General features: G+C 66.0%; 51 protein-coding genes, 8 tRNA genes and 1 riboswitch (2 of these 60 cut by a window edge). Of the genes, 35 read left to right on the forward strand and 24 right to left on the reverse strand.

From position 1 onward, the window contains the following. On the forward strand, positions 1–324 hold the 3' end of the coding sequence (locus tag FBY33_RS13460; protein WP_235010561.1) for an ABC transporter ATP-binding protein. 1314 nt of this gene lie to the left of the window's left edge; the window shows 324 of its 1638 coding nt (coding positions 1315–1638); its start codon lies beyond the left edge, outside the window; its stop codon occupies positions 322–324. A gap of 65 nt (positions 325–389) precedes the next feature. On the opposite strand, the gene FBY33_RS13465 is transcribed toward FBY33_RS13460, so the two are convergent. From FBY33_RS13465 to FBY33_RS13505, 9 genes are all read right to left on the reverse strand, one after another. Next, complete coding sequence (locus tag FBY33_RS13465) at positions 390–2552, reverse strand: 3-hydroxyacyl-CoA dehydrogenase NAD-binding domain-containing protein (RefSeq protein WP_142031005.1); 2163 nt, start codon at positions 2550–2552, stop codon at positions 390–392. Beyond that, a complete protein-coding gene (locus FBY33_RS13470; RefSeq protein ID WP_142031006.1) occupies positions 2549–3826 on the reverse strand; it encodes a thiolase family protein in 1278 nt (425 codons plus the stop codon). The genes FBY33_RS13465 and FBY33_RS13470 overlap by 4 nt, the downstream gene beginning before the upstream one ends. Positions 3827–3947: 121 nt before the next feature. Next, entirely contained in the window at positions 3948–5282 is a 1335-nt protein-coding gene (locus FBY33_RS13475; protein ID WP_142031007.1) for an HRDC domain-containing protein, read from the reverse strand. Between the two features lie 12 nt (positions 5283–5294). Then, positions 5295–5978, reverse strand: a complete 684-nt coding sequence (locus FBY33_RS13480; protein WP_142031008.1) for a DUF3000 domain-containing protein — start codon at positions 5976–5978, stop codon at positions 5295–5297. A gap of 58 nt (positions 5979–6036) precedes the next feature. Then, complete coding sequence (locus FBY33_RS13485) at positions 6037–7134, reverse strand: threonine aldolase family protein (protein ID WP_142032865.1); 1098 nt, start codon at positions 7132–7134, stop codon at positions 6037–6039. A 57-nt stretch (positions 7135–7191) separates the two neighbouring features. Then, a complete protein-coding gene (locus tag FBY33_RS13490; RefSeq protein WP_235010562.1) occupies positions 7192–7938 on the reverse strand; it encodes an SDR family NAD(P)-dependent oxidoreductase in 747 nt (248 codons plus the stop codon). Continuing rightward, positions 7935–9302 carry a DUF6421 family protein gene (locus FBY33_RS13495; protein WP_142031009.1) on the reverse strand — a complete coding sequence of 456 codons (1368 nt, stop codon included), beginning with the start codon at positions 9300–9302 and terminating at the stop codon, positions 7935–7937. The genes FBY33_RS13490 and FBY33_RS13495 overlap by 4 nt, the downstream gene beginning before the upstream one ends. A gap of 170 nt (positions 9303–9472) precedes the next feature. Continuing rightward, the gene (msrB, locus tag FBY33_RS13500; protein ID WP_142031010.1) at positions 9473–10006 is read right to left on the reverse strand and encodes a peptide-methionine (R)-S-oxide reductase MsrB; all 534 of its coding nucleotides are present in this window, start codon (positions 10004–10006) and stop codon (positions 9473–9475) included. 14 nt (positions 10007–10020) lie between these two features. After that, positions 10021–10512 (reverse strand): hypothetical protein, encoded by a 492-nt coding sequence (locus tag FBY33_RS13505; protein WP_142031011.1) that lies wholly within the window; start codon positions 10510–10512, stop codon positions 10021–10023. Positions 10513–10682: 170 nt separating this feature from the next. Here FBY33_RS13505 and FBY33_RS13510 point away from each other — a divergent pair, with 170 nt between their 5' ends. From FBY33_RS13510 to FBY33_RS13525, 4 genes are all read left to right on the forward strand, one after another. Then, the gene (locus tag FBY33_RS13510; protein WP_142031012.1) at positions 10683–11954 is read left to right on the forward strand and encodes an alpha/beta hydrolase family protein; all 1272 of its coding nucleotides are present in this window, start codon (positions 10683–10685) and stop codon (positions 11952–11954) included. Between the two features lies 1 nt (position 11955). Further along, entirely contained in the window at positions 11956–13536 is a 1581-nt protein-coding gene (locus tag FBY33_RS13515; protein WP_142031013.1) for a succinic semialdehyde dehydrogenase, read from the forward strand. Positions 13537–13588: 52 nt separating this feature from the next. Beyond that, complete coding sequence (locus FBY33_RS13520; RefSeq protein ID WP_142031014.1) at positions 13589–14416, forward strand: SDR family oxidoreductase; 828 nt, start codon at positions 13589–13591, stop codon at positions 14414–14416. 117 nt (positions 14417–14533) lie between these two features. Next, positions 14534–16306: a multicopper oxidase family protein gene (locus tag FBY33_RS13525; RefSeq protein WP_235010563.1), complete on the forward strand. Its 1773-nt coding sequence runs from the start codon at positions 14534–14536 to the stop codon at positions 16304–16306. A gap of 24 nt (positions 16307–16330) precedes the next feature. Here the strand turns inward: FBY33_RS13525 and ybaK are convergent, their stop codons facing one another. Genes ybaK through FBY33_RS13540 form a run of 3 tightly spaced genes read right to left on the reverse strand, consistent with a single transcriptional unit; the run spans position 16331 to position 18263 of the window. After that, a complete protein-coding gene (ybaK, locus tag FBY33_RS13530) occupies positions 16331–16843 on the reverse strand; it encodes a Cys-tRNA(Pro) deacylase (RefSeq protein WP_142031016.1) in 513 nt (170 codons plus the stop codon). A 10-nt stretch (positions 16844–16853) separates the two neighbouring features. Continuing rightward, a complete protein-coding gene (locus tag FBY33_RS13535; protein ID WP_142031017.1) occupies positions 16854–17306 on the reverse strand; it encodes a SufE family protein in 453 nt (150 codons plus the stop codon). A 30-nt stretch (positions 17307–17336) separates the two neighbouring features. After that, positions 17337–18263, reverse strand: a complete 927-nt coding sequence (locus FBY33_RS13540) for a sulfurtransferase (RefSeq protein WP_142031018.1) — start codon at positions 18261–18263, stop codon at positions 17337–17339. 215 nt (positions 18264–18478) lie between these two features. Here FBY33_RS13540 and zapE point away from each other — a divergent pair, with 215 nt between their 5' ends. Next, positions 18479–19516 carry a cell division protein ZapE gene (gene zapE / locus FBY33_RS13545; RefSeq protein ID WP_142031019.1) on the forward strand — a complete coding sequence of 346 codons (1038 nt, stop codon included), beginning with the start codon at positions 18479–18481 and terminating at the stop codon, positions 19514–19516. A gap of 10 nt (positions 19517–19526) precedes the next feature. On the opposite strand, the gene FBY33_RS13550 is transcribed toward zapE, so the two are convergent. The 7 genes from FBY33_RS13550 to FBY33_RS13580 form a co-directional block, all read right to left on the reverse strand. Then, positions 19527–20744 carry a benzoate/H(+) symporter BenE family transporter gene (locus tag FBY33_RS13550; protein ID WP_142031020.1) on the reverse strand — a complete coding sequence of 406 codons (1218 nt, stop codon included), beginning with the start codon at positions 20742–20744 and terminating at the stop codon, positions 19527–19529. A gap of 177 nt (positions 20745–20921) precedes the next feature. Then, positions 20922–21185 (reverse strand): antitoxin, encoded by a 264-nt coding sequence (locus FBY33_RS13555; protein WP_142031021.1) that lies wholly within the window; start codon positions 21183–21185, stop codon positions 20922–20924. A gap of 142 nt (positions 21186–21327) precedes the next feature. Beyond that, positions 21328–21399, reverse strand: a tRNA-Val gene (locus FBY33_RS13560). Positions 21400–21432: 33 nt separating this feature from the next. Continuing rightward, positions 21433–21505, reverse strand: a tRNA-Gly gene (locus FBY33_RS13565). A 54-nt stretch (positions 21506–21559) separates the two neighbouring features. Further along, positions 21560–21631: transfer RNA gene (locus tag FBY33_RS13570), tRNA-Val, on the reverse strand. 38 nt (positions 21632–21669) lie between these two features. After that, positions 21670–21740, reverse strand: a tRNA-Cys gene (locus FBY33_RS13575). 47 nt (positions 21741–21787) lie between these two features. Beyond that, positions 21788–21860: transfer RNA gene (locus FBY33_RS13580), tRNA-Gly, on the reverse strand. Between the two features lie 328 nt (positions 21861–22188). Between FBY33_RS13580 and FBY33_RS13585 the strand changes: the two genes are divergently transcribed. The 14 genes from FBY33_RS13585 (at position 22189) to hisF (ending at position 33603) form a co-directional block, all read left to right on the forward strand. Beyond that, positions 22189–22260: transfer RNA gene (locus FBY33_RS13585), tRNA-Val, on the forward strand. Between the two features lie 105 nt (positions 22261–22365). Next, on the forward strand, positions 22366–23226 hold the full coding sequence (locus FBY33_RS13590; RefSeq protein ID WP_142031022.1) for a cytochrome: 861 nt from the start codon (positions 22366–22368) through the stop codon (positions 23224–23226). A 77-nt stretch (positions 23227–23303) separates the two neighbouring features. Then, positions 23304–23906, forward strand: a complete 603-nt coding sequence (def, locus tag FBY33_RS13595) for a peptide deformylase (protein WP_056333379.1) — start codon at positions 23304–23306, stop codon at positions 23904–23906. After that, entirely contained in the window at positions 23903–24823 is a 921-nt protein-coding gene (fmt, locus tag FBY33_RS13600) for a methionyl-tRNA formyltransferase (protein WP_142031023.1), read from the forward strand. Before def ends, fmt begins: the two co-directional genes overlap by 4 nt. Continuing rightward, positions 24820–26538 (forward strand): RsmB/NOP family class I SAM-dependent RNA methyltransferase, encoded by a 1719-nt coding sequence (locus tag FBY33_RS13605; RefSeq protein WP_142031024.1) that lies wholly within the window; start codon positions 24820–24822, stop codon positions 26536–26538. The genes fmt and FBY33_RS13605 overlap by 4 nt, the downstream gene beginning before the upstream one ends. 108 nt (positions 26539–26646) lie before the next feature. Continuing rightward, on the forward strand, positions 26647–27324 hold the full coding sequence (gene rpe / locus FBY33_RS13610; protein ID WP_142031025.1) for a ribulose-phosphate 3-epimerase: 678 nt from the start codon (positions 26647–26649) through the stop codon (positions 27322–27324). Between the two features lie 39 nt (positions 27325–27363). Next, positions 27364–27511, forward strand: a riboswitch (FMN riboswitch). A gap of 169 nt (positions 27512–27680) precedes the next feature. Beyond that, positions 27681–28820, forward strand: a complete 1140-nt coding sequence (gene ribD / locus FBY33_RS13615; protein ID WP_142032870.1) for a bifunctional diaminohydroxyphosphoribosylaminopyrimidine deaminase/5-amino-6-(5-phosphoribosylamino)uracil reductase RibD — start codon at positions 27681–27683, stop codon at positions 28818–28820. After that, on the forward strand, positions 28820–29482 hold the full coding sequence (locus FBY33_RS13620; protein ID WP_142031026.1) for a riboflavin synthase: 663 nt from the start codon (positions 28820–28822) through the stop codon (positions 29480–29482). The genes ribD and FBY33_RS13620 overlap by 1 nt, the downstream gene beginning before the upstream one ends. Continuing rightward, on the forward strand, positions 29479–30237 hold the full coding sequence (gene ribB, locus FBY33_RS13625) for a 3,4-dihydroxy-2-butanone-4-phosphate synthase (RefSeq protein ID WP_142031027.1): 759 nt from the start codon (positions 29479–29481) through the stop codon (positions 30235–30237). Before FBY33_RS13620 ends, ribB begins: the two co-directional genes overlap by 4 nt. Further along, complete coding sequence (gene ribA / locus FBY33_RS13630; protein ID WP_142031028.1) at positions 30234–30968, forward strand: GTP cyclohydrolase II; 735 nt, start codon at positions 30234–30236, stop codon at positions 30966–30968. The genes ribB and ribA overlap by 4 nt, the downstream gene beginning before the upstream one ends. Before the next feature lie 17 nt (positions 30969–30985). Next, positions 30986–31474 (forward strand): 6,7-dimethyl-8-ribityllumazine synthase, encoded by a 489-nt coding sequence (ribH, locus tag FBY33_RS13635; protein ID WP_142031029.1) that lies wholly within the window; start codon positions 30986–30988, stop codon positions 31472–31474. Positions 31475–31578: 104 nt separating this feature from the next. After that, a complete protein-coding gene (locus tag FBY33_RS13640; protein ID WP_009358176.1) occupies positions 31579–31842 on the forward strand; it encodes a phosphoribosyl-ATP diphosphatase in 264 nt (87 codons plus the stop codon). Positions 31843–31927: 85 nt separating this feature from the next. Further along, positions 31928–32788 carry an ATP phosphoribosyltransferase gene (hisG, locus tag FBY33_RS13645; protein ID WP_142031030.1) on the forward strand — a complete coding sequence of 287 codons (861 nt, stop codon included), beginning with the start codon at positions 31928–31930 and terminating at the stop codon, positions 32786–32788. 38 nt (positions 32789–32826) lie between these two features. After that, positions 32827–33603, forward strand: coding sequence for an imidazole glycerol phosphate synthase subunit HisF (gene hisF, locus FBY33_RS13650; protein WP_142031031.1), 777 nt, complete (start codon positions 32827–32829; stop codon positions 33601–33603). 83 nt (positions 33604–33686) lie between these two features. Here hisF and FBY33_RS13655 read toward each other — a convergent pair whose 3' ends face one another. Further along, positions 33687–34331 carry a TIGR03085 family metal-binding protein gene (locus FBY33_RS13655; protein ID WP_056333402.1) on the reverse strand — a complete coding sequence of 215 codons (645 nt, stop codon included), beginning with the start codon at positions 34329–34331 and terminating at the stop codon, positions 33687–33689. Positions 34332–34443: 112 nt separating this feature from the next. Here FBY33_RS13655 and hisI point away from each other — a divergent pair, with 112 nt between their 5' ends. The 11 genes from hisI to pyk all read left to right on the forward strand — a co-directional run bounded on the left by hisI (position 34444) and on the right by pyk (position 49782). Further along, positions 34444–34872: a phosphoribosyl-AMP cyclohydrolase gene (hisI, locus tag FBY33_RS13660; RefSeq protein WP_142031032.1), complete on the forward strand. Its 429-nt coding sequence runs from the start codon at positions 34444–34446 to the stop codon at positions 34870–34872. A gap of 103 nt (positions 34873–34975) precedes the next feature. Next, positions 34976–36538: an anthranilate synthase component I gene (locus tag FBY33_RS13665; RefSeq protein WP_142031033.1), complete on the forward strand. Its 1563-nt coding sequence runs from the start codon at positions 34976–34978 to the stop codon at positions 36536–36538. Further along, positions 36538–37233: a Trp biosynthesis-associated membrane protein gene (locus FBY33_RS13670; protein WP_142031034.1), complete on the forward strand. Its 696-nt coding sequence runs from the start codon at positions 36538–36540 to the stop codon at positions 37231–37233. The genes FBY33_RS13665 and FBY33_RS13670 overlap by 1 nt, the downstream gene beginning before the upstream one ends. A 104-nt stretch (positions 37234–37337) precedes the next feature. Continuing rightward, positions 37338–37625, forward strand: coding sequence for an HGxxPAAW family protein (locus FBY33_RS13675; RefSeq protein ID WP_142031035.1), 288 nt, complete (start codon positions 37338–37340; stop codon positions 37623–37625). Further along, positions 37625–38446 carry an indole-3-glycerol phosphate synthase TrpC gene (trpC, locus tag FBY33_RS13680; protein ID WP_142031036.1) on the forward strand — a complete coding sequence of 274 codons (822 nt, stop codon included), beginning with the start codon at positions 37625–37627 and terminating at the stop codon, positions 38444–38446. Before FBY33_RS13675 ends, trpC begins: the two co-directional genes overlap by 1 nt. A 123-nt stretch (positions 38447–38569) precedes the next feature. Further along, entirely contained in the window at positions 38570–39889 is a 1320-nt protein-coding gene (trpB, locus tag FBY33_RS13685; RefSeq protein WP_142031037.1) for a tryptophan synthase subunit beta, read from the forward strand. Between the two features lie 11 nt (positions 39890–39900). Further along, complete coding sequence (trpA, locus tag FBY33_RS13690; protein ID WP_142032872.1) at positions 39901–40731, forward strand: tryptophan synthase subunit alpha; 831 nt, start codon at positions 39901–39903, stop codon at positions 40729–40731. A 3-nt stretch (positions 40732–40734) separates the two neighbouring features. Continuing rightward, positions 40735–41901, forward strand: a complete 1167-nt coding sequence (gene lgt / locus FBY33_RS13695) for a prolipoprotein diacylglyceryl transferase (protein WP_142031038.1) — start codon at positions 40735–40737, stop codon at positions 41899–41901. A 263-nt stretch (positions 41902–42164) separates the two neighbouring features. Then, complete coding sequence (gene gltB / locus FBY33_RS13700; protein ID WP_142031039.1) at positions 42165–46778, forward strand: glutamate synthase large subunit; 4614 nt, start codon at positions 42165–42167, stop codon at positions 46776–46778. Then, the gene (locus FBY33_RS13705; protein WP_142031040.1) at positions 46771–48228 is read left to right on the forward strand and encodes a glutamate synthase subunit beta; all 1458 of its coding nucleotides are present in this window, start codon (positions 46771–46773) and stop codon (positions 48226–48228) included. Before gltB ends, FBY33_RS13705 begins: the two co-directional genes overlap by 8 nt. A 63-nt stretch (positions 48229–48291) precedes the next feature. Beyond that, positions 48292–49782, forward strand: a complete 1491-nt coding sequence (gene pyk / locus FBY33_RS13710) for a pyruvate kinase (RefSeq protein WP_142031041.1) — start codon at positions 48292–48294, stop codon at positions 49780–49782. A 100-nt stretch (positions 49783–49882) separates the two neighbouring features. Here pyk and FBY33_RS13715 read toward each other — a convergent pair whose 3' ends face one another. Next, a complete protein-coding gene (locus FBY33_RS13715) occupies positions 49883–50488 on the reverse strand; it encodes an ANTAR domain-containing response regulator (protein ID WP_009358190.1) in 606 nt (201 codons plus the stop codon). Between the two features lie 201 nt (positions 50489–50689). Between FBY33_RS13715 and FBY33_RS13720 the strand changes: the two genes are divergently transcribed. Then, positions 50690–50771 (forward strand) — tRNA-Leu (locus FBY33_RS13720). A 490-nt stretch (positions 50772–51261) separates the two neighbouring features. On the opposite strand, the gene FBY33_RS13725 is transcribed toward FBY33_RS13720, so the two are convergent. Continuing rightward, entirely contained in the window at positions 51262–51489 is a 228-nt protein-coding gene (locus FBY33_RS13725) for a hypothetical protein (protein WP_142031042.1), read from the reverse strand. Between the two features lie 1412 nt (positions 51490–52901). Between FBY33_RS13725 and FBY33_RS13730 the strand changes: the two genes are divergently transcribed. The 3 genes from FBY33_RS13730 (at position 52902) to FBY33_RS13740 (ending at position 55556) form a co-directional block, all read left to right on the forward strand. After that, on the forward strand, positions 52902–54497 hold the full coding sequence (locus FBY33_RS13730) for an ATP-dependent nuclease (protein WP_235010655.1): 1596 nt from the start codon (positions 52902–52904) through the stop codon (positions 54495–54497). 116 nt (positions 54498–54613) lie between these two features. Further along, on the forward strand, positions 54614–55429 hold the full coding sequence (locus FBY33_RS13735; RefSeq protein WP_142031044.1) for a hypothetical protein: 816 nt from the start codon (positions 54614–54616) through the stop codon (positions 55427–55429). Between the two features lie 54 nt (positions 55430–55483). After that, a tRNA-OTHER gene (locus tag FBY33_RS13740) sits at positions 55484–55556 on the forward strand. A 124-nt stretch (positions 55557–55680) separates the two neighbouring features. Here the strand turns inward: FBY33_RS13740 and FBY33_RS20520 are convergent. Continuing rightward, complete coding sequence (locus FBY33_RS20520) at positions 55681–56229, reverse strand: hypothetical protein (protein WP_200831381.1); 549 nt, start codon at positions 56227–56229, stop codon at positions 55681–55683. 1388 nt (positions 56230–57617) lie between these two features. After that, a protein-coding gene (locus tag FBY33_RS20940; protein WP_142031045.1) for a transposase crosses the window boundary here: on the reverse strand, positions 57618–57671 show its final stretch. The gene runs 444 nt beyond the window's last position; only the last 54 of its 498 coding nucleotides appear in the window; its start codon lies off the right edge, out of view; it ends in the stop codon at positions 57618–57620.

Here is a 57671-nt window from a genome sequence, read left to right on the forward strand (position 1 = left end):
GACATGGCGCCAGGACGGGCCGTTGCAGCCCTTCAGGCAGTCGGCCTGGCGAAGGCCGCCGACGAGCACCCCGCCGAGCTGCCGGCCTCAGCCCAGCGCCTCCTGGCGCTGGCCACCGTCCTTGCGCGCAGGCCCGCCGTCCTTGCTCTGGACGAGCCCACCGTGGCACTGGACGGCGACGGACTGGCCCTGCTGGACGCCGCCGTCGGCTCGGCCGCAGCGGAGGGCGCCGCCGTCGTGCTGGTCACCCATGACCTGGGCTACGCACGGACGGTGGCGCACCGAATCCTGACGCTCGACGGCGGCGGGTTGGCGCCGGCCTGACCGCCAGGCCGGCGGCCTGCCCGCAGTGCGCCGCCCGCCAGTGGGCGGGCGGCGCGCCGATCCGCCTAGCCTGCGGCGGGGGACGCGACGCCCGCCGCGAGGAAGCGCTTGCCGTTCACCCGCTCGGAGGCTCCCACCCGGTCCAGGTAGGGGGTGATGCCACCCAGGAACATCGGCCAGCCGGCGCCCAGGATCATGCAGAGGTCCACATCCTCCGGCCCGGCGACGACGCCCTCGTCCAGCATCAGGCAGATTTCCTCAGCCAGGGCATCCTGGACGCGACGCAGCACCTGCTCGCCGCTGGAAGGGCTGGAGCCAACGGACAGCATTTCCAGCGTGGAAGCGGGGATGGCCCGGGAACCATCCGGGGAAGTTTCCCACAGCGCCTTGACGTTGTTGTCGATGAGCTTCTTGAGGTTGGTGGAGACCGGGAAACGCTCGCCGAACGCGGCGTGCAGCGATTCCTGGACGTGCTGCGCCACGGGCAGGCCCACCATGGCCAGCAGCGTGAACGGCGTCATCGGCAGCCCCATGGGCCGGAGCGCATTGTCCGCCACCTCTGCCGGCGTGCCCTCATCAAAGGCGGCTGTGACTTCCCCCATGAGCCTGAGCAGGATGCGGTTGACCACGAACGCGGCGGCATCCTTGACCAGTACCCCGGTCTTCTTCAGGGACCTGGCCAGTTCGAAGGCGGTGGCCAGCACGGCGTCGTCGGTCCGCGGGGCCCGGACGATCTCCAGCAGCGGCATCACGGCCACGGGGTTGAAGAAGTGGAACCCCACCAGGCGTTCGGGGTGCTGCAGGTCCGCGGCCATTTCCGTCACGGAGAGCGAGGACGTGTTCGTGGCCAGGATGCACTCCGGTGCCACAATGCCTTCCAGTTCGGCAAAGACCTGCTTCTTGATGTGCAGTTCCTCAAAGACCGCCTCGATCACGAAGTCGGCGTCGGCGAAGACATCCTTTGACGCCGAACCCGTCACCAGGGCCTTGGTGCGGTTGGCCGCGTCCTGGCTGACGCGCTGTTTCGCCAGCAGCTTGTCCACCTCGGCGTGGACGTAGGCCACGCCCTTGTCCAGGCGCGCCTGGTCGATGTCGGTCAGGACCACGGGCACCTTCAGCTGGCGGGCGAAGAGCAGGGCCAGCTGGCCGGCCATCAGCCCGGCGCCCACCACGCCGACCTTGGTGACGGGACGGGCCAGCTTGCGGTCAGGGGCGCCGGCCGGGCGCTTGGCACGCTTCTGCACCAAGTCCAGGAAGGCATAGACGGTGGAGCGGAACTCGTCCGTCTGCATCAGGTCAGCCAGCGTTTCGCATTCCAGTGCGGCGGATTCCGCTGCCGTCATGGTGCGGTTCGCTTCGAGGATATCCAGGACCTTGGCGGGTGCGGGGGATGCGTTGGAGGTCTTGGCCTCAACGAACGCCCGGCCGGCTTCCACCGCGGCGGCCCAGCGGGTTGCCGCCTCAGGAGAGGAAGGGGCGACGGCGTTGGCCCGCTCAGGGACGATCCCACCGGAGATGACACCGGCGGCCCAGGCGAGCGACTGCTCCAGGAAGTCGGCAGGCTCGAAGAGAGTGTCGGCGATGCCCAGCTTGAACGCCTCCACACCGGACAGTGTCCGGTTGTTGCTCAGCGGGTTCTCGATCATGACCTTCACGGCATTCTCCGGGCCCACCAGGCGGGGGAGGATGTAGACGCCGCCCCAGCCGGGCACCAGGCCAAGGAACGCTTCCGGCAGTGCCAGGGCCCCGGCACCCGTGGATACGGTGCGGTACGTGGACTGCAGGGCGATTTCCAGCCCGCCGCCCAGGGCGGCGCCGTTGATGAAAGCGAAGCTGGGGACGCCAAGGTTGGCCAGCGTTGCGTAGACGTCGTGGCCCAGCTGTGCCATCCACAGCCCGTGCTCACGTTTTTCCAGTGACTTCACGGCGGAAAGATCGGCGCCGGCCACCAGGTAGTGCGGCTTGCCGGTCACGCCGACGCCCACGATCTCGCCCCGGGCGGCCCGCTCGCGCAGGCCCTCCAGGACCGTGCCGAGCTCCACCAGGGTGTTGGGGCCCAGGGTGGTGGGCTTGGTGTGGTCGAGGTCGTTGTCAAGGGTGACCAGGGCGAAGGTACCCGGGCCTGGCCGGCCCGCCGTGCCCGGCAGGGCGATGTCCTGCACATAGGCGTGGGTGACGGTTTCGTTGGGGAAAAGGTCCGCCAGTTTGCGGTAATCTGCGGCGCTCATGCCATGGCTCCTTCGGAAACGGTAGCGGCGGTCTCCCCGGAAGGAGTTCCACTGTAGTCGGGGTGGTGCGGGTTCTCCCAGATCACGGTGCCGCCCATGCCAAGGCCCACGCACATGCTGGTGATCCCGTACCGCACCGAGGGGTCCTCTTCGAACTGGCGGGCCAGCTGGATCATCAGCCGGACGCCGGAGGAGGCAAGGGGGTGTCCCACGGCGATGGCGCCGCCGTACCGGTTGACCCGGGGGTCGTCGTCGGCGATGCCGTAGTGGTCAAGGAAGCTCAGGACCTGCACGGCGAACGCTTCGTTGATCTCGAACAGGCCGATGTCATCGATGGTGAGCCCGGCATTCTTCAACGCTTTTTCGGTGGCGGGGACGGGGCCGATGCCCATGACCTCCGGCTCCACCCCGGCGTACGCGTAGCTGACCAGCCGCATCTTCACGGGCAGCCGCAGCTCCGCGGCGGCCTCGGAGGATGCCAGGACCGCGGCGGTTGCGCCATCGTTCAGGCCGGCGGCGTTTCCGGCAGTGACCCGGCCGTGGGCCCGGAACGGCGTGCGCAGGCCGGCGAGGTCGGCCATGCTGGTCCCCGGGCGCGGCGGTTCGTCCTTGCTGTGGACCGTCCAGCCCTCGCCGGGCTTGCGGGCGGCAACGGGAACCAGGTCGGGCTGGATCTTCCCGTCCCGGTAGGCGGCGGCCAGCTTGTCCTGCGAGGCCACGGCGTAGGTGTCGGTGCGCTGTTTGGTGATGCCCGGGAAGCGGTCGTGCAGGTTCTCGGCCGTGTTTCCCATGTTCAAAGCTGCCGGATCCACCAAGCGTTCGGACATGAACCGCGGGTTGGGGTCGGCGCCGGCACCCATGGGGTGGTGGCCCATGTGCTCCACCCCGCCTGCAACCACCACGTCGTAGGCGCCAAAGCCGATGCCGCCTGCCGTCGCGGTGACGGCCGTCATGGCACCGGCGCACATGCGGTCGATGGCGAAACCGGGGACCGTCCGGGGGAGGCCGGCCAGCAGCGCCGCTGTGCGCCCGAGGGTGAGGCCCTGGTCGCCGGTCTGGGTGGTGGCGGCAATGGCCACCTCGTCGATCCGCCCGGCAGGCAGGGCCGGGTTGCGGCGAAGCAGGCCGCGGATGCATTTCACGATCAGGTCGTCGGCCCGGGTTCCGGCGTAGATTCCCTTCTCGCCGGCCCTGCCGAAGGGTGTGCGGATGCCGTCCACAAAGACGACGTCGCGGATAGTGCGCGGTGATGCGCCGGTTCCGTGCTGGCTCACGTGTAACTCCTCATCGAGACGTAACGCGCCGGGTGCATGCCGGAGGGCGGCAGCAGCCTGACGTCGGTCACACCGATGTTACTCGTGAGTAACTTAGCCTGCAAGGGCTAACTCGAACCGCTTATTGGCCGCCTGCGGCAACGACGGGTTTGGGTTCCTTCGGCGGCAGTGGCTGCGGGTTCAGGAAGGCGTCGGCAATGAGCGGAGCCGTGAGTTCCACCTGCCATGGGCGGGCACCGAGCGCCCGCAGTTCGGCGGAGATCGAGTCTTCAGTGACGTCGGCGGGCGGCCGCCACGCCACACGCCGCAGGTAGTCGGGCGTCAGGAGGTTCTCCAGCGGAAGGTTCAGCTCCCCGGCCTTCTCCTGGAGCAGGGGGCGGGCCGTGGCCAGGCGGGCGGCGGCTTCGGGATCGCGGTCTGCCCAGACCCGCGGCGGCGGCGGGGCGTTGGTGGCCAGGTGCAGGGGCGGCAGTTCCGCCAGGTCCCGGGCCGCGGCGATGCAGCGCAGCCACCGTGGAGCTTCGCGCTGGGCGGCCCGCCCGTGGAAGCCCTTGGTACTGAGCAGCTGGGGAACCGTGGCGGGCATGGCTTTCGCCGCGGCAACCAGGGCAGAGTCCGGAAGAAGCCGGCCGGGCGCCACGTCCCGTTTCTGCGCCAGCGAGTCGCGTTCCAGCCACAGCTCGCGGACGGCGGCGAGTTGGCGGCGGTCCCTGATCTGGTGCAGGCCCGAGGTCTTCCGCCAGGGGTCCACGCGAGGAGGAGCGATGCCCGCCGCGAGGATGGCCGCAAACTCCTGCTCGGCGTACTCCAGTTTCCCGTCCGCCTGCAGCAGCTCGATGAGTTCCTCGCGCAGCTCGGTGAGGACTTCCACGTCCAGGGCGGCGTAGCGCAGCCACGGCTCCGGCAGGGGGCGGGTGGACCAGTCGGCTGCGGAGTGTTCCTTGGCAAGGCCGAACCCCAGGAGCTGTTCGATGACCGCGGCCAGGCCCACGCGGGGCAGTCCGGCCAGGCGCGCGGCCAGCTCTGTGTCGAAGAGCTTGTCCGGCCACATTCCGAGCTCGAAAAGGCAGGGCAGGTCCTGGGTGGCAGCATGGAGAATCCATTCGACGCCGCGCAGGGCGTCGTTGATGATGTCCAGGTTCTCGAACGGCTCGGGATCGATCAGCCAGGTGCCGGCGCCCTCGCGGCGGATCTGGACCAGGAAGGCCCGTTGCCCATAGCGGAAGCCGGAGGCGCGTTCGGCATCCACACCGGCGGGCCCGGTCCCCGCCGCAATGGCAGCGGCGCAGCGCTCCAACCCGGCTTGTGTTTCGATGACCAGCGGAACGCCCTCCCGGGGCGAGTCGAGATCGATGATTTCGGGGATGGGGCTGTCAAAGCCCTCCACCGTGATGTGGGGTGCGGCAGCAGCAGCCGGGACGCCGGCTGTGGTGTTTTCCGGAATGTTTGGGGTCATGATGCCCTCAGTTTACCGGGCTGTCCCATAACCGTTCTGCCGGCTTCGGCGCCGGGGCGGGAGCGCAGTGACACCGTCGGGAAGCGGCGGGAGGCCGGCGAACGTGCACACCATGTCGGACCAGGCCTCGAGGTGGGCCTGGACATCCGCGGAATCGGGGGTCCAGGAGGCCCGAAGCTCGATGTCGATGGACCCGGGCCGCCCGGCCAGGGTCCCGAAGCTTTCGGAGAGGACGCGGGTGGCTGTGCCGCCGGCAGCACGGTAGGCCGCCTTGTGGTTTTCCAGGGCTTCCACCAGCCAGGTCCATGCGACATGTCCCAGCATTTGGTCGTTGCCCATTTCCGGTTCCAGTTCAGCGCGGATGTACGTGACAATCCGGAACTCGCCGTCCCAGACCGCCGAGCCGTCCGGATCATGCAGCAGGATGAAGCGTCCGGTGGCGAGCTCCGTTTCGTCCTCGTCCGCCGGCCCCGATGCGGATGCGGCGGCAAGCGCCATGGCTGCAGGTCCGTGGACGGGCGTGGCGGGCGTGCCGGCGCCGGGCGCCATCACTTCGGCGCCCAGCGCTACGGCGAAGGGTGCCAGCCGCGCGGGGGCAGGGATCTCCGCGAGGCGCAGTTCCTTCCGGCAGCGGGCTTTCCTGAGGGTTCCCAAGGCGTGGAGAAAATCCGGGGGAACCTGGTCAAGTGCGTTCACCTTGGCAGATTACGGGGCGGGACGGGCCGGGGCGGGAAGGCTCGCCGCCAGCGGCCGCTCACCCGGCCTGGCCGGCCCGGTAATCCCGAAGTTCATGGCGGATCGCGGCAGCAAAGGTATCGACGTCCTCTTCGGTGGTGTCAAAGGAACACATCCACCGGACTTCCCCTGCCGCCTCATCCCAGTCGTAGAACCGGAAGGACTTGCGCAGCCTGTCCGCTGTTCCGGGGGGAAGGACGGCGAAGACGCCGTTGGATTCGGTGTTCTGCGTGGGCCGGACACCGTCAATGCTGTCGACGGCGGCGCGGAGGCGGGCGGCCATGGCGTTGGCGTGCGCGGCGGAACGCAGCCACAGGTCGCCTTCCAGCAGCGCGATGAACTGGGCGGACATGAACCGCATCTTGGAGGCAAGCTGCATGTCCATCTTGCGCAGGTAGACCAGGCCGTGGGCTGCCTCGGGGTTCAGGGCCACCACCACTTCGCCGAAGAGTAGTCCGTTCTTGGTGCCGCCAAAGGACAGAATGTCCACGCCGGCGTCACGGGTAAAGGCCCGCAGGGGCACGCCCAGGTGCGCGGCGGCGTTGGCCAGCCGCGCCCCGTCCATGTGCAGCTTCATGCCCCTGGCGTGCGCATGGTCAGCAATGGCAAGCACTTCTTCCGGGGTGTAACAGGTGCCCAGTTCCGTGGTCTGGGTGATGGAGACGGCGAGCGGCTGGGCTCGGTGTTCGTCGCCCCAGCCCCAGGCCTCCCGGTCGATCAGCTCGGGGGTCAGTTTGCCGTCCGGCGTGGGGACGTGCAGGAGCTTGAGTCCGCCGATGCGTTCGGGGGCTCCGTTTTCGTCCATGTTGATGTGGGCGGTGGAGGCGCACACCACGGCACCCCAGCGGGGGAGCAGGGACTGCAGTGACAGGACGTTCGCGCCGGTGCCGTTGAAGACCGGGAAGCATTCGATGCCGGGGCCGAAATGGTCAACCATCAGTTCCTGCAGCCGCGCCGTGTAGTCGTCTTCGCCATAGGAGACCTGATGCCCGTCATTGGCGGCGGCAAGTGCCGCAAGGACTTCGGGGTGGACGCCGGAGTAGTTGTCGGAGGCAAAGCCGCGCACGTTGGGATCGTGCAGCCGCAGCCCCGTGCGGGTTTCTGCTGTTGTCGTCATTGGGTTGCTCACGCTTTCAGTTTAGGTACTGCCGCATCAGGGCCGCGCTACCGGCGGTCAATCTGCCAGCCGGAGCCGGGCGCCGTTGAGTTCGGCGGATGGTGTGCCAAAAAGGCGTACGACGGCGGAGGCCAGGTCAGCCACGTCAGTGGCCCCCGGGAACCTGCGCTCCGGGTGGGTTCGGCGCAGGTCATCGTCCACCAGCGCCTTGACCACCAGGATGGTGGCGGCGGCCGGGCTTCCGCCGGCCCCGGAAGCCCGGCGGAAACCATCGGCCATGGCCATGGTCCAGGTTTCCGCGGCTGCCTTCGCTGCCGCGTAGCTGGCCACGGCTGCGGTGGGTTTATCCAGGGCGGTGGAGGAGACCATCGCAAACCTCCCCGAGGCGGAGGCGGCGAGGTCGTCGAAAAAGACGCGTGACACGTTGCGCAGCGTGGTGATGGCGCCGCGCTCCAGGAAGTCCCAGTCGTCGTCGGACTGGTCCGTTATGCCTTTGGCCCCGCGCCAGCCGCCCACCAGGTGGATCACGCCGTCCACCGCCCCCAAGGCGCCGGTGACGTCGTCGCGCAACTGCCTGACGTTCGCCAAAACCGCGAGGTCGCACGTGAAGGGCGTGACGCCGTCGCCCGCCTTCTGCGCTGCTGCGCGGATTCTGGCCCCGTCGGACCCCGCCGTGGCTACCCGGTGGCCTGCCGCAGCCAGCGCCCGCGCCACGGCGATTCCGGAGGCGCCGCTGCCGCCGGCCACCAGGACATTGAGGGGCTGGCCGCGGTGCACCGGCTCTGCTGCGCCGGCGCTGCTCACAGTGCGGAGCGGCCGGTGATCCCGGCGGTGGACTCGATGACGGGGCGCATCTTCTTCTCCAATGCTTCGTAGAACATGGACAGCGGGAATTCGTCGTCCAGCACCTGGTCCGTGAGGCCACGGGGCGTTCCCGCCAACGGGAGCGCGTCCGGGCCCTTGGCCCACACGGAGGCCGGGTTGGGGGTGACAGTGGCCGAGACCAGCCGGTAGGCCGCCAGCCAGTGCGCGGTCTTGGGGCGGTCGATGGAGCGCCAGTACAGTTCGTCGATGCTGGCTCCCAGGGCGATCACAGCGTCCGCCACCTCATCCCAGTCGATGGTAAGCCGGGTATCCGTCCAGTGCAGCACGTGCTGCTGGTGCAGCCAGGCAAAGAGGAGCTGGCCGCCCAGGCCATCATAGTTGCGGACCCGGCTGCCCGTGATGGCGAAGCGGAAGATCCGATCGAAGATGATGGCGTACTGCACCAGCTTCGCGTGGCGCCGTGCCTCGGGGTCGGCGTCGTCGTCGTGTTCGATCCGGACCGATTCGCGGAACGCCGTGAGGTCGCAGCGAAGCTCTTCGAGCGAGTACAGGAAGTAGGGCATCCGCTGCTTGATCATGAACGGATCGAACGGCAGGTCCCCGCGCATGTGCGTCCGGTCGTGGATCAGGTCCCACATCACGAAGGTGGCCTCGGTGAGGTCCTGGTCCGCGAGCAACTCCGCGGCGCCCTCCGGCAGCTCCAGGGACGTGATTTCCGCGGCAGCCTTCAGGACGCGGCGGAACCGGGCAGCTTCCCGGTCGGCGAAAATGGCGCCCCAGGTGAAGGTGGGGGTGCGGCCGACGGCCACCGTTTCAGGGAAGAGGACCGCCGAGTTGGTGTCGTAGCCGGGGGTGAAGTCGACGAAGCGGATGGGGACGAACAGTTTGTTCGAGTAGTCCCCGGCTTCCAGCCCGGCAATGAATTCGGGCCAGATGACCTCGACCAGCACGGCCTCCACCAGCCGGTTGCTGCTGCCGTTCTGGGTGTACATGGGGAACACCACCAGGTGCTGCAGCCCGTCGCGGCGCTGCTCCTGCGGCTGGAACTCCAGGAGCGAGGAGAGGAAGTCGGGGACACCGAAGCCGCCCGCAGCCCATGCCCCAAAATCTGCGCAGGCAGCGCCCAGGTAGCCGGCGTCGTGCGGAAAAGCAGGCGCCAGGGCCTGGACTGCGGCCACGATGGCCTCCACGTACCGGGCTGCCTCCGGGTGGTCCTCCGGATTGGGGACGGACCCGTCCTGGACCTGGAGCCCCTGCAGTGCGGTGGCGGCGGCCTTGAGCCGGAGCCAGTCCTGGTTCTGTGCGGAAATCCCGGTAACGGCGGTGGTCAGGGTCTCTGTCATCGTCGGCTGCCTTTCTGGTTGCTTGCTTCTCTGGCGAGCGTAACAAGCAACCAGCAGGACTTATGCCAAAACGGCTCTCTCGTAAGAAAAGCTTAGCCTCGCTGCTTTGGCGGAAGGACCGAGACAGGTCCTTCGCTGTGGGATAGGCCGCCCAGAGCCCTCCCGGTGCCCTAGCTTTCCGGCGTCCCTTCTGGTCCAGCGTCCTTTGCCACCAGACGAAGTGACACGGAGTTGATGCAGTAGCGCTGGTCGGTGGGCGTTCCATAGCCCTCGCCCTCGAAGACGTGGCCAAGGTGCGAGTCGCAGGAACCGCAGCGCACCTCGATCCTGTCCATGCCCAGGGTCCTGTCATGGATGTAGCGCACGTTGCCCTCAGCCAAAGGAGCCCAGAAGGAAGGCCACCCGCAGTGCGAGTCAAACTTCTCGTTGCTGGTGAACAGTTCGGCGCCACAGGCCCGGCACTGGTACACGCCCTCGGTGTGGGTATCCCAGTATTCGCCGGTGTAGGGGCGCTCGGTCCCGGCCTGCCGCAGCACGTGGTACTCCTCCGGCGTCAGTTCCTCCCGCCACTGGGCGTCACTCTTTTGAACAGTCCCCTCTTGGGCTGCTCCCTCTTGGGCTGCTCCCTCTTGGGCGGTGCTTTCCCCGGCCCCGCCAACGCCTGCCGCCTTGTTCCCGAAAATGCTGTTTCCAAAGATGCTCATAGCATTCCCAACGCTCAGGAGTCGCCGATAAATCCCGAGCCCGCGTACAGGTGGAGCACGGGGACACCGAGTTGGTCCTGCGCCTTGTTGGCCCAGTCCGTGTGGAAGGTATCGGACACGGCATGCGGCCTGGTGATCACCACGGCCTGGGAGGCTCCGGTTTCCCGGACCTTTGCCACCAGGCCCTCCACTGCCTTGCCCTCCACCACCTGGCCGCTCACACCCGAGCCCAGGCCTTCCAGTGCCGCGAGCGAGGCGGTGAGGGTTTCGTCTGCGTGCGCCCGTTCTGTGGCGGGGTCCGGGTTGCGCGCTCCGAGTTCCCGGAACGCCTTGGCAACGTCAAGCATGGAGAGGTTTTCCAGGAAGTCCACGAGCAGGTGCCGCTCGGTGTTCGCCGGCACCAGGACCAGCAGCCGGTTGTCCGCCCCATCCACCAGCCGTTCAATGTTCACGCGGTCGTCCGCGCCCAGGGGTTCTTCGGTCAGGATGATGATGGGATCACTCATGGACTTAGCCTAGCGCCGCCCGCGGACGCCCGCACGGCAACAGTTGAAAGTGCCGGAACAGGCCCGGCGGGCCACGCGGCGCCGTGCCGTTGGTGCCCGGGAATGCGGGTATCGGCGGCAACGCCGGTAAGAATAGTTCCATGGCACCTTTCCGGCGAGCGCGCCCTGCAATGACTGCATCCATCCGGGATTCCGGCGGAATGTCTCCCGGGGCAAAGTGGGCCATTGGCGGCGCCATCGCCGGCGGATCCGTGGCAAGCCTGTTGGGAGCAGGCTCCTCCGCGCTCGCCGTGTACTTTGCCCGCCGCGTCATCACGCCGGCACGGCAGCGGGCTGCCGACAAGGAACTGCTGGCCGTGATCCGGGACGGGCACAAGCAGCAGGTGATCCTCGCTGCCGACGACGACACCACTGTGGACGGGGTCTACGGATTCTTTTTCGACGGCGGCAAGGGGCATGTGCGCATCGGCCGGATCATTTCCTACTCACCCGCCGAACGGACGGTCCTGCGCGAGGTGGAAGCTGTCTACAGCGGTGACTTGTCCACGGCCCGCTGGGGATGGTGGAGCGGTGCCATCTACCCGGACCCGGCCGCCGTGGGAATTCCAGCCGAGGACGTGCTGGTCCCAGTGGAGCGCGGGGAAGCGCCGGCCTGGCTGGTCCGGGCGAAGGGCGCGGCCCGCACCTGGGCCATTATGGTGCACGGACGCGGAGCCAGCCGGCAGGAGGCGCTGCGCGCGGTGGGACCGGCACTGGAGCTGGGCCTGACCAGCCTGCTGGTGTCCTACCGCAATGACGGACTGGCGCCATCGGCCGATGACGGACGCTACGGCTTGGGCTCCACGGAATGGCAGGACATTGAAGCCGCCATTGAATATGCGCTGGCCCATGGTGCCGAGGAAATCGTCCTGTTCGGCTGGTCCATGGGCGGGGCCATTTGCCTGCAGACCGCGGACCTGTCCCGCTACCGGCACCTGATCCGGGCCATGGTGCTCGACGCCCCGGTGATCGACTGGGTCACCGTGCTGGCGCACCATGCGCAGCTGAACCGGATTCCGTCGCTGGTGGGCCGCTACGGGCAGCTGATGCTGGGCCACCCGCTGGGCCGCCGCCTGACCGGCCTTTCGGCGCCGGTGGACCTGAAAGTCATGGACTGGGTGTCCAGGGCCGTCGAACTGCGGACCCCCACGCTGATCATCCACAGCGTTGACGACGAGTACGTCCCCTACGGGCCCTCCGCCCTCCTGGCCGAGCGGAACCCGGAAATGGTCACGTTCGAAACGTTCAGGCACGCCCGGCATACCAAGGAATGGAACGTGGATCCCGAACGCTGGGAACGGCTGGTCAAGGCCTGGCTCCGGCAACAGCTCGCTCCGCGCCTCAACCCCGGATCCGGCCTCAGCCCGGGGACGCTGGCCGGACAAACGGCTGCGGGGGAGTGACATGGCGGAACAACTGCAACAGCGAAATGCAACGTCCTTGGGCGCACGTGGGCGGGACCTTGCCGCGGGACTTCAAGGACTTGTCACAGCTGCCCCGGGCGGACAGACCCAGGATTCGCACGCACCCTTTGACGGCACAGTGATTGGTGAAGTGCCTGTCTGCACCACGCGTGACGTTGATGCCGCCGTCGATATGGCCCGCGTGGCGCAGCGGCACTGGGCCGATGTATCGGTCGCTGAACGCTGTGCCGTGGTCCGGCGCTTCCGGGGGCTGGTGCTGGACCGGGAGCAGGACATCCTGGACCTGGTGCAGGCAGAGAGCGGCAAGTCCCGGCTGAGCGCCTTCGAGGAGTTCGCGGATGTGGTCCTGACGGCGGACTACTATGTGCGGAACGCTGAACGGTTCCTTGGGCCGCGCCGCCGGAAGGGCGCCGCCCCGGTCCTGACCCGCACCACCGAACACCGCATTCCCAAGGGGGTGGTGGGCGTTATCAGTCCCTGGAACTATCCGCTGACCCTTTCGGTCTCGGACGCCATCCCGGCCCTGCTGGCCGGCAACGGCATCGTCTTGAAGCCGGATTCACAAACACCCTTCACCGCCCTGCTGATGCTCAGGCTGCTCCGGCAGGCGGGCCTTCCCGCAGACCTGTTCCAGGTGGTTACGGGACCCGGCGCCGCGATTGGGCCCGCTTTGATTGAGCGGGTCGACTTCCTGATGTTCACCGGATCGTCGAAGACCGGCAAGACCGTGGCCCGGCAGTGCGGCGAACGGCTGATCGGCTTTTCCGCCGAACTCGGCGGCAAGAACCCCATGCTGGTACTGGCTGATGCGAATATTGGCAAGGCCGCCGCCGGAGCGGTGCACGCCTGTTTTTCCAACTCCGGACAGCTGTGCGTGAGCATCGAACGGATCTATGTGCACACAGACGTCCACGACAGTTTCCTGGCCGCCTTCGCAGCCGGGGCAAAGGGGATCCGCATGGCTCCAGGGCCTGACTGGGACATCGGCATGGGGTCCCTCATCGGCACGGCACAACTTCAACGGGTGGAGCGCCACGTCCAGGATGCGCTGGCCAAAGGCGCGCAACTGGTTACCGGCGGCCGGCGGCGCCCGGACCTGGGGCCCTTGTTCTACGAGCCAACGGTCCTCACCGGAGTCACTGAAGAGATGCTCGTGTCCCGGGAAGAGACCTTCGGGCCCGTCGTGGCCGTCTACCGGACAGCGGACGACGACGAAGCCGTTGCCCTTGCCAACGATTCCGACTTCGGGCTGAACGCCAGCGTCTGGTCCGGCCGCCGGGGTGAGGCAGTGGCGCGCAGGCTCCTGACGGGCACGGTCAACGTCAATGAAGGCTATGCAGCCACCTGGGCGTCCCACGATGCACCGATCGGGGGCATGAAGGAGTCCGGCGCGGGCCGCCGCCACGGCCGGGAAGGCATCCTCAAATACACCGAGCCGCAGACCATTGCCGTGCAGCGGCTGCTCCGTGTTGCGCCCGCGCCCGGCATGTCCAACGGGGCCTACGCACGGATCATGAAAGGCGCCATCACGCTGATGGGCCGCTTTCCCCGAAGCCGTTGACGGACATCGCCCGCGCCGCCAGCCACACACCGGTAAAACCCAGGAGAACCATATGCCCACAGGAACCCCGCTTTCCGGCGCAACACTGTTGATCACGGGAGGTGGCAGCGGGCTGGGCCGCCGCCTGGCGCTCGGAGCCGCCCGGCGCGGCAGCCGGGTGGTCATCTGGGACCTGGATGCTGCACGGGGCGCAGCAGTGCGCGATGAGATCCGCGCCGCCGGCGGCTTTGCCGAAGCCCACATTGTTGACGTCACGGACCGTGAGGCGGTGAAGGCTGCCGCGGGTGTTGCCGGACCGGTGGATGTCCTGGTCAACAACGCCGGCGTGGTCAGCGGCCGGCCACTCCTGGAAGCCACGGATGAAGCCCTCGAACGGACCATGAACGTCAATGTCATGGCCCTGTACTGGGTCACCCGCGCCTTCCTCGGCGGAATGGCAAACCGCCGGCGGGGAACGGTGGTCACCGTTGCCAGTGCTGCCGGCCTGGTGGGTGTGGCCTGCCAGACGGACTATTCCGCCAGCAAGTTTGCCGCCTTCGGCTTCAACGAATCACTCCGTGCCGAGCTCCGCGCCGGAAGAACCGGTGTCAATACGCTGGTGGTCTGCCCTTACTACATCGACACCGGGATGTTCGATGGCGTCCAGACCCGCTGGCCACTGCTCCTCCCCATCCTCCAGGAAGAGCAGGTGGCAACCAGGGTCCTTGACGCCATCGAAGCCGGGCGCCGGAAACTTGTCCTGCCGCCCATTGTGAACCTGTTGCCTGCCCTGCGGATTCTTCCGGTCACCGTCTTTGACGGGCTCATGGACGTGCTGGGAGTCAACCGGACCATGGACCACTTCACCGGACGGGATGCGGGGCGGGCAGGAGGGAATTAGGGGTAAGGCCTACCCTCCTTCATTGGGGACCCGTGACCCTATGACAGACCAAAGCCCGGGTCTATCCTGCTGCCCAGGGGGGATACCGTTGCGAAGAAATGGGGCCCCGAAATGCGCATGACAAGACGACAACTGCTGCAGGCCGGTGCTGTTGCCGGTGCAGGGCTCCTGGCTTCGCCCGGCTTGCCGGCTGCCGCGGCCCGTGCACCTGCGTCCGGGAAGCAATCGATGTTTACCGAGCAGCTCCCCACCATGGATGAGCTCGGAGTGCTGGACGTGCAGGCTGGCGGCAGCAAGTCGCTCTGGGTCCGCAACGCCCGCCACCGGTTCCAGGAACACATGGGCCTGACGGACACCTTGGCCTACCAGGAGGCCGGTTCAACCCGGACGTACCTTGGCCCCGTGATCATCGCCCGGAAAGGTACGCCCTTCGAGCTGACGGTCCACAACCAGGCCGGACGGCATCCCCTGGCCTTTGCCATCGACCCCGAACTGGTTCCGGCGGGCAGCAACGATGCAGTGCGGCCGCGGACGTCCGTCCATCTTCACGGCGGCAACGTCAGTGTGCGGTCCGATGGCGGCCCGGACCAGGCCTTCGGTCCCGGCGCCTCCTACACGTACCACTACGGCAACAACCAGGATGCCGCCGGCCTCTGGTACCACGACCATGCGCTGGGTATCACCCGCCTGAACGTGTACGCCGGATTGGCCGGCGGCTACCTCCTCCGGGACGCACCAGGCGGGACCGGGATCGATACCGGTGACGGGACACACCTGCCGCCGCCCCCGTATGAAGTGCCGCTGATTATCCAGGACCGGATGTTCAACCCCGACGGCTCGTTTGCCTACCCTCCCAATCCGGAACTGGTCAGTGCTGACGGGACACTCCGCCCCTGGGCACCGGAATTCTTCGGCGATGTGGCCACCGTCAATGGAAAGAACTGGCCCAACCTGGACGTGGCCCGCGGGAAGTACCGTTTCCGGATGTTCAACGGCTCCAACGCCCGGTTCTACGACTTCAGGTTCCTCGCCGGCGGCACGGCGGTCCCTTTCCACCAGATAGGGTCCGACGGCGGCCTGCTCGATGCTCCCGTCCGGCTCACCAGGCTGGTGATGGGACCGGGCGAACGGGCAGACATCGTGGTGGACTTCGCCGGACTCAAGGCAGGCGCGAGGGTGATCCTGGCCAACAGCGCCCCGGTGCCCTACCCGGACGGGCCAAAGTCTGTCCGGCAGGGCGGACTCCCGCTCCCGCAGATCATGCAGTTCACCGTCCTCTCCGAGCCCGGCTACACGGTGCCGCTGCCGGCCCAGCTCCGGTCCGAAGCCGTTACCAAGCTCGGCGAATGGCCGGTCAGGGCAACAAGGTCCATGGCACTGGTGGAAGTAGCCAACGCGGACGACGTGCCGGTGATGGCGCTGCTGAACAACAGGATGTTCGACAGCCCGGACATCACGGTGGTGAAGAGTGACACCCTGGAACAGTGGGAGCTCATCAACACCACCGTGGACGCCCATCCCATCCATCTGCATTTCACCCAGTTCCAGGTGCTCAACCGGCAGAAGTTCGACGTTGATGCCTATCTGGAGGAAACGGACTTCATCGATCCGGCCACCGGCCTGGTCACGCCGGGGCGGGGAAGCGCCGTCGACGTCGGCCCTTACCTGATCGGCCGGCCCAAGGCAGCGCCGGCCACTGAGCAGGGCTGGAAGGACACCGCGGTGGCGATGCCGGGGGAAGTGACACGCATTCGCGTGCCCTTCGGCGCAGCCGCGGCCGGTGGAGCTCCGCTGGCCATCGGCTCATCCTTCAAGGGCGAATACGTCTGGCACTGCCACATCCTCGAACACGAGGACAACGATATGATGCAGCGCTACGTGATTGAGTAGCCTGCGCTTCCGGACCCTGCGCTGCTAGGGACGGGAACTTCCCGCAGCCAGCGAGCTGATGGGTGCGGTGAAGGCGTCCGTCAGCCGCAGGAGGTCTGCCGGGGCGAGCTCAATGTCCAGGCCGCGGCGGCCCCCGGACACCAGGATCGTGTCCAGCCCCAAGGCGGTGGAATCCAGCACCGTGGGGGAGGTCTGCCGCTGCCCGATGGGGGAGATGCCGCCCAGGACGTAGCCGGTGCGGCGCTGCGCTGCGGCGGGATCGGCCATGGCGGCCTTCTTGGCCCCGAACGCGGCAGCCATTGCCTTCAGGTCGAGGGTTCCGCTGACCGGTACGATTCCCACCGCGAGCCGGCCCTCCACGTCCACCATCAGGGTTTTGAAGACGCGGGAGGGATCAATGCCAAGGGCTTCGGCAGCTTCAGCGCCATAGCTCTGCGCGGATGGATCGTGGGTGTACGGGTGCAGCACAAAGGGAGCCCCGGCAGCGGTCAGGGCCGCTGTTGCCGGGGTTCCCTGGGAGCCGTTCTTCCGTGCCACAGGTACGGGGTCAGGCCTGGGCGCGGGACTCTGCCGCCACCTTGCGCTTGATCCTTCCCAGCATGGCGGTCATGCCCCTCATGCGCAGCGGCGTAATGGCCCGGGTGAGCCCCAGCAGCTCCGGCATGTCGTCCGGCACGGACAGGATTTCTTCGGCGGACAGGCCGTCCAGGCCCTCGTGCAGCACGCCGGCGAACCCCCGCGTGGTGGGTGCCTCGGCAGGTGCCTTGAAGAACAGGTGGACCGCGCCGTCGTCGTTCTTCCCCGTTTCAATGGTGAGGAACAGCGGCGACTGGCACTCCACCACCTGCTCCAGCAGTTCGGGGTGGTCCTTGAGCCGGTCGGGGAGCTCGGGCAGTCCTTCGGAGAACTCCAGCAGCAGCTGCAGCCTCTCGGGTTCGGACAGGGCCTGGAAGTCGTCCACGATCGCCGCCAGGGCGGATGGCAATGCTTGAGTAGTCATCGTTTCAAGTCTACGCGGGCGGGCGCTGCGTCAGGCTCCGACGGTGGCCGGAACGGAACCCCGCTCGGCGCCCTTGACGATCGGCACGCGGACGGCATTGCCCCACTCGGTCCAGGATCCGTCGTAGTTGCGGACGGAATCAAAGCCCAGGAGGTACTTCAGGGCGAACCAGGTGTGGCTGGAACGCTCGCCAATCCGGCAGTATGCCACCACGTCGTCACCCTCGGACAGGCCGGCCTCGCCGAGGTAGATCGCCTCCAGTTCCCCGCGGCTCTTGAAGGTGCCGTCGGCGGCAGCGGCACGGGCCCAGGGGATGGATGCGGCAGTGGGGATGTGGCCACCGCGGAGGGCGCCCTCCTCAGGGTAGGCCGGCATGTGGGTGCGCTGCCCGGTGTATTCCTCGGGCGAGCGGACGTCGATAAGCGGACCGGTGCCGAGGTGGGCCAGGACGTCGTCCTTGAAGGCGCGGATGGGGGCGTCGGCGCGCTCGACCACCGGGTAGCTCCCCGGGGCGGGGGCGGGCCGGTCCTTGGTCAGTTCCCGGCCTTCGGCAATCCACTTGTCCCGGCCGCCGTCGAGCAGCCGGACATCCTGGTGGCCAAACAGCGTGAAGACCCAAAGCGCGTAGGCGGCCCACCAGTTGGACTTGTCGCCGTAGATGACCACGGTGCTGTCCCGCGAGATTCCCTTTGAGGCCGCGAGCTCCGCGAAGGCTGCGCCGTCAATGTAGTCACGGGCAACTTCGTCGTTCAGGTCGGTGTGCCAGTCAATCTTGACCGCGCCGGGGACGTGGCCTGTTTCGTACAGGAGCACATCCTCGTCGGATTCCACCACGACGAGTCCGCCGTCAGCCACCGCGCCGTCCTTGATGGCAGCCGCCAGCCACTCCGTGGAGACGAGACGTTCCGGGTGGGCGTAGGCAGCGAACTTCTCATTCTGGTCAACCGGGTAGGGCATTGCTTGGCCTTTCAGTAAGAGCACGGGAATCCATGGAACATGCATTGGAACCTGTTCCCACCCTAGCCAGCGCCCCTGACGTTGTCCGTATTCCGTTAATAGGGCGAAATGTTGCCTTCGTCACTCGCTGTGCCGCGAGGATGGCAGCCAGCCCGGGAACGGCCTGCATTGCCGGTATCCTTTCTGGGGACCAACCACCAGCAGAACGGACCACCTTGGTACAGATCGAACAGCTTGCCGCCCGCACTCCGGCAGTTTCGGTGGACGAACTCCTCAAGGGCTTCTACCCATCGCCGCGGTTCGGGGAGGTCTCCTTTGCGAGCTACCGCCCGGATCCCAAGCAGCCCAGCCAGGCCACGGCCGTGCGGGAACTGCAGGGGTTTGCCGACGGCGTTGGGTCAGGTAACGGGGGCGGGCTCTTCAAGAAGCTGTTCGGCAAGAAAGACGAATCGCGGGCCGGCATCTACCTTGACGGCGGGTTCGGCGTGGGCAAGACGCACCTGCTCGCGTCCCTGTGGCACGCCTCGCCGGGCCCCAAAGCCTTCGGTACGTTCGTGGAGTACACCAACCTCGTGGGCGCCCTGTCCTTCCGCAAGACGGTCGATGCGCTGAGCGGCTACAAGCTCGTCTGCATCGACGAATTCGAACTCGACGATCCGGGCGATACCGTCCTGATGTCCCGGCTCATGCGGGAACTGGCCGACGCCGGGGTCAAGCTTGCCGCCACATCCAACACCCTGCCGGGCTCGCTCGGTGACGGCCGCTTTGCCGCCGTGGACTTCCAGCGCGAAATCCAGGTCCTGGCCGACCAGTTCGAGGTCATCCGGATCGACGGCGAGGACTTCCGGCACCGTGGCCTTCCCGCCGCGCCGGCCCCGCTGAGGAACAGCGAACTCAATGCCCACATGAAGGCGGAGTTCGACGGCAAGACGGTTGCCCAGGACGAATTTTCCACCCTCATCCACCACCTGGCCGGCGTGCACCCCAGCCGCTACCGCCAGTTGATCGACGGCGTTGACGGCGTGGTCTGGCGCAACGTGGAAACCATCAAGGAGCAGGCGGTGGCGCTTCGGTTCGTGGTCCTGGCGGACCGGCTCTACGACAAGGATGTTCCCATCCTGGCCAGCGGCGTCCCCTTCGACCAGTTGTTCACCGAGGAAATGATGACCGGCGGGTACATGAAGAAATACTTCCGCGCCGTCTCCCGCTTGACCGCGCTGGCCCGTGAAGGCCAGAACCACGAACCCTCGTAGGGCAACACTCCTAAGAGGACGTCAGGCTGCGACGCGGCTTGAGCGCCCACCGGACCGCCAGCCCGGCAGCCAGTGCCCAGAACGCGGAACCGATTCCGGCAAAGGCCAGTCCCGAGGCCGCCATCAGGAACGTGACCGCCGGGGCAATACGCTCCTCGGCGTCAGCAAGGGCAGCCGAAATTGCCGAAGCCAGGGTGCCCAGCAGGGCCAGCCCGGCCACGGCTTCGAGCATCCCCGCGGGCGCCTGGTTAACTACCGACACCAGGGCTGTGGAAAAGGCAGCCAGCACCAGGTAGGCCAGGCCGGACGTAAAACCGGCGATCCATCGCCTGCTTCGGTCCCCGCCTGCTTCGGGGCCGGCGGCGAGGGCCGCGCTGAGCGCCGCGAGGTTGATGGCGTGGCCGCCGAAGGGCGCTCCCAGAACGGTGCCCGTTCCCGTAACCAGCATCGCCGGCCGCCACGGGGTCTCATAACCGAATGAATGCAGCACAGCCACTCCGGGAACGTTTTGCGACGCCATGGTCACCACGAACAAGGGGACGGCGATGCCGGCAACGGCCTGCAGGCTGAACGAGGGCGTGGTCCAGGCCAGTGCGGGCATGAATCCTGCCGGATCCACCGCCGTCCCGGCGGACGCCAGGGAAGTTCCGATCACGCCCAGGGCCACGAGCAATGCTGCAGGAACCGCCCAGCGCGGAGCGAACTTCATCATCAGCAGCCAGCACAAAATGACCGGCGCAACAAACACGGGGACCGTGCCCAAGGCTTTGAAGGGGGCCAGGCAGAGCTGCAGCAGGACCCCGGCCAGCATCGCCTGCGCCAGGGAGGACGGAATGCGCGCCATCAGCCTGCCAAGCGCCGGCACCATGCCCGTCAAGGCCAACAGCAGGCCCGCCGCGAGGAAGGCCCCGACGGCGGACGGCCACCCGCCGTCGGGAATTCCCGATGCAGCCAGCAGCGCCGCGCCCGGCGTTGACCAGGCCAGTGTCACCGGAACCCGGGAGCGCCAGGCGAGCACCAGGACGCCAATCCCGATGGTGATGGTCAGTGCAAGCAGGCCGGATGCGGCCTGGCCGGAATCGGCTCCCACCGCCTTGAGGCCGGCCAGGACCACGGCAAAGGAGGAGGTGAAGCCCACCGAAGCGGTGACGATCCCGGCGACGAAGGGCCGGGAATCGATTCGGGCCCGGGTGGTCTTTGCCTCGGAGGGTGCGGGGGAGTTGGGCATACCGGCAGGTTACCGGCGGGCGTCCGGGAATCGGGAATCCGTTGGCACCGGCTCGGTTACAAGCCGGAACCGCCTTACGGTGCCATCAGCGCCCTTAAACGCCGAAGGTGCGGGCGCCGCCTCCCGGCGGGACCCGCACCCCGTTGACGTGCTGGGGCAAAGCCCTGGCCAAATCCTTTACGGAGCCCTGTCAACCGGCGGAACCGGATTTTCAGGAGCTGCCGGCGGAACCTGCCCGGCGGCAGGTGCCTGGCCCGGGGTTCCGTTCTTGTCAATGAGCTTGGAAGCGCCATCCTGGATCTTGTCGACATGGCCGGTGTACTTGCCGCCGGTCTTGGTGTCGACGAAATCGCCGGCCTTGCTGATGCCGTTCTTGATGGCCTGCTCGTTGCCGCGGATGAGACCCTGAGCCTTGTCCTTTAGATCGTCAATCAAACCCACGAGCACCTCCCTTCGATCGCGGAGCCAGGTCGCTCCTCGCGCCTTCGATCCTATCCGGGGGTGAAAGGTGTGCCTAGGGAGTTCGCCCGCAGCGGATGCGGGGGAAACGAAAAAAGCAGCTCCGTAGGAGCTGCTGTTCTTGTGGGCGATACTGGGATCGAACCAGTGACCTCTTCCGTGTCAGGGAAGCGCGCTACCGCTGCGCCAATCGCCCGGAACCGGAAGACCGGCTTATGGGATATAAGAGAGCGGACGACGAGATTCGAACTCGCGACATCCACCTTGGCAAGGTGGTGCTCTACCAGCTGAGCTACGTCCGCGTGTGCAGGATGAACCGGTAAACCGGCGGTACTGCGGGCAAGTTGCCTTGCCAGTGGGCGATACTGGGATCGAACCAGTGACCTCTTCCGTGTCAGGGAAGCGCGCTACCGCTGCGCCAATCGCCCATTGAATCCGAAACATCCGGAAACCTTGGTTTTCACCGAGGTGGGTACGGGATTCGAACCCGTGTATACGGCTTTGCAGGCCGCTGCCTCGCCTCTCGGCCAACCCACCGTGTTAGCGTCAATTCCGAAGAATGTTTGCTGTGACAGTGTCCTGCGAGCGGACGACGAGATTCGAACTCGCGACATCCACCTTGGCAAGGTGGTGCTCTACCAGCTGAGCTACGTCCGCATTTTGGAGGGTTGATTCCTTGCCGTTTCCGGCATTTCCTCGCGTTCCAACGAGTAAAAACAATATAGGAGGTTCGGGGATTCTCCAAATCGCTCCGGTCCGGCCCTGCACTATGACCTCCCGATCCCTGTAACTGCGCGGATTTTTAGAGTTACAGGGGTGTAATTCCCGACGGCGGCAGTGAGGGCTGGTGCGCCATGCTGCGTTCCGCCGGGCTGCTTTCAGTCATTGGCGGCCAGGTAGGGGGTGCGGCTTTGGGGCCGCTTCATGAGGTGCCCCGTTCGATTTTTGAAATAGGGCAAAGGTGGGCTAGCATTCAAATGCATCGGGGCGATTGGCGCAGTGGTAGCGCGCTTCGTTCACACCGAAGAGGTCACTGGTTCGAACCCAGTATCGCCCACCGCAGAGGCCCGTTTCCGCTCACCAGCAGCGGAGACGGGCCTCTTTTGCGTGCAGCTCCTGCCTCCCGGAGCTTTTGTCGGCCCCCTGTGAAAGAGTCTTTTGTATGACTGATCCGCTTCTCGCCCACGCCACCGAATACGGCCGGATGTATGCACGGTCAACGTCTGAGCAGTTTTCGGTACCTTCCATCACCACGGTGATCAGCCAGCAGCCGCACGGCCTGGATGGCTGGTTCGGTTACATGGGTGCCAGCAGCCTGGCCAATGATCCGCTGCTCTCGGACTGCCTGGGCAGTCCCGCCAAAATCAAGCAGGCCATCAACCGTGCCGCCAAGGCGGCCGAAACCTACCGGGACGATGCCGCCAGGCGCGGGGACCGCGTCCACAATTACTGCGAGCAGGTGGCGCTCCGGGCGCTCGGGCGCCCCCACGGCATGAAGGAAGCCCGCGAGGCCTTGGCTGCCAACGGGGAAGAGGCCTTCGCCGTCCGCTTCGACGAGTGGTGGGAACTCTTCAAGGTGGAGCCCATCGCCCCTGAAATCACTGTCTGGAACAACACGGTGGGCTACGCGGGCACCCTTGACCTTGTAGCGCGGATCAACGGACGCATTTGCCTGATCGACTACAAGACCAAGGGCACAACGCGGGACGGCCTGGTCAAACCACTGGATGACAAAGTGGTGATGCAGTTGGTGGCCGGCATGAAGGCGGAGGAAAGCCTGGTGGATGCGGAAGCTGGAACCTGGGAGCCCTGGAAATACGGCGAAAACCCGGTCCTGCTGGCCGTTGCCATTGGCGAGACCGAGGTCCGTCCTGTCCGTGCCAACCCCGAGGTCCTCAAGCACCACTGGTGGAAGTTCTGCGCCCTGCGCCGGGTCTGGGAATTGTCCGCGGACACCATCAGTGCCGGCACCGCGCTGCTGCCCATCGCACCCCCGCCGCTGGCACAGGCCCGCACCGCCTAAGCGGCAGGAGGACCTCGAGAGACTGCACCTAAACTGGATAGGTTCCCTTTGCCGCCAACCGTGAGGACAAACAGCGCATGGCTATTCTGAATATCCGCATCATCGGTGATCCTGTGCTGCGCACAGTTGCCGATCCCGTGACGGAATTCGGACCGGAGCTTGCCAAACTGGTGGCCGACATGACCGAAACCATGGAGGACGTGGACGGCGCAGGGCTTGCCGCTCCGCAGGTGGGCATCAGCAAGCGCGTCTTCACGTACCGGATCGACGGGGTAGAAGGGCACATCATCAACCCCGTCCTGGAGAACAGTGAGGACTACCAGCCGGACCACGTGGAGGGCTGCCTGTCCATTCCTGGCCTCGGCTTCCCCGTCCGCCGTTTCCGCGCCACCCGGGTCACCGGTGTGGACATGCACGGAAATCCGGTGTCCGTCGATGGGGAGGGGATGCTGGCACGCTGCTTCCAGCATGAAAATGACCACCTGGACGGCATTCTCTACACCGACCGCCTTGAGGGCGAAGACCGGAAGGCTGCATTGCGGTCCATCCGCAACGCCAATTACGACGCCGTCACGGGGCGCACCACCGCCAAGCGCGCCAAGAGTGTCGGGTCAAGTTTCGGCGGGGCCAGCTTCGGCGGAACCAGTACCCCCGGCTCCAGCTTTGGCACAGCAGGGTGAGGGTCCTCTTCGCGGGGACCCCCGCCGTCGCTGTGCCGTCCCTGGACGCCCTCGTCAAAGCCGGCTTCAACGTTGTGGCGGTCCTGACCCGTCCCGATGCGCCGGTAGGCCGCAAACGCGTGCTGACGCCCTCGCCGGTGGCACAACGCGCCGCGGAACTGGGCATTGATGTTATCCGCGCCGCGCGCGTCGACCCCGAGGCCATTGCCGCTGTCTCCGCAGCGCAGCCGGACGTCGCGGCAATCGTTGCCTATGGCGGACTGGTCCCCCCTGCAGCTCTGCGCATACCGCGGCACGGCTGGGTCAACCTGCATTTCTCCCTGCTGCCCGCCTGGCGTGGCGCGGCGCCGGTCCAGCGGTCGGTCATGGCAGGCGACGATATCACTGGTGCCGTTACCTTCCAGCTGGAGGAAGGACTGGACACCGGCCCCGTTTTTGGCACGCTGACCGAGGCCGTCAGGCCGCAGGACACTGCCGGAGACCTGCTTGAGCGGCTGTCCCGCAGCGGTGCGGTCCTGCTGGCGCAGACCCTGTCCGCGATCGAGGCGGGAAAAGCGTCGCCGCAGCCGCAGGCCGGCGACGTCTCGCTGGCACCCAAACTGACCCTGGAGGATGGACACATCAACTGGTCCCATCCTGCCCTTGCCATCAACCGGCAGGCACGGGGAGTCACCCCTGAGCCCGGCGCCTGGACCCTGCTGGACGGGCAGCGGGTCAAGCTCGAGCCTGTGCGGCTCCGGCCTGATATCGCAGGACTTGCCGCCGGCTCAGTGGCCTTGCAGGGGAAAACCGTGGTGGTGGGAACAGGCTCGCACGCCGTGGAACTTACCCGGGTCCAGCCCGCAGGGAAAAAGATGATGGCTGCAGCCGATTGGGCGCGCGGCATGGCTTCACTGGAGGGTGTGGTGTTCGAATGAGCGGGTCCGGCGGCAATACAGGTGGACGGAATACCGGCCGGCCCAACACTGGCGGAGGGGGAAGCGCCGAAGGATACGGCCGCGGCGGGAAGAGCGGACAGGGCGGCAGCGGCGCGCCCGCCGGCAGCGGCCGCGGCAACGGCGGACCCCGGGACGCCAGCAGGAGGGACGCCAAAGGCCGGGAACGCAACCGCGGACCGCAGCGGGGCTTTACCGAACAGGCGCCGTCGCAGCGGACCAGGCGCGCTGATCCCGCCCGTCTGGTGGCCTTCGAAGTGCTGCGCGCTGTGGCGGAGGAGGATGCCTACGCCAACCTGGTGCTGCCCGCGCGGATCCGGCATCACCACCTGGACAAACGGGACGCCGGGTTCGCCACGGAACTGAGCTACGGCGCCCTGCGCGGCCAGGGTACCTACGACGCCATCCTGGCACGGTGCGTGGACCGGCCCCTGGCCAAGCTTGACCCGGCCGTCCTCGACGCCCTCCGCATCGGTGCCCACCAACTGCTGGCCATGCGGGTCCCGGCGCACGCCGCACTGGACCAGACGGTAGGACTGGCCCGTGCCGTCATCGGAGCCGGCCCCTCGGCACTGATTAATGCCGTCCTCCGCAAGGTTTCCGCCCACTCCCTTGAGGAATGGCTGGACCTGCTGGTGGAGGGCGAAACCGACGAGACGAAGATTGCCTCGCTCCGGTACGCGCACCCCGAGTGGATTGTCCGGGCCATGCGCCAGTCACTGGTGGCCCACGGCCGGCCCGCAGTCGAAATCAACGACCTGCTGGAGGCGGACAACGCTGCCCCGGTGGTTAACCTCGTGGCCCTGCCGGGGCTGGGCAGCCTGGACGAAGCACTGGACAACGGTGCCACGCCCGGCGAACTGGTGGAAGGCTCCGCGCTGTCCAGCGGCGGGGACCTGGGACGCCTGGCGTCGGTGCGTGCCGGTAGCCTCAGGGTCCAGGACGTTGGTTCACAGCTGGTGGCCAGGGCCCTGGCCGCGGTGGACCTTCCCAAACCGGACCTCAGCCGGGCAGGCGACGGTGCCGGCCGCAGTCCCGGCGCCGAAAGTGCCGCCGATGCAGGGGCGGGAGCCGGTGCCGATAATGATGCCGGCGCCGGTGAAGCGTGGCTCGATCTTTGCGCCGGCCCCGGGGGAAAAGCGGCCCTCCTAGGTGCGCTGGCCCACCAGCGGGGCGCCACGCTCCTGGCCAATGAGCCCGCCCCGCACCGCGCAAAACTGGTCAGCCAGGCGCTGTCGGCCGTACCGCAGGGCAGTTGGCAGGTCCGGACCGGCGACGGCCGGGATGTGGGTGCGGAACAGCCGGAACGATATTCCCGCGTCCTGGTGGATGTCCCCTGCACTGGCCTGGGAGCTCTTCGGCGCAGGCCCGAGTCCCGGTGGCGGCGCTCGCCCAAGGACATCGCAGACCTGGGCCCGCTGCAGCGCGAACTGCTGAACTCCGCCCTGGCCGCGGTCCGTCCCGGGGGAGTGGTGGCCTATGTAACCTGTTCACCGCACCCGGCAGAAACCACGGCTGTCGTGGCCGACGTCCTCCGGAAACGCACCGACCTGGAACTCCTGGACGCGGGCGCCGCCCTGGATGCAGTCAGCCTCACCGGAAACCTGGGCGCCGGCCATGAACTGACCGCCCAGCTCTGGCCCCACATCCACCACACCGACGCCATGTTCCTGGCCCTGATCCACAAGAAAGCCTGACAGGGAAGAATCCCCGACTCATTAACCTGGGCTCCCGGTCCGGCCTGTTCCAGGCTGCGGACCGGAAGTCTTCTACGACACCAAGCACCTTCAGCGAAAGGCACCCCTGTGACGCAATGCTGCATCAACCCGAGTATCCTCTCCGCCGACTTCGTCAACCTTGAGGCCGAACTGCAACGGATCAGCAACGCCGACGCCGTCCACGTGGACGTCATGGACAACCATTTCGTCCCCAACCTGACCCTTGGGCTGCCCGTGGTGCAGCGGATCCAGGCGGTCAGCCCGGTTCCGCTGGACGCCCACCTGATGATCTCCGACGCGGACCGGTGGGCGCCGGGTTTCGCCGACGCCGGCCTGGCCTCGGTCACGTTCCACGCAGAGGCCTCCATTGCCCCCATCAAGCTGGCACGGGAACTGCGCAGCAGGGGATCCAAAGCGGGGATGGCATTGCGCCCGGCCACCCCGGTGGAGCCGTACCTGGACATGCTGGCCGAGCTGGACATGCTGCTCATCATGACGGTGGAACCGGGTTTCGGCGGCCAGGCATTCCTGGACGTCACGCTGCCCAAGATCCGGCGGGCCCGCGCAGCCGTGGAAGGCTCCGGACTGGGAGTGGCCATCCAGGTGGACGGCGGGATCACGGAAGACACCATCGCCCGCGCGGCTGAAGCCGGTGCCAACGTTTTTGTGGCCGGCTCCGCCGTCTACGGCGCCGACGACCCCGCCGCAGCCATCGACCTGCTGCGGGACAAGGGCGGCCGGACATTACGCGGGGCGACGGAATAACGGGGAGCCCCTGCCGGTTGTGGCACAATAACAACACACATACGTGCTCCGGGGTCGGTGTAAGTCCGAACCGGCGGTGACAGTCCGCGACCCGCGAGCCGGCATTCTCTGACGAGGATCCGGCAGACGGTTGAACCGGTGGAATTCCGGTACCGACAGTTAAAGTCTGGATGAGAGAAGCACGTACAGCTGTATCAGTGGGCCCGCGGGCCCGCAACGTTCTGCTGTCGTACCCCCGGAGCCATCGCGGTTCGACAGGGAAGGAACGACACGCACATGAACCCCCAGCGATGGCTCTTAAACGCCGAAAATCCTGCCGCCTCCAAGGCAGCCACCCAACCCGCTCCGGCCGCCGCATGACGGGCGCCGTGGAACTGACGCCCGCCGCCGGGGTGGTCACTGCCTTCAGCGCCGACGAAACCCGGGCCATGGAGCACGCCCTGCGGGCAGCCCTGCAGGGTCCGCGCGGCGCGAACCCGCTGGTGGGCGCCGTCGTCGTCGGTCCTGACGGACGCCACCTTGTCACCGGCTACCACCGCGGCGCCGGCACGGCGCACGCCGAAGCCGACGCAATTGCCCAGGCAGCCGCCGTCGGCCTGGACCTCTCCGGATGCACCATGGTGGTCACCCTGGAACCCTGCAACCACGTGGGCCGCACCGGGCCGTGCACGGAAGCAATCATCGATGCCGGCATCACGGACGTCGTCTACGCCGTCGACGATCCCCATGACCCCGCCGCCGGCGGCGCCGCAACGCTGCGAACGGCCGGCGTCCGGGTCCGCAGCGGCCTCGGTGCCGACGAATCCCTGGACATGAACCGCCAGTGGTTCGAGGCCGTCGCCGCCAAGCGCCCGTTCGTCACCCTCCACATCGCCCAGACCCTGGACGCCCGGATAGCTGCCGAGGACGGCACCAGCCAATGGATCTCCAGCCCCGAGTCGCTGGCAGACAACCACGGAATCCGCAGCCGCATCGACGCCATCCTGGTGGGCAGCCAGACCGTGCTGGTGGACAACCCGCGCCTGACCGCCCGGGAACCCTCCGGCGACCCCGCACCCAAACAGCCGGTACGGGCCGTCATGGGACTGCGCGGAATCCCGGACGGCGCCGCGATCCGTGGCGATGACGGCCTGGCCGTCCACCTTCCCACCCGGGACCCGCGCGAAGCGTTGACCATGCTGTATCAAGCCGGCATCCGGCACGTCATGGTGGAAGGCGGGTCAAGGATCCTCAGCGCCTTCCTCTCAGCGGGCCTGGTGGACGAACTCATCGTGTACCTGGCGCCCACCCTGCTGGGATCCGGCACCCCCGCCCTGAACGGGCTGGGCATTAGCAGCCTCCCGGACGCCCAGCAATGGGAATGGGACGAGGCCGACGGCGGCGCCGTCCGGACGCTCGGCCGGGACCTCAGGCTTCACCTCAGACCGCAACGGAAAGTTGCATTCGACCACCCACCAACCCGCGGCAGCGCGGAGCAAGCCCAGGGAGGCTACTGATGTTCACCGGAATTATTGCCGAGCAGGGGCAGGTGCTGTCCGTGGAGCGCGACGGGAACACCAGCGCCACCGTGCGGCTGCACGCCCCCGGCTCCACCGAGGGCCTGCCACTTGGCGGCTCCATTGCCGTGAACGGGGTCTGCCTCACGGCAACCGCCATTGACGGCAAGGAGTTCAGCGTTGACGTCATGGGGGAAACCCTGGTCCGGAGCACCATCGGCGAACTCGCTGCCGGGGATTCGGTCAACCTGGAACGCTGTGTTCCTGCAGGCGGGCGCCTGGACGGGCATGTCGTACAAGGACACGTGGACGGCGTCGGAGTCCTGCTGGAACGCGAACCCCTGGGCAACTGGGAGCGCCTGCGCTTTGGCGTCCCCGCCAACCTGGCCCGCTACATTGCCGAGAAAGGGTCCATCGCCATTGACGGTGTCTCCCTCACTGTGACGGCTGTCAGCCCGGCGCCGGAGCAGGAGCCCTGGTTCGAAGTGGGCCTGATCCCCACGACCCTGGCCGAAACGGGCCTGGGCACCAAAACCGCCGGCAGCCGGGTGAACCTGGAGGTCGATGTCCTGGCCAAGTACACCGAACGGCTGCTTGCCTTCCGCGATGCCGGCGCAGCCGCGGGTACCGGTGGCACCGCGGTTGCGGGAGGTGCGCTGTGAACGCCGCAGTACACCTGGAATCCGCCGCTGCCGCGGCTGCCGTCAACACCGACGGTGCCTCCGGCGGCCAGGCGGCCGCGCCCGCTAAAGGACTGGACTCCATTGAGGATGCAGTGCGCGCCATGGCCGCAGGTCGGCCCGTGCTCGTGGTCGACAACGAGGACCGCGAAAACGAAGGCGACATCATCTTCGCCGCCCAGCACGCCACGCCCGCCCTGATGGGCTGGACCATCCGGTACAGCTCCGGCGTCATTTGCGTGCCGCTGACCGGCGAACGCGCCGACGCCTTGGCACTGCCGCCCATGACGGCCGTCAACGAGGATGCCAAAGGCACGGCCTACACAGTGTCCTGCGACGCAGCGATCGGTGTTAGCACGGGAATCTCCGCCACGGACCGGGCCTTGACCGCCCGCATCCTGGCCGACCCGCAAGCCAGCCCGGCCTCTGTGACCCGCCCGGGGCATATTTTCCCGCTGCGTGCGGTTGACGGTGGTGTGCGGGAACGCCAGGGCCACACCGAGGCCGCCGTGGACCTGTGCCGCCTTGCGGGCCTGGAGCCGGTCGGGGTGATCGCGGAAGTGGTGTACGACGACGGTGAAATGATGCGGCTGGACGGCCTGCGTTCGTTCGCAGCGGAACATGGATGTCCCCTGATCTCCATTGAGGACCTGGTGGCGTATCTTGAAGCCGGGGCCGGGGGAACCCAGCGTGAGGATGTCCGGGTAACGCCGGGCGTACAGAAGGAGAAACGATGACGGCAGCGGCAGCCAGCGAAGACAGCCAGCAGAACGGCCACCGGAAGCACCACGCGGTCTCCGGCGAGGCACCCCATCCCGTCAGCGGAGGGCCCGTCGTGCAGCTGCCCACCGCCTTCGGCGATTTCGTGGCCCAGGCATGGACTGACCTGGTGACCGGAGTGGAACACCTGGCCGTCAGTTCCCCCAACGCCCCCACCGACGGTAAAGCGCCCCTGGTGCGCCTGCACTCCGAGTGCCTCACCGGCGATGTCTTTGGCTCCTACCGCTGCGACTGCGGCGAACAGCTTGCCTACGCACTGGAGCTGATCCGGGACAACGGCGGCACCCTGCTCTACCTGCGCGGCCAGGAGGGCCGCGGCATTGGCCTGGCCAACAAGATCAAGGCCTACGCCCTGCAGGAGGCCGGCTTTGACACGGTGGAGGCCAATGAACAACTGGGCCTGCCCGTTGATGCCCGGTGCTACAAGGCCGCAGCGCAGATCCTCGCCGAAATGGGCCTGCACGAGGTGCGGCTGCTGAGCAACAACCCGGACAAGCAGAACAGGCTTGCCAAGGCGGGCGTGAACGTCGTGGAAATGGTGCCCACGGAGGTGCCTTCCCGCGAACAGAACATCCGTTACCTGCGCACCAAGAAGGACCGCATGGAACACCGGCTGCTGCTGGACACCCAGGTGGCCCCGGTGCCCGTGCCGGCCCCCGAAACCCCTTTCGACCACGAACAAGACTGAACGGAACAGAAGAACCCATGAGTGGACACGGCGCCCCCGACATCGACCTCAGCACCCTTAACCCGGCCGAGACCTCGCAGCTGAAGCTCGCGATCGTCGCAGCCAGCTGGCACACGCAGATCATGGACGGGCTCCTGGACGGCGCGCTCCGGGCCGCCAAGGACGCCGGCATTGCCGAGCCCACCGTGCTGCGCGTTCCCGGCAGCTTTGAGCTGCCGGTTGCTGCAGCACGCCTGGCACCGCACTTTGACGTCGTCGTTGCCCTCGGCGTGGTGATCCGCGGCGGAACCCCGCACTTTGACTACGTCTGCCAGGCCGCGACGTCGGGCCTGACCGACGTCAGCGTCTCCACCGGTGTGCCGGTGGGCTTCGGCGTGCTTACCTGCGACAACGAACAGCAGGGACTGGACCGCGCCGGCCTGCCCGGCTCCAAGGAAGACAAGGGCCATGAGGCCGTAACGGCGGCGCTGGCCACCGCCGTTGTGCTCAAGCAGTACCAGGGCTAAGAGACAGCCTGCTGCGCGGGCGCGGTGTGTATTCGCTCACATCGCGCCCGTCATGCAATGGCCCGGGAAGCGCCGGTGCGGCCGCAGCAAGTAGGCTGGAGGGCGTGAAGAATTTCGAGACGCTGTTCGCTGAGCTCAGCGAGAAGGCAGCCACCCGCCCGGAAGGCTCCCGCACCGTCGCTGAATTGGAGTCCGGTGTTCACGGCATCGGCAAAAAAGTCGTTGAGGAAGCAGCCGAAGTATGGATGGCTGCCGAATATGAATCCGATGAAGCCGCGGCCGAGGAAATTTCCCAGCTGCTGTACCACCTGCAGGTTCTGATGCTCGCCAAAGGCCTGACCCTGGAAGACGTCTACAAGCATCTGTAGCCACCGGCCCGGCGCGCTGACGCCGGGCCCGCTGTGGCCTGCACTGCCTGAAACCCAGACCTTCCACCCCAGAAAGAATTCCCCAATGCTGCGAGTAGCCGTCCCCAACAAGGGCTCCCTGTCCGAAGCCGCCTCCGCCATGCTCTCCGAAGCCGGATACCGCCAGCGCCGTGACAGCCGCGAACTGGTCATGGTGGACCCCGACAACGACATTGAGTTCTTCTTCCTCCGCCCCCGCGACATTGCCGTTTACGTCGGCCAGGGAACGCTCGACGTCGGCATCACCGGACGCGACCTGCTGCTGGACGCCGGGGTGGAGGCCGAAGAGCTGCTTCCGCTGGGATTCGCCGCTTCCACCTTCCGCTTTGCCGGCCCGGTGGGCGACTTTGGCTCTGCCGCCGAACTTGACGGCAAGCGCCTGGCCACGAGCTACGATGGCCTGCTGCGCAGCTACCTGGCCGAACGCGGCATCAACGCCAAGGTGGTCCGCCTGGATGGGGCGGTTGAATCCTCGGTCCGGCTCGGCGTCGCAGACGCCATCGCCGATGTCGTGGAAACCGGCAACACGCTCAAGGCCGCGGGCATGGAAATCTTCGGTGATCCCATCCTCAAATCCGAGGCCGTCCTGATCCGCCGCACCGGCAACGGGGGAGCCGCCAACGGCACCGCCAGGGAAATCGACGTCCTCATCCGCCGCCTCCAGGGCGTCCTGGTGGCGCGCCAGTATGTGCTGATGGACTACGACATCCGCAAGGAGCTCGTGGAGAAGGCGGCCGGCCTGACACCGGGCCTCGAATCGCCCACTGTTTCACCGCTGCGCGACTCTGACTGGGTGGCCGTCCGGTCCATGGTGCCCAAGAAGGAAACCAACCGGATCATGGATGAACTGTACGACCTCGGCGCGCGCGCCATCCTGGTCAGCAGCATCCACGCCTGCCGCATCTGAGCCGGCCGCAGTAACCACCACAGACTCCAGGAGTTCCCATGGCAGTAGCAGTACGCGTCATTCCCTGCCTTGACGTCGACGCCGGCCGCGTCGTCAAGGGCGTCAACTTCGAGGGCCTGCGCGATGCCGGCGACCCCGTGGAACTCGCCCACCGGTACGACAACGCCGGTGCCGACGAACTGACGTTCCTTGACGTGACGGCGTCCTCCGGCAACCGCGAGACCACGTTCGACGTGGTCCGCCGCACCGCCGAGGAAGTCTTCATCCCGCTGACGGTGGGCGGCGGCGTCCGCGGCGTGGCCGAGGTGGATAAGCTCCTGCGCTACGGCGCGGACAAGGCCTCCATCAACACCGCAGCCGTGGCCCGGCCCGATGTCATCGATGAAATCAGCCGCCACTTCGGTTCCCAGGTGCTGGTCCTGTCCGTTGATGCCCGCCGCACCCGCCCTGGCTCGCAGCCCACGCCGTCGGGATTTGAAGTGACCACCCACGGCGGCCGCACCGGCACCGGGATCGATGCCATTGAATGGGCCCGGGAAGCAGCGGACCGTGGGGTGGGGGAGATCCTGCTGAACTCCATCGACGCCGACGGCACCAAGGACGGCTTCGACCTCGAACTCATCAAACTGGTCCGGGCCGCCGTCAAGGTTCCCATCATCGCCTCCGGCGGCGCGGGGGAGCCTGCGCACTTCCCGCCGGCCGTCGCAGCCGGCGCGGATGCGGTCCTGGCCGCCTCGATTTTCCACTGGGGGCCGGACGACATGATGTCCCAGGTCAAGGAAGCGATCCGGGAAGCCGGCTTCGAAGTCCGCTGAAGCGTGTCCCAACCCAACTAAAGTAGCGCCAAGTGTCGTTTTGAGGGCTCATAACGACACTTGGCGCTACTCAGTTGGAGGGGTTAGAGCCCTACTTCGGCTGACTGGAGGAGGGCGACGGCGTCCGGCTGGCCTTCGAATGTGACCAGGGCATGGCGGGTGCGGCCGTGGGCGTGCATCAGCAGTTCGCCCGGCTCACCGACAATTGCCACCGAAACAGGCGCCCGCTTGGCGACATGCCGCGGACCGGACGGACGGACCAGGACAATGCCCAGGTCCACGCCGCGGTAAAGGATGGCGGCACGCTTGACCAGTTCGTCCCACAGGGCGTCCGAGTATGCCTCATCAAGTGCCCTGGGCGCCCACCGGTCCACGGCCCGCCGTACGTCCTCGGTGTGCACGAAGTACTCAATGAGGTTGGCACTTTCGTCCAGTGCCTTGATGCTCATCGGCGAAAGCGCCGGGGGACCGGCGCGGAAGGTGTTCACCAGCCGGGCATAGTCGTCGTTGCTGGTCAGCTTTGCCGCCAGCCTGGCGGTGGCCTGGTCCGATGCCTTGGCCAGGCGCTTGATGATCAAACCGAGCCCGACGGCGGCCTTCCGCTCGCGCAGGTACAGGTGCGCGGCAAGGTCCCTGGTACGCCAGCCCTTGCAGAGTGTGGGCGCATCAGGGCCGGCCGCAAGCAGGGTTTCGGCCAGGACTTCTCGGGACGGTTCGACGAAATGCATCACTTGTGAAACTAGCACGAGAGGCGCGGAGTTGGGCAGCACTTCAGCGGCCGGTGGCGTGCCGTTGTTCACAACAGGAGTACGGGCCCGTGTTGGCACTAGACTTGACCCGATGTCTGAGCAGCCAGCCCCCGTCCCAACCGCAGGATCCGCCGTGTCCCCGCCCGTGGAATCCGTGCCGGCCAGCCCGCTTCCCCAGGAAGTGGCCGCTGCGCTTAAGCGCGACGGCGCCGGCCTGGTGGCCGCAGTGGTGCAGCAGTACGACACCAACGAAGTCCTGATGCTTGGCTGGATGGACGACGAAGCGCTGCACCGCACCATGACCACCGGCCGCGTCACTTTCTACTCCCGCTCACGGCAGGAGTACTGGCGCAAGGGCGATACTTCAGGGCACGTCCAGTGGGTCAAATCCGTGGCTCTGGACTGCGACGGCGACGCACTGCTGGTGCGCGTGGACCAGGTGGGCGCGGCCTGCCACACGGGCACCCGCACCTGCTTCGACGGCCGGGCCCTCGACGTGCTGGCAGGCCAGGCAGGCTAACCGGATAGCTGCCCGGCCGGCTTCCCTCCACGGCCCCCCAGCAAGAACACCAAGGTGCCCGGCACTGCCGGCCCTTTCGAAGAACAGGCGGACAAGCATAACCATGCAGGACCTTGGAACCATCAGCCCGAGCCTCGAGGAATTCCGGGAACTCGCCGGCCACAGCCGCGTCATTCCCGTCAGGCTCAAGGTCCTCGCCGACGCCGAAACCCCCATCGGCCTGTACCGGAAGCTGGCGCAGGGGCAGCCCGGCACCTTCCTGATGGAATCGGCGGCGGTAGGCGGTGCCTGGTCCCGCTACTCCTTCATCGGCGCCAGGTCCCGCGCCACCCTGACCACTAAGGACGGGCAGGCGCACTGGCTCGGCGAACCGCCCGCGGGCGTCCCGGTCAGCGGCAGTCCCGTGGACGCCGTCCGCGACACCATCGACGCCCTGCGAACCGACCGCTTCGACGGGCTGCCGCCGTTTACCTCCGGCCTGGTGGGCTTCCTCGGCTGGGAGACCGTCCGGCACTGGGAACGGCTGGTCAGCCCGCCCGAGGACGACCTGCACCTGCCGGAAATGGCCCTGAACCTGGTCACCGACATGGCCGTGCACGACAACGTGGACGGCACGGTCCTGCTCATCGCCAACGCCATCAACTTCGACAACAGCTCCGAGCGCGTGGACGAGGCCTGGCACGACGCCGTGGCCCGGGTCAAGGAACTCCTGGCAAAGATCAGTGCCCCCGTGGTGCAGCCCGTCTCCGTGCTGGCACCGGCAGCCCTGGACTTCGCGTCCAGCGTCCAGGAACGCTGGGACGAGGCCGAGTACCTTGCCGCGCTGGACCGCGGCAAGGAAGCCATCGTGGACGGAGAGGTCTTCCAGGTGGTGATCTCGCGCCGGTTCGAGATGGAGTGCCAGGCGTCCGCGCTGGACGTGTACCGGGTCCTGCGCAACACCAACCCCAGCCCCTACATGTACATCTTCAGCCTGGCCGACGCCGACGGCCGCGAGTACTCCATCGTCGGGTCCTCGCCGGAAGCACTCGTGACGGTCACGGGCGAGGAAGTCATCACCCACCCCATCGCCGGCTCCCGTCCGCGCGGCAAGACCGTCGAAGCAGACAAGGCCCTGGCCGAGGAGCTCCTGGCGGACCAGAAGGAACGCGCCGAACACCTGATGCTGGTGGACCTGTCCCGCAACGACCTTTCCAAGGTCTGCGTGGCCGGCACCGTGGACGTCACCCAGTTCATGGAGGTGGAGCGCTTCAGCCACATCATGCACCTGGTGTCCACCGTGGTGGGCCGGCTGGCCCCGCAGGCCAAAGCCTATGACGTGCTGAAGGCAACCTTCCCGGCCGGCACCCTCTCGGGTGCCCCCAAGCCCAGGGCCCTCCGCCTCCTCGACGAGCTGGAACCGCACCGCCGCGGCATCTACGGCGGCGTGGTGGGTTACCTCGACTTCGCCGGCGACATGGACATGGCCATCGCCATCCGGTCCGCCCTGATCCGTGAAGGACGGGCCTACGTCCAGGCCGGTGGCGGCATCGTGGCTGACTCCGTGAACCCCACCGAGGCGCTGGAAACCGTCAATAAGGCCGCCGCCCCGCTGCGTGCCGTGCACACGGCAGGATCGCTGCACAACATTTCCGCGGACTCCCTGCCCGGCGGGACGGCGTCCTGATGCCGGCCTCCGACATGGCACCGGACCGGCCTGGCGACGCACCCGCGGCAGGAGCGGCGGCCAAGGCGGTCAAGCCCGGGAAGAGCAGGGCCGTACCGGCCTGGGCGCGCAAGTCCACGCTGGTGCTGCTGATCGCCTTCCTGGCGCTGGCCGCATTCGGCACCACCACCCAGACCTGGATGACTGCCACCCTGGACCCCAACCAGGTGGGACAGTCCGGCCCAGCCCAAAGCGTCATCCAGGTACAGGGCAGCAAAGCAGCCACCACCGTCACGGCCCTGGCCCTTGTTGCCTTGGCCGGCGGGCTCGCGGCGGCCATTGCGGGCAGGATCGCCCGGTGGGTCATCACCGCCATTATTGTCCTTGCCGCGGCCGGCGTGGTGACCGCCGCGGCCACCGTCCTGGCCGACCCGCTCACGGCGGCGCAGGGATCCATTGCAGCGGCCACCGGAGTCTCCGGCAGCCAGGCGCACGTGGACCTGACCCCGTTTCCGGTACTCGCCGTCGTCGCCGGCTGCCTTCTCGCCGTGGCAGCCCTGCTGATCCTGCCCGCCTCCCGTTACTGGAAGGCGCGCACCAAATATGACGCCGCCGGTGCCGCGGGGACCGCAGCTGCCGGCGCAACGGCACCGGCCGGCCCCGTGGACGAGATCGACAGCTGGGACCGGCTTTCCCGCGGCGAGGATCCCACCTAACCCCGGCAGGCGCCCGGACCGGCAGGGACGGCAAGCCCGGCGGTACGCGGGCGGCAGCCAAAAAATGGCAGAATGTAAGCAGTATCCATCCTGAGGAGATTTCCATGAGCAAAGCACCTGCGTCCGTTTCCAAGTCAGGCACCCGCACGGTGGCCCCCGGCGCCATTGACCACAGCCAGGAACTGGGCCACGGCAACAGCCCGGCCGCCTGGACCTGCGTCATCGTGATGCTCGTTGGCGCGCTCATCGCAGCCATCGCCTTCGTCATCGCCAGCACGCCCATCTTCATCGGCGGCATCGCCGTCATGGTCGTCGGCCTGATCCTCGGTTTCATCATGCGCAAGGCAGGCTACGGCGTCGATGGCAGCAAGCTGAAGAACTCCGGCCACTGATGGCGACTGTTCTCGACGACATCAACGCCGGTGTCAGGGAGGATATGGCGGCCAGGAAGCAGCTCGTTTCGCTGGCTGAGCTGAAGGACCGGGCCCAGGCCGCGGCACCTGCCCGTGACGCCTGGGCAGCCCTCGGCGGAACCTCCCCAACCCGGGAACAGCTGAAAGTCATTGCCGAAATCAAACGCCGCAGCCCCTCCAAGGGCGATCTCGCCAGCATCGGGGATCCGGCGTCGCTGGCCAGGCAGTACGCCGACGGCGGTGCCTCCGTCATCAGCGTCCTCACTGAACAGCGCCGCTTCAACGGCTCCCTGGCCGACCTCGACGCCGTGCGCGCCGCCGTCGACATCCCGCTGCTGCGGAAGGACTTCACGCTCGACGAGTACCAGATCTGGGAGGCCCGTGCCCACGGCGCCGACCTCATCCTGCTGATCGTGGCCGCCCTTTCGGACGCCCAGCTCGCCGAATTCAGCGCCCTCAGCCGGAACCTCGGCATGAACGTGCTCGTCGAGACGCACACGGAAGAGGAAATTGAGCGTGCCGTCGCGGCCAACGCGCGCATCATCGGCGTCAACGTGCGCAACCTTAAAACGCTCGACGTCGACCGTTCCGTCTTTGCCTCACTGGCAGGGCTGATTCCGGCCGAGGCCGTCGTGGTTGCCGAATCCGGCGTCCGCGACGCCGGCGACGTCACGCACTACGCCGCCAGCGGTGCCAACGCCATACTCGTGGGTGAGGCACTGGTAAGCCATGCCACGCCCCGGGAACGCATCGCCGAGTTCACCGCCGCCGGCGCCGCGGCCATTGCCGCCCGCGGCTGAAGCACGTACCACCCGGCTTCCTGCGGGGCCTGCAGCATGCAGGCCCCGCAGCACAGGCATCCCGTTCCGGCCATGCCGGAACGGCAAACTTTTGACCAACCACCACCGAACAGGACAGGACTGATGGCTGACGCACCCTCAGGAAACGCTGACAACAACACCGCGGAAGCATTCCTGCAGGGCGGATCCCTCCGCCACGCCCCGGGGCCGTACTTCGGCAACTACGGCGGGCGATGGATGCCCGAGTCCCTCATCGCCGCCCTGGACGAACTTGAAGAGACCTTCAACAAGGCCAAGGACGATCCCGAATTCCGGGCGCAGATCGCGGACCTGAACAAGAACTACTCCGGCCGGCCCTCGCTGCTGACCGAAGCCAAGCGGTTCTCCCAGCACGCCGGCGGGGTCCGCATCTTCCTCAAGCGTGAAGACCTCAACCACACGGGCTCGCACAAGATCAACAACGTCCTGGGCCAGGCCCTGCTTGCCAAGCGGATGGGCAAGACCCGCGTCATCGCCGAGACCGGCGCCGGCCAGCATGGCGTGGCCAGCGCCACCGCCGCTGCCCTCATGGGGCTCGAATGCGTCGTCTACATGGGCGCCGAGGACTGCCGCCGCCAGGCGCTGAACGTGGCCCGGATGGAACTCCTGGGTGCCAAGGTCATTCCCGTAACCAGCGGATCCCAAACCCTCAAGGACGCCATCAACGATGCCCTCCGGGACTGGGTGGCCAACGTTGACAACACGCACTACCTCCTGGGTACCGCCGCGGGCGCCCACCCGTTCCCCGCCATGGTCCGCTACTTCCACGAGGTCATCGGGGAAGAAGCCCGCGCCCAGATCCTGGAGCAGGAGGGCCGGCTCCCGGACGCCGTCTGCGCCTGCATCGGCGGCGGCTCCAACGCCATCGGGATCTTCCACGGGTTCCTGGACGATCCCTCCGTGAAGATCTATGGCTTCGAGGCCGGTGGCGACGGTGTGGAGACCGGCCGGCACGCTGCCACCATCACGCTTGGCAAGCCCGGCGTCCTCCACGGCGCACGCTCCTACCTGATGCAGGACGACGACGGACAGACCATCGAGTCGCACTCCATTTCCGCCGGCCTGGACTACCCTGGTGTCGGCCCGGAGCACTCCTACCTGTCCGACATCGGACGGGTCAGCTACGAGCCCATCACGGACAGCGAAGCCATGGAAGCCTTCCGCCTCCTGTGCCGCACCGAAGGCATCATTCCCGCCATCGAGTCCTCGCACGCATTGGCCGGGGCCATGAAGGTGGGCCAGCGGCTTGCCGCCGAAGACCCGGACTCCGCAGCTGAAAAGATCGTCATCGTCAACCTGTCAGGACGCGGTGACAAGGACGTGGCCACTGCCGCCGAATGGTTTGACCTGTTGGACAAGAATTCCGCCGAATCCGAGATCGGCAAAGAGGGGGAGCAGCTGTGAGCAGCGCAGAGATGACCGGCGCAGGGACAACCAGCAAGTCGGCAGCAGCCATTGACAGGGCACGGTCCCAGGGACGCTCCGCCCTCATCGGTTACCTCCCTGCCGGCTACCCCAGCGTGGAGGACACCATCGCCGCAGGCATTGCCCTGGCGGAGAACGGTGCGGACCTGATCGAGATCGGCATTCCCTACTCGGACCCCGTCATGGATGGCCAAGTCATCCAGGCTGCCACCACCGAGGCACTGGCCAAGGGCTTCCACGTCAGCCAGGTATTCGACGTCGTTGCCGGCATCACCAGCAGGACCGACGCCGCTGTCCTGGTCATGACCTACTGGAACCCGGTGGTCCGGATGGGCGTGGATGAGTTCTCGCGCCGGCTGTCCGAAGCCGGGGGAGCCGGGCTCATCACCCCGGACCTGATTCCGGACGAGGCCGCCGAATGGATGGCAGCCTCGGACAAGTATGGCCTGGACCGTGTGTTCCTCGTGGCGCCGTCCTCCACCACGGAACGCATGCAGCGGACCGTGGATGCAAGCCGCGGCTTCGTCTACGCCGTCTCCATCATGGGCGTCACCGGAGCCCGCACATCAGTCAGCACCGCAGCCAAGGACGTTGTCGCCGCCGCGCACGCCGCCGGCGCCGAACGCGTCTGCGTTGGGCTGGGCGTCTCCACGGCCGACCAGGTCCGGGAGATCGCTGCCTACGCCGAAGGCGTCATCGTGGGCACCGCCCTGGTGGCAGCCCTCCGCGACGGGGGAGTGGACGCCGTCGGCGCCCTCACCAAAGACCTGAGCACGGGCCTGACGCGGGAACAAGGCCTCACGCAGGAAACCGGGGCCTAAAGCATGCAGCCACTCCTTCAGGCAGCCGCGCTGGTGCCCGCCCTTGCGCCCGCCAGCATCCCCAGCCCGGACTGGTCCGGCTTCGACATTCCCCTGCCGTGGGGCAGCCTGCGGATCCACGCCTACGCGCTGTGCATCCTCGCCGGAATCGTCGTGGGCCTCTGGCTGACGTCCGTCCGCTGGGCCAAGCGCGGTGCCCCTGAAGGCAGTGTCTGGGACATCGTCATCTGGGCCATCCCCTTCGGCATCATCGGGGGCCGGCTCTACCACGTGGTCTCGTCACCGGATGCCTACTTCGGGCCTGGCTTCGACGGCACCGGGGACCTCTCGCTGATCCCGCAGATCCAGCGCGGCGGGCTGGGGATCTGGGGCGCCGTCGTCCTCGGTGCCGTCGGCGCCTGGATCGGCTGCCGCCGCAGCGGCGTCAAACTGAGCGCATTCGTCGACGCCGCTGCGCCGGGCCTGCTCCTGGCCCAGGCCGTTGGCCGGTGGGGCAACTACTTCAACCAGGAACTCTTCGGCGGTCCCACCACCCTGCCGTGGGGCCTCCAGGTCGACGCAGACAACCCAAACTTTCCTGCAGGCATGCCCGCGGACACCCTGTTCCACCCCACGTTCCTCTACGAATCGCTGTGGAACCTGGCCGGCGTCGTGATCCTGCTTGCCCTGGACCGGCGCTTCACCTTCCGCCGAAGCCGGCTCTTCTGGCTGTACGCCATGTACTACACCCTGGGCCGGGTCTGGATCGAGGCAATGCGCATCGACGACGCTGAACAGATCAGCATCTTTGGCATCACCACCAGGCTCAACGTGTGGACCAGCATCTTCGTGTTCCTGGCAGCCCTGACCGCCTTCATCCTCCTGGGACTCAAGGGCAGGCCGGATCCGGACACCGTATACCTGCCGGGCCGTGAACCGGAGAAGACTGCGGAGCCGGGAACGGAGGCGGCGGCCGGTCATGAAGTCCGGGATCCGGACGACGTTGTCTCAGATAGTGATTCGCGTGGTAATCTCCCTGATAGCCACAGCGGTTCCAGGCATGCTTCCGACCCCACGGAAGAAGCCGCGGCGGCACCGGCCGGCTCAAAGCCCGGACCGGATGCAACGGCGGCCGGACATTCCGGCAGCACAGCCACAGGACCCGCACCGGAAGCCGGCACCAGTAAGTAGGGCGCCGGCCAGGCAGGGCAGCAGAGCCACCGCTCGAAGCGCCCGAAAACCACAATGTCGTGGCATGGGGCACCGTCCGGCCGGCATGTATTTGCCACCTGATGATGTCTCGGGCAGGGGCCTGCGTAACCGTTAGTTCAGCAGGCTGCGCTGACCTACAATTTCCAGTAATCAACACTTTGTTGTGCCCACCGCAGCGGCGCCGACGAGTGGGGCCAACGGTGTCCCTTCCATACGCACGATCAGGAGGAAGGACGTCTCCCATGACCCAAACTCTTCACACTCCCAGCTGGTCTGAACCGGACCAGCCTGAGACTGCAATGTCGCCGTTCAAGCGCTTCGCAGCCATGCCGGAGGCCGCCGGGCTCTACAACCCGGAACAGGAGAAGGACGCCTGCGGACTGGCGATTATCGCCACCCTGCGCGGCGAACCCGGGTACGACATCGTCGACGCCGCCCTGACCGCCCTGCGCAACCTGGAGCACCGCGGTGCCGTGGGTGCCGATGAGGGTACGGGCGACGGCGCGGGCCTGCTCATGCAGATCCCGGACGAGTTCTTCCGCGCTGTCACTGAGTTCGAGCTGCCCGCTCCCGGCCAGTACGTTGCCGGTACCGCCTTCCTGCCTGCGGAGCAGCGCGAGGCCGACGCCGCCAAGGCAGGCATTGAGGGCCTGGCCGCCGATGAGGGCCTGAAGGTCCTGGGCTGGCGCGAAGTGCCGGTGGTCGCCGACCTCGTGGGCGCCATGGCCCGCGCCTGCATGCCCTACTTCTCCCAGCCCTTCCTGGCATCCGCCACCGGCGAGGAACTGGACCGCAACGAGCTCGACTCCCGCGCCTGGCGCATCCGCAAGCGCGCGCAGAACAAGTTCGGCGTGTACTTCCCCTCGCTCTCCTCGCGCACCATCGTCTACAAGGGCATGCTCACCACTGCCCAGCTGGAGCCGTTCTACCCGGACCTCTCCGACAAGCGGTTCAAGACCAAGCTCGCGATCGTGCACTCGCGTTTCTCCACCAACACCTTCCCGTCCTGGCCGCTGGCCCAGCCGTTCCGGACCATTGCACACAACGGTGAAATCAACACCGTCAAGGGCAACCGGAACTGGATGCGGGCCCGCCAGTCCCAGCTGGCCAACCCGCTGCTGGGCGACTCCCCGGAAGAGCTGTACCCCATCTGCACCCCGGGTGCCTCGGACTCCGCGTCCTTCGATGAGGTAGCGGAGCTGCTGTGGCTCTCCGGCCGGCCCATCACGCACTCGATCATGATGATGATCCCGGAGGCCTGGGAAAACCATGCCACCATGGATCCGGCCCGCCGCGCCTTCTACGAGTACCACTCCCTGCTGATGGAGCCGTGGGACGGCCCCGCCGCCGTCTCTTTCACCGACGGCAACCTGGTGGGCGCCACCCTGGACCGTAACGGCCTGCGCCCCGGCCGCTTCTGGATCACCGAGGACGGCCTGATCGTCTTCGCCTCCGAGGTGGGCGTGATCGACGTCGAACCCTCCAAGGTGGTCAAGAAGGGCCGCGTGTCCCCGGGCAGGATGTTCCTGGTGGACACCGAAGCCGGCCGCATCATCGACGACGAAGAGGTCAAGGCCGAAGTCGCCGCCGCCAACCCGTGGGCGGAATGGGTCAAGGACAACCTGATCGACCTCAATGAGCTGCCCGAGCGCGAGCACGTGGTGCACACCGCCGCGTCGGTGAACATCCGCCAGCGCACCTTCGGCTACACCACCGAGGAACTGAAGATCCTGCTCGGCCCCATGGCCCGCACCGGCGCCGAGCCGCTGGGCGCCATGGGCTCCGATACCCCGGTGGCCGTGCTGTCCAAGCGCCCGCGGCTGCTGTTCGACTACTTCGTGCAGTCCTTCGCGCAGGTCACCAACCCGCCGCTGGACGCCATCCGTGAAGAACTGGTCACGTCGCTGACCTGTGCCATCGGCCCCAATGGCAACCTGCTGGACACCAAGCAGGTCCGCCAGCCCCAGGTCCAGCTGCCCTTCCCGGTGATCAACAACGATCAGCTCGCCAAGATCGCCAACATCGAGGACGCCGACGGCAACCGCGTGGCCATGAAGGTCCGCGGCCTCTACCGCCCCGAAGGCGGCGAAAACGCGCTCCGCGCCCGGCTCACCGAGATCTGTGAGCAGGTCTCCGGCGCCATCAACCGCGGCGTGCAGTACGTCGTGCTGTCCGACCGCGATTCCAACGCCCAGTGGGCGCCCATCCCGTCGCTGCTGCTGGTCAGCGCCGTGCACCACCACCTGCTGCGCAGCGCCAACCGCACCAAGACCGCCCTGGTGGTCGAGGCCGGCGACGTCCGCGAGACCCACCACGTGGCCGTCCTCATCGGCTATGGCGCCTCTGCCGTCAACCCGTACCTGGCCATGGAATCGGTGGAGCAGCTCATCGCTGCCGGCGACGTCACCGGCGTCACCCCGCAGGACGGCGTCTACAACCTGATCAAGGGCCTGGGCAAGGGCGTCCTGAAGATCATGTCCAAGATGGGCATCTCCACCGTGGCGTCCTACACCGGTGCGCAGACCTTCGAGGCGCTGGGCCTGGGCCAGGAACTGGTGGATGAATTCTTCGCCGGCACCCACTCGCAGCTGGGTGGCGTGGGCCTGGACGTCATCGCCGCGGAAGTTTCCGCACGGCACCAGATGGCCTACCCCGAGGGCGGCATCGAGCAGCCGCACCGCCCCCTGCTGGGCGGCGGCGAGTACCAGTGGCGCCGCGACGGCGAACCCCACCTGTTCAACCCGGAGACCGTCTTCCGGCTGCAGCACGCCACGCGTGAACGCCGCTACGACATCTTCAAGGCCTACACCAGGGGAGTGGACGACCAGTCCACCAACCTGATGACCCTCCGCGGCCTGCTCAAGTTCAAGAACGACCGCCCATCTGTTCCCCTTGAGGAAGTGGAGCCCGTCTCCAGCATCGTCAAGCGGTTCTCCACCGGCGCGATGAGCTACGGCTCCATCTCCCAGGAGGCGCACGAGACGCTGGCCATCGCCATGAACCAGCTGGGCGGCAAGTCCAACACCGGTGAAGGCGGCGAGGACGTTGACCGCCTGCTCGACCCCAAGCGCCGCTCCGCGGTCAAGCAGATCGCGTCCGGCCGTTTCGGCGTCACCAGCCTCTACCTGACCAACGCGGACGACATCCAGATCAAGATGGCCCAGGGCGCCAAGCCCGGCGAAGGCGGCCAGCTGATGGCGCAGAAGGTCTACCCGTGGGTGGCCCGGACGCGGCACTCGACCCCCGGCGTCGGACTCATCTCCCCGCCCCCGCACCACGACATCTACTCGATCGAGGACCTGGCGCAGCTCATCTACGATGCCAAGCGCGCCAACCCCTCGGCGAGGGTCCACGTGAAGCTTGTCTCGGAAGTCGGGATCGGCACCGTGGCGTCCGGCGTGACCAAGGCCAAGGCCGACGTCGTACTGGTCTCCGGGCATGACGGCGGCACCGGCGCCTCGCCGCTGAACTCGCTCAAGCACGCCGGCGTCCCCTGGGAGCTCGGCCTGGCCGAAACGCAGCAGACGCTGATGCTCAACGGCCTGCGCGACCGCGTGGTGGTGCAGGTGGACGGCCAGCTCAAGACCGGCCGCGACGTAGTGATCGCCGCGCTGCTGGGCGGTGAAGAGTTCGGCTTCGCCACCGCTCCGCTGGTGGTGGAAGGCTGCATCATGATGCGCGTCTGCCACCTGGACACCTGCCCCGTGGGCGTGGCCACCCAGAACCCGGAACTGCGGGCACGCTTCAGCGGCAAGCCGGAGTTCGTGGTCAACTTCTTCGAGTTCCTCGCCGAGGAAGTCCGCGAGATCCTGGCCGAGCTTGGCTTCCGCAGCCTTGAGGAGGCCATCGGGCACGCCGAGGTCCTGGATACCCGCGAAGCGATCAACCACTGGAAGGCCGACGGCCTGGACCTGGACCCGATCCTGCACGGCCTGGAGTTCGACGACGACGCGCCGCTGCGCAACATGACCGGCCAGAACCATGAGCTGGACAAGCACTTCGACCAGCGCCTGATCACCATGGCCACCGAAGCGCTGACCGACCGCAGCCCCGTGAAGATCGCGGTGGACGTCATCAACACCGACCGTTCCGTCGGCACCATGCTGGGCCACGTGGTCACCAAGACCTTCGGCACCGACGTGCTGGCCACCGACACGATCGACATCACGCTGAACGGCACCGCCGGCCAGTCCCTGGGCGCGTTCCTGCCCGCGGGCATCACCCTGCGGCTCTACGGCGACTCGAACGACTACGTGGGCAAGGGTCTCTCCGGCGGCCGGATCATCGTCCGCCCGGACCGGACCAACGTCTTCAAGGCGGAGACCAACGTCATCGCCGGCAACGTCATCGGCTACGGCGCCACCAGCGGCGAGATGTTCCTGCGCGGCCAGGTGGGCGAACGCTTCCTGGTCCGCAACTCCGGTGCCACCGCCGTCGTCGAAGGCATTGGCGACCATGGCTGCGAGTACATGACCGGCGGCCAGACGCTGATCATCGGGCGCACCGGCCGCAACTTCGGCGCCGGCATGTCCGGCGGCACCGCCTACGTCCTTGACCTGGACACTGCCAAGGTCAACAAGGACGCCCTGCAGTCCGGCGAACTCCAGCTCCGCGAGCTGGACGCCGAGGACCGCGACATCGTGCACGGCCTGCTGGTCAAGCACGTTGAAGAAACTGACTCCCAGCTGGCGGCGCGCCTCCTCGAGAACTTCGATGACACCGCCGCCCGCATTACCAAGGTGCTGCCGCGCGACTACGCGGCCGTGCTGCAAACCCGTCTCGACGCCATCGAAGAGGGCCTTGACCCCGACGGCGAAGAAGTATGGTCTCGAATCCTGGAGGTGACCGGTGGCTGATCCACGCGGATTTCTGAAAGTACGCCAGCGTGAAACCCAGCCACGCCGTCCCGTTCCCGTCCGCATCATGGACTGGAAAGAGGTTTATGAGGCGCAGGAAAAGGGCACGCTGAAGGCGCAGGCCGGCCGCTGCATGGACTGCGGCGTCCCGTTCTGCCACCAGGGCTGCCCGCTGGGCAACCTCATTCCCGAGTGGAACGACCTCATGTGGCGGGACAAGGGCGAAGAAGCAATCGAGCGCCTGCACGCCACGAACAACTTCCCCGAGTTCACCGGCCGGCTCTGCCCGGCACCCTGCGAGGCGTCCTGTGTGCTGGGGATCAACCAGCCCGCAGTCACCATCAAGCAGGTGGAAGTCTCGATCATCGACGAGGCGTGGGACAACGGCTGGGTCAGCCCGCTGCCGCCCGCACGCCTGACCGGCAAGACCGTTGCTGTCGTCGGCTCCGGCCCTGCCGGCCTGGCCGTCGCCCAGCAGCTCACCCGCGTGGGACACACCGTTGCCGTCTACGAGCGGGACGACAAGATCGGCGGCCTGCTGCGCTACGGCATCCCCGACTTCAAGATGGAAAAGGAGCAGGTGGACCGCCGCGTTGAGCAGATGAAGGCCGAGGGCACCCGCTTCCGGACCGGCGTCTCCGTGGGCACCGACGTCACCTGGGAGCAGCTGCGCAGGCGCTACGACGCCGTCGTGGTCTGCACGGGTGCCACCGTCCCGCGCGACCTGCCTATTCCGGGCCGCGAGCTGGACGGCATCCACTTCGCCATGGACTACCTGGTGCCGGCCAACCGCGCGGTTGCCGGGGAAACCATCGAGAACCAGATCAACGCCCACGGCAAGCACGTGGTGATCCTGGGCGGTGGCGATACCGGTGCCGACTGCCTGGGTACGGCGCACCGGCACGGTGCCGCCTCGGTGACCACCCTGGCGATCGGCAAGCAGCCGCCGTCGGAGCGTGCCGGCCACCAGCCGTGGCCCACGTTCCCCACCCTTTTCGAGGTAGCCAGCGCCCATGAGGAAGGCGGCGAACGCACCTACCTCGCCTCCACGGTCGAGTTCGTTGGCGAGAACGGCAAGCTGACCGGCGTCAAGGTGGCCGAGACCGAATTCGTCGATGGCAAGCGCCTCCCGAAGGCCGGCACCGAGCGGATCATCCCCGCCGACCTGGTGTTCCTGTCCCTCGGCTTTACCGGCGCTGAACCTGCCGGCATCACCGAGCAGGTGCACGCCGAATTCGACGGCCGCGGGAACGTGGCCCGCGACGGCTACTACATGACCAACACCGAAGGTGTCTTCGTGGCAGGCGACGCCGGCCGCGGGCAGTCCCTGATCGTGTGGGCCATCGCCGAAGGCCGCGCCGCCGCTGCCGCCGTGGACAAGTACCTGATGGGAAGCACCATCCTTCCCGCTCCCGTAGCGCCGACGGACCGGGCCATCGCCGTCCTCTAGGGTGCATCGAGGGTTCACCTCGCCGACAACTTAACCAATGCAAGAGACCAATAGGGTAGGTATATGAGACGCGCAAAAATTGTGGCTACGTTTGGCCCGGCAATTGCCAGCTATGAAAACACCCTCGCGGTGCTGGAAGCCGGCGTTGACGTGGCCCGCATGAACATGAGCCACGGCGACTACACCGTGCATGACAACACCTATGAGAACGTCCGCAAGGCAGCAGCCGACCTTGGCAAAGCCGTTGCCATCATGGCCGACCTGCAGGGCCCCAAGATCCGCCTGGGCCGCTTCGTGGACGGCCCGCACGCGCTGGCCGTGGGTGACATCTTCACCATCACCACCGAGGACGTTCCCGGTACCCAGGAAATCTGCTCCACCACCCTGAAGAGCCTCACCGAGGACGTCAAGGTGGGCGACGCCCTGCTGATCGACGACGGCAAGGTGGCACTGCGCGCCGTCGAGGTGGACGACGTCAAGGTTGTCACCACGGTGACAGTGGGCGGCATGGTGTCCAACAACAAGGGCATCAACCTTCCCGGCGTGGCCGTCAACGTTCCCGCCCTGAGCGAAAAGGATGAGGACGACCTCCGCTGGGCCATGCGCCGCGGTGTTGACCTGGTGGCCCTGTCCTTCGTGCGTGACGCCTCCGACATCACGCGCGTGCACGAGATCATGGACGAGGAAGGCCGCCGCGTGCCGGTCATCGCCAAGATCGAAAAGCCGCAGGCCGTTGAGCAGCTGCCCGAAATCATTGACGCGTTCGACGCCATCATGGTGGCCCGTGGCGACCTTGGCGTAGAGCTTCCGCTGGAGGAAGTGCCGATCGTCCAGAAGCGCGCCATTGAACTGGCCCGCCGCTGGGCCAAGCCGGTCATCGTGGCCACGCAGGTCCTGGAATCCATGATCGACAACCCGCGCCCCACCCGTGCAGAGGCTTCCGACTGTGCCAACGCCGTCCTGGACGGTGCTGACGCCGTCATGCTCTCCGGCGAGACCAGCGTGGGCAAGTACCCGATCGAAACCGTCAAGACCATGGCCCGGATCATCGAATCCACCGAGGTCCATGGCCTGGAGCGCGTCCCCCCGCTGGGCACCAAGCCCAGGACCCGCGGCGGCGCCATCACCCGTGCCGCCGTCGAAATTGCCGACCAGCTGGACGCCAAGTACATCTGTGCGTTCACCCAGTCCGGCGACTCCGCACGCCGGCTCTCCCGCCTGCGTCCCATCAAGCCGGTCTTCGCCTTCACCCCGGTGGAGCAGGTCTGGAACCAGCTGGCGCTGACCTGGGGTATCCAGCCGGTACTGGTCCAGATGGTGGACCACACCGATGCGATGACCGCGCAGGTGGACCGCAGCCTCGAGGAAATGGGACTCGTCCAGGACGGTGACCTGGTGGTTATCGCCGCCGGGTCCCCTCCCGGAAAGGCCGGCTCCACGAACTCTCTTAAGGTGCACAAGGTGGGCGACCTCGCGGACTCCACTTATGCGGGTGAAGTCACCAGCAACAAGGAAAAGCTCGGCCCCTGGCCGGAAAAGAAGAAGAAGGCCTAGTCTTCAGACATAGCAAAGGACCCCTGCCGGTTGGCAGGGGTCCTTTTGCACGCTGGTGACCGGGCCCGTCGTCGGAAATTCCTTGCCGGGGGGCCGGCGCCTAGTTGACCTGGTTGATGATGGTCTCGGCGACTTCGCGCATGCTGAGGCGCCGGTCCATGGAGGTCTTCTGGATCCAGCGGAACGCCTCGGGTTCGGTCAGGCCCATCTTGGTGGTCAGCAGGCTCTTGGCGCGTTCGACGAGCTTGCGGGTGGCGAACTGTTCCTGGAGGTCCGACACTTCGCTCTCGAGGGCCTTGATTTCCTCGTGGCGGGAGAGTGCGATCTCCAGCGCCGGGATGAGGTCTGCGGGGGTGAACGGCTTGACCACGTAGGCCATTGCACCGGCGTCGCGGGCGCGCTCCACCAGTTCCTTCTGGCTGAAGGCGGTCAGCAGCACCACGGGGGCGATGCGGGCCTTGACGATCTTCTCCGCTGCGGAGATGCCGTCCATGACGGGCATCTTGACGTCCATGAGGACCAGGTCGGGCTTGAGTTCCTCGGCGAGCTGGACGGCCTTCTCGCCGTTGTCCGCCTCACCCACGACGTCATATCCTTCGCCGCGCAGGATCTCGATGATGTCGAGGCGGATGAGGGTTTCATCCTCTGCCACAATGACGCGGCGCGCCGGCTGGGACGTGGGCTTGGACTCCGTCTGTTCAGTCACGGGATCTCCTTGAAAAGGTACGGCGGGACATCACTATCTTAGGTGCCACCGCGGCTGTACTTGGCTTGCAGGGTTTGTTTGCGGCGACGGCGGCGCGATTCTGGAATTCAGCCTATCTGCATGTAGAGTAATTCCGCGTACGTGAAGCGATCGCGTTGCTCACAGTCAGCTGTGGGCGTACTTCGGCTTCATGTAATCCGCGCCCGAGTGGCGGAATTGGCAGACGCGCCGCACTCAAAATGCGGTATCGAAAGGTGTGTGGGTTCGAGTCCCACCTCGGGCACAGTGTCTTCGCAGGTCAGAAGCGTTTTGTCTTCCTACTGTTGACAAAGCTTGACAATTACGCATCCCTGGTGATGTTTGGCCTTCATCGTGGCCGAGGGCAGTCCCAGACAGGGGGACCAGGAGAATTAAGTCGTGCCCAAGCTCTTGCACGGCTCCGCGCAGGCCTTGTTGTGTGGCGGCTTCCAGAAGCCAAGGGGAGTGCACGTGGCCCGATGTCTGGCAAACAAATCATCAGCCGAATTTCGATCAATTGTCGCTTCATCGCCGAGGGATGGGCGCCTGGTGATAACAAACTTCACCGACAGCATCGATCGACTCGGACGGGCTCATGCCGACCGCGTATATATCTTCCTATCGTTTGACGGGAGGTCATCAAACACGCCGGAAACAAACGCCAGGTCCCACTGCTTCTACGTCCCTGACCATGACTATCGATCGGATTTTCAGTAACGGTTTCGGACTCTGCGCGCCGCGAACCTGGCCTGCCATTACTGAGAGGCCGCCGCGTCCGTTTCCTCTGCCTCCACTCTTTCCTCCGTCGCCTCAGCTTCCTTGCGCTGTTTGGCGAGCAGTTCGAGTAGCTGCTCGTCACTGATCCAGTTATGGAGTGCCTTGCGCCTGCGGCTCCGCCACATGCCGCCGGGGACCTTCTCGTAGATCAGCGCGAAGCCCACATGGACACGCGTGCCCACCGGCAGGTGCCTCAAATCGCTCATGTCTCGTCCACCTTTGTCGTCCCGACCTTGCGAGCGGTCATAAGGCCCGGGCGATGGCTCATGTCGTTCCACCGTTCTTCCTCCCTGACTCATAACGCGGATAGTGCAGGACGGTGGCCGGCTGATTGCTTCCAACCGCGGAGCAGGCAAATTAGGAGATGACTCAGACACGGTCGCAATGGTGGAGGGTAACGCGGTCGTCCGCAGGGTTGAACTGGAGTTCAAGGCACATAAATTTGTCAAGGCTCTACGCTGAATCCGAGCGGCTCGACGAGCTGGGCTGGTACACCTGTCCCAATCCGCATGATTTGATCGAGGCTTGCTAGAGTCCGACTACGACAACTGAGTTCGCCGCGGCAGTGGACACGCTAAATACGGCGTGCCATAACACCTTCGGTGACCCAGCCACTTGGCTAACGGCTGACGGGTACCCAGACAGCTGGCCCTCTGCGTCATGGACTCGCTGTGGTCCACGAGGCCCTCGTACCAGCCCGTCCAGAACGTCGTGGCACGTTATTCAGCTCATCGCGGCCTCAACGGTCATGACGCCAGCCAGGACGGCCCGCGCGAGCTCCTTCGCGTCTTCATGGAGGTAGGCTCAGGCGACCGGTTTGCCGATGTGGTGGAGAACCACAACCGGGCCTATTCATATCCGAAGGCCATGTTGAAGGCGCGGAGGTTGTCTATCAGCCCGCCTTGGCCTTTGACAAAATGGGCATCAGGACTATGAAGGACCTGCACGCCCAGTATGAAGCGGATGAGCACCTTACCGACTCAAAGGGCGTGGCTGAAACTGCCCAGCCAATCGTCCGGCGTCACATTCACCTACCTTATGATCCTAGCCAGCTACCCCTCTGTGAAGCCGGACCGTATGATCATCCGCTTCGTTAAAAAGCATGGAAATCTCTCGAGGGATATCACGCCGACCCAGACTAGTGATTTGGTCAAGCAGGTGGCGAAGCAATATCCGTCGCAGCACATCGCTTAGATCGCGTCATCTGGCGCTACACATCCGGACGAACGGTCCTCCGCGACACGCCACAGGCTGCCTGCGCTGGGCTACTCGGGTTCCGCTTGTTGCCTCTCTAGCCATCAGAGCCGTGATGGTCGTAAAGGGTGTCCTTAAGGTCACGCCAGTCGTGTTAGCGCCTGTGCCCGATGAAGATTTTCCGTGGCTGCGCTGGTGGCATGACTGGCTCGGCGCCGGGTCTTTGTCTACCCATGCCCGCAGGACTTCCGAGGGCCGCAGCAGTGTGGCCTATGCCGTAGCGCTCATGGAAATACTTGTGTAGGTACAAGGGGTTTGGTGGACGGATACCTTTAGCAAGCCACTCAAGTAATGCGGGCGACCAGTCGGCAATCTGATCGAGTGTGTATGACGTTCAGCTGAAGGGGACAATAGGGTGATTCTTATGACCTTGCACGTAAGCCTTTCAGCGATGACATCAAACTGCGGTGACGAAGTTGAACTCCCCTCAGCGGGTGTCACTTGTATCGTTGGCGGGAACAACGCCGGCAAGTCTCAAACTCTTCGAGACATTGCCAGCCTGCTCGTGAATCAACAGGCCGCCACCGTGGTACTAAAGCGGATAGCGCTGAGGAAACCAGCGGGGCTTACCCCTGAAGAAGCAGAGCAATTCCTGGAGGCGCACGCGTTGCGAATGCCGCCCCAGCCGGGCCAGCATCGGACGTATACTTCGCTCATGTCCGGCGGTGCCGGGGCGCAGCCGTCGCACGTGGCCCAATCTCTTGCTGAAGCACCAGATACTCTAGGAAATGCTTGGCACTTCTTTTTTCGCCACCTAACCACTGGTTCTCTGGCTTCTTGGTCCAGCCACGGAATCGGTCACGTGGGCATTCCTGCCAGTGGGACACCCGATTCCCCACTTCAGCAGATCTTTCGGAATGGCGCACTTGAGGAGCAGTTATCACAGCTGTCGTATGAAGTATTCGGGGAGTACCTCACCCTTGACCGGATCAACATGGACGTTCGTTTCCGGGTTGGCAAAGTCGACATGGATGTGCCGCCGATGAATCGCCCAACGATTGACTACGCGAATGCAGTTGCGGCTTTACCCACGCTGGAAAGCCAGGGCGATGGTGTGAAGAGCTTTTTGGGGCTAGCAACGGCTGTCCTTGTTGGGCGTTTTCAGATTCTACTGATTGATGAGCCTGAAGCCTTCCTTCACCCGGGACAAGCGAGAACGCTTGGAAGGTGGCTTAGCCGACAGGCCGCCCGGCGTCAGATGCAGATTGTTATTGCAACTCATGATCGGGACCTAGTCCTTGGCTTGCTCGAGGGTGATGAGCCGTCGGTGACGGTGGTGAGGGTGGTACGGGATGGGTCTGCCAACCGGCTTCACGCTATTCCGGCCAAAGAATTGAATGAGGCATGGGCCGATCCGGTATTGCGGTATTCAAATATCTTGCAGGGTCTGTTTCATCGGCGAGTCGTGGTTTGTGAGTCAGATTCCGACTGTCGCTTCTACGGGGCGGTGTTGGATGAACTCGCCAACAAAAACGGTCAGCGTGCACAGGCTGATGACGTCCTACTCGTGCCAAGCGGCGGGAAGGCCGGGGTAGCGACTTTGGCGCGTTCTCTTGAAAAACTAGACGTCGAAACGCATGCCTTCGTTGATTTCGACACCCTGAATAATAAGGCGATTATCCAAGGCATCGTTGAGGCGGTGGGTGGCACGTGGACTCCTGACATCGATGCTGATTTTCTGACGTTTGTTCGTCCGATTCAGAACGATAAGCTCTGGGGCCAAGTTAAGGCGCAGGGTTTGGCTGCCGTCCCAGCCGGAGAACCAAACGTAGCCTGTCAAAGACTCCTGAGAGTGCTCAATAGTATGCGAGTCCATATTGTGCCTAGTGGGGAAATTGAAAGCTTTGACCGCACGAGCTCATCTCACGGGCCAGCATGGGTGAGTGAAGCCCTGGCAAAGGGTCTACACAAATCTTCCGGTGCGGCGCATGACTACGTGGCAAACCTATTGCTGAGCTAGACTGTATTGCCGCAGTTGCCTCATTTATGGAGAAATTCCAATGGATGTTCATTCTGCTTTGATAGTGCGGTCCATTGGTCTCACATGGAAAAGCATTCAGCTGTCAGGAGTAAGAATTGCATATGCGTACGGGCTTCCTCGCGATGTCCACATTGGTGCTGGCCCTCGCCGCCTGCTCAACGCCCGAAGCCAATTCGACGGGCGACCGAGCTACAAGCAGCAGTCCGTCAGCGGCGGTGACAGCCGCTGCACCTTCTACCCCCGCAATTGCGGTGCCTGCCGAAGTGAAGCTTGGCACCGTGACGGACATCGTGGCGGCGGGATGGCTTGCCGGGATTCCTCGGCCCTCTTTCCCCTCGGGCCCCCAAGGAAAAGTCGCTGTGGTTGCGAGTGGACCCGTTACGGTGCGTCCTACCAAGACGTCGATCGTGCCCATCGTCGTCCGCAACAGCACCCAAAAGGCTGTAACGAATGTTGAAGTGACCGGTGCAGCCATGGACGCTACCGGGAAGATTCTCGGCTCGGCACATAGTCTTATTTTTTCGCCGACAACGGCGCCGTCGGGTGGAGTCGCATTCGGATTCGTCTACTTCGATCCGATGATTCCGGAGGATGCCAAGATAGATTTCACCGTCGTCTCCAAGTCTGCTGCAGGTGGGTTAAATGCCCAAGATCTGACGGTGGAGCAAGCCAATGTTGTCGGAGACTCCATCACGGGTAAAGCGACCAACAAGCACGCGTATGCCGTCAAGGGTTCCTTTACCGTGAACGTGACCTGCTTCGACGAGGCCGGTGCCCTGCTCACCTCTGAAATCGGTTTTGCCTCGCCGACGGCTAGCGTTGCCCCCGGTGATAGCGTGACGTGTCAAGTAGATCTCCACGGAACACCGTGCCCATCGTCTCTCGTAGGGGTATCAGGTTCCCAGTACTAGCGGGTTCCGGAAGGCCCAGGAGGTGGCTGGGTCGACACCGCTCTGTCACCCCCTGCCCGCGTAGCTCAACGAATAGAGTGCTTGCTGCGGAGCGGGAGGTCGAAAGGTTCATATCCTTTCGCGGGCACCCAGCAAATCCTGACATAGGCGCCAAACCCGTGCTGTCGATGTAAAAGCGGAAACCCTGAGCCGTTAGTCAATCGGTAGTCAATCTCTTGGGCAGTAGTCCTCGGAAGGTCATTTGCCCTGTCTCACCGCCCGCTGGGCGTGGGGCGGGGTATTGCGGCAGCAAGGTTTTCGCAGCTAACTGCCTGAAGCGAAGTTCTTGCTCCATAGAACACCATCAGGGTCGAACCGGCCATGGCTAGCATGTCCGAGGGCGCCTCAGTCGGGACGGAGGTCAGGCCACAAATGTCTTCCGGGCGTCTGGAGCTTCCCGAAACGGTGCTTTCTTCGGGAACGAATTTAGCCAGAGTCAGCGTCCGGTGGTTAATGGATTCCTCGCCGCTGTCCTCGGCAGCCACTGCCGCTTCGGTCAGGAGCGATGTAAGTTCCCCGATGATGCCCTCACTGCGGCTGAGGAGGTAGCGGGCCATGTCATCCGTCGCCAGATTCGACTGCTGGTGGAGCCGGAAGGAGGAAGCGAAGCTGGCGAGCAGAGATGCCAGGTCTGCATTTACCTCCCATAAGGGCAGTGTCATGGGCTCAAACCGATTTTCGAGCTGTACTACGTCCTGCCCTTGCAGGCACATGCAATTGCCCGATCGGGCGACACAATAGACATGATTCGTCTCGCCCACGGCGGCAAGCTATTTCTGGGAGGATTGGCATGCGATTACGTTCTGAGATTGCCGACGAGGGTTCGCCTCATCGGGACCAAGGTCCGCGGCCGAGGGGTGCAAATTCACCGCCGACCCAAAAGGATATGCGGGACGTACCGTTACAGAAGCTGGACCGGTCAGCGGTCTTGGCGCTACAACGTTCCGCCGGAAACGCTGCTGTCGCGTCGCTTGTTCGACCACGGCGTTCAGGTGCGGATTATGCCGCCGCTCTGGGAAGAGGCTTCGTTCCAGTCGTCGCCCGCGTCCCGTCGGCAGGTGCCGCACCGGTGATTCAACGCGACAGCCGTTCGCTCCCTCCCGGAGCTCAGATCGTGGCGTCGACGCAAACAACGTTTTCGGCTGCCCCCGTGCTCAGGAAGCTAAACCAACTCGCTAGGTCACTCTGGCCACCCGCAGTTGAATTCGGAACTACACGTGTGGCCAACGACATCGTTGCCGTCATGGAATCCAGCAATCTCGCTGGCCGTAGCATTCCAATCCAGTACACCCAAACGTCCGGGAAGAACATGATCTGGACGGGCAACATATTCTTTGGGATAGGCGCGCCCAGTATCGCGTCCAGAGGCACCGGCCAACTGACGTCTGGAGCTGGCGGGACCAGCTCGGCGCAAAGCGGCACTAGTCGTTCGACGACCGACACTTCCAGCGGGGAGCTAAGCGCAGGAGGACACGAGGGAGCAGTCGGAGGAAAGGCATCAGCAGGCACCAGCTCGACCGCAGGTTCAAGCTCCCAGGACACTACGACTGGGCAATCGACCGCGAGTGCTCAGACCTCGGACCTACTCAATAGATACACAGCCCCACTTATCGCAACTATCCACCTTCACTGCGAACTAGAAGTTGAAGTTTCGGACTACGCCAACCCCTTTGCTTGGGGCATGTATCTTGCTGAAACGCTCCATGGAGAACAAGATGCCCACGGGGACATCGCCTGTGGGGACATCACTTACCAAGTGTCGTCGGGGTTTGCTCCGCCCCACCCCTGAGAGTCTTGAAGAGGTCTACCGCCCTCCTTATTCACCTTGCGGATCGAAACTGTCGATGGGCAATATCGGGCCTGCCGGCCCTGCGGACCATCGAAGAGCCCTCGTCGGGTTATAGGACAAAACGTGTGTAAATTTCGGGCGCGTCATGTGCCTCCTGCCGAACATTTGCGGGTCCAGAACCCTGCGTCGGTGTTGAGGTCGGTGCTGTAGAGCTGAGGGCCTGGGTCCTGCTCAGTAGGAGCCGCGGTGTGGTCTTGGCTGTGCGGTAATGGCTCGCTTGAATGAGTTTGGCCGGTGGCAGAGGCTGCTCGCTGTGGAGGTAGAGGTGCCACTCGATCGCGCGTTTGCGGTGTTCCTCGCTCATTCCGCGGTGTGCCCGCAGGAGTAGCCGGAGTTGGGCGTTGGAGCCGCCTT

This window comes from Arthrobacter sp. SLBN-112, from assembly GCF_006715225.1.
Lineage (GTDB): Bacteria > Actinomycetota > Actinomycetes > Actinomycetales > Micrococcaceae > Arthrobacter.

What these genes read in the sequence shown, in the direction of transcription:
- FBY33_RS13525 (WP_235010563.1), top strand. Translation starts at nt 14,534, where the DNA reads ATGACAAGACGACAACTGCTGCAGGCCGGTGCTGTTGCCGGTGCAGGG.
- def (WP_056333379.1), top strand. Translation starts at nt 23,304, where the DNA reads ATGGCTATTCTGAATATCCGCATCATCGGTGATCCTGTGCTGCGCACA.
- FBY33_RS13495 (WP_142031009.1), bottom strand. Translation starts at nt 9,302, where the DNA reads ATGACAGAGACCCTGACCACCGCCGTTACCGGGATTTCCGCACAGAAC.
- trpC (WP_142031036.1), top strand. Translation starts at nt 37,625, where the DNA reads ATGGCGACTGTTCTCGACGACATCAACGCCGGTGTCAGGGAGGATATG.
- trpB (WP_142031037.1), top strand. Translation starts at nt 38,570, where the DNA reads ATGGCTGACGCACCCTCAGGAAACGCTGACAACAACACCGCGGAAGCA.
- FBY33_RS13535 (WP_142031017.1), bottom strand. Translation starts at nt 17,306, where the DNA reads ATGACTACTCAAGCATTGCCATCCGCCCTGGCGGCGATCGTGGACGAC.
- pyk (WP_142031041.1), top strand. Translation starts at nt 48,292, where the DNA reads ATGAGACGCGCAAAAATTGTGGCTACGTTTGGCCCGGCAATTGCCAGC.
- FBY33_RS13665 (WP_142031033.1), top strand. Translation starts at nt 34,976, where the DNA reads ATGCAGGACCTTGGAACCATCAGCCCGAGCCTCGAGGAATTCCGGGAA.
- FBY33_RS13475 (WP_142031007.1), bottom strand. Translation starts at nt 5,282, where the DNA reads ATGACCCCAAACATTCCGGAAAACACCACAGCCGGCGTCCCGGCTGCT.
- FBY33_RS13485 (WP_142032865.1), bottom strand. Translation starts at nt 7,134, where the DNA reads ATGACGACAACAGCAGAAACCCGCACGGGGCTGCGGCTGCACGATCCC.
- gltB (WP_142031039.1), top strand. Translation starts at nt 42,165, where the DNA reads ATGACCCAAACTCTTCACACTCCCAGCTGGTCTGAACCGGACCAGCCT.
- FBY33_RS13510 (WP_142031012.1), top strand. Translation starts at nt 10,683, where the DNA reads ATGACTGCATCCATCCGGGATTCCGGCGGAATGTCTCCCGGGGCAAAG.
- FBY33_RS13540 (WP_142031018.1), bottom strand. Translation starts at nt 18,263, where the DNA reads ATGCCCTACCCGGTTGACCAGAATGAGAAGTTCGCTGCCTACGCCCAC.
- FBY33_RS13620 (WP_142031026.1), top strand. Translation starts at nt 28,820, where the DNA reads ATGTTCACCGGAATTATTGCCGAGCAGGGGCAGGTGCTGTCCGTGGAG.
- FBY33_RS13670 (WP_142031034.1), top strand. Translation starts at nt 36,538, where the DNA reads ATGCCGGCCTCCGACATGGCACCGGACCGGCCTGGCGACGCACCCGCG.
- FBY33_RS13605 (WP_142031024.1), top strand. Translation starts at nt 24,820, where the DNA reads ATGAGCGGGTCCGGCGGCAATACAGGTGGACGGAATACCGGCCGGCCC.
- FBY33_RS13505 (WP_142031011.1), bottom strand. Translation starts at nt 10,512, where the DNA reads ATGAGTGATCCCATCATCATCCTGACCGAAGAACCCCTGGGCGCGGAC.
- FBY33_RS13465 (WP_142031005.1), bottom strand. Translation starts at nt 2,552, where the DNA reads ATGAGCGCCGCAGATTACCGCAAACTGGCGGACCTTTTCCCCAACGAA.
- FBY33_RS13675 (WP_142031035.1), top strand. Translation starts at nt 37,338, where the DNA reads ATGAGCAAAGCACCTGCGTCCGTTTCCAAGTCAGGCACCCGCACGGTG.
- FBY33_RS13730 (WP_235010655.1), top strand. Translation starts at nt 52,902, where the DNA reads ATGACCTTGCACGTAAGCCTTTCAGCGATGACATCAAACTGCGGTGAC.
- ribH (WP_142031029.1), top strand. Translation starts at nt 30,986, where the DNA reads ATGAGTGGACACGGCGCCCCCGACATCGACCTCAGCACCCTTAACCCG.
- FBY33_RS13590 (WP_142031022.1), top strand. Translation starts at nt 22,366, where the DNA reads ATGACTGATCCGCTTCTCGCCCACGCCACCGAATACGGCCGGATGTAT.
- trpA (WP_142032872.1), top strand. Translation starts at nt 39,901, where the DNA reads ATGACCGGCGCAGGGACAACCAGCAAGTCGGCAGCAGCCATTGACAGG.
- ribA (WP_142031028.1), top strand. Translation starts at nt 30,234, where the DNA reads ATGACGGCAGCGGCAGCCAGCGAAGACAGCCAGCAGAACGGCCACCGG.
- FBY33_RS13725 (WP_142031042.1), bottom strand. Translation starts at nt 51,489, where the DNA reads ATGAGCGATTTGAGGCACCTGCCGGTGGGCACGCGTGTCCATGTGGGC.
- hisG (WP_142031030.1), top strand. Translation starts at nt 31,928, where the DNA reads ATGCTGCGAGTAGCCGTCCCCAACAAGGGCTCCCTGTCCGAAGCCGCC.
- FBY33_RS13515 (WP_142031013.1), top strand. Translation starts at nt 11,956, where the DNA reads ATGGCGGAACAACTGCAACAGCGAAATGCAACGTCCTTGGGCGCACGT.
- lgt (WP_142031038.1), top strand. Translation starts at nt 40,735, where the DNA reads ATGCAGCCACTCCTTCAGGCAGCCGCGCTGGTGCCCGCCCTTGCGCCC.
- hisI (WP_142031032.1), top strand. Translation starts at nt 34,444, where the DNA reads ATGTCTGAGCAGCCAGCCCCCGTCCCAACCGCAGGATCCGCCGTGTCC.
- ribD (WP_142032870.1), top strand. Translation starts at nt 27,681, where the DNA reads ATGACGGGCGCCGTGGAACTGACGCCCGCCGCCGGGGTGGTCACTGCC.
- msrB (WP_142031010.1), bottom strand. Translation starts at nt 10,006, where the DNA reads ATGAGCATCTTTGGAAACAGCATTTTCGGGAACAAGGCGGCAGGCGTT.
- FBY33_RS13520 (WP_142031014.1), top strand. Translation starts at nt 13,589, where the DNA reads ATGCCCACAGGAACCCCGCTTTCCGGCGCAACACTGTTGATCACGGGA.
- FBY33_RS13550 (WP_142031020.1), bottom strand. Translation starts at nt 20,744, where the DNA reads ATGCCCAACTCCCCCGCACCCTCCGAGGCAAAGACCACCCGGGCCCGA.
- hisF (WP_142031031.1), top strand. Translation starts at nt 32,827, where the DNA reads ATGGCAGTAGCAGTACGCGTCATTCCCTGCCTTGACGTCGACGCCGGC.
- FBY33_RS13655 (WP_056333402.1), bottom strand. Translation starts at nt 34,331, where the DNA reads ATGCATTTCGTCGAACCGTCCCGAGAAGTCCTGGCCGAAACCCTGCTT.